The organism is Streptomyces alkaliterrae, assembly GCF_007097205.2.
GTDB lineage: Bacteria > Actinomycetota > Actinomycetes > Streptomycetales > Streptomycetaceae > Streptomyces > Streptomyces alkaliterrae.
Genome location: NZ_VJYK02000003.1, coordinates 1 through 54,844, shown reverse-complemented (window position 1 = coordinate 54,844; position 54,844 = coordinate 1). Strand labels below are relative to the sequence as shown.

Here is a 54,844-nt window from a genome sequence, read left to right as displayed (position 1 = left end):
GCGTTTCTTCCGTGGAACTCATAATCGAGCTCTTCTGGAATGCGTGATGGCATGCCTTTGGCACACCTTCAGGTGATCCGCTGGAGTAGTTGCGCCGCCCGGTTCGACGGGGGCTGTACGACCTTGAACGGCCTTCGCGTCCCCGCCGCCTCTTGTTGCGGCTCGGACTACGTTAGGCGGCCGGGCGGACAGAGTCAAGTCGCCTCGGTGCGAAGCCGCGCACGGCTTCGCGGCTGGTGCGCGCGGTAGGGGCTGACCGTCGGATCGTCCTCGATCCAGAACCGCCACGGGTACGGCGCGCCCTCCCCGCCGACGCCGGTGCGCGGCCCGCTGCGGACGCGGCCGCGGCCGGGCGGCCGCCCGGTCAGCACGCCGAGTTCTCCGTCCGGTTCGGGGGCGGCCGGCAGCTCGGCGTCCGTCTCCACGAGGCAGACGTCGACACCGTTCAACGCACGGTCGACGTCCAGAGCGGTCGCGAGCCGCGCCGGTCCCTTCGCGAGTTCGGCGTCGCGACGGGCGTTGGGGCGGTGGCTTCGTGCCAGGTCCACACCGGAGACGACCTCCCCCGCTCGCAGCAGGACTCCGCTCGCCTTGCCCTCCGGCCCGCACACCAGGTTCAGGCAGTGCCACATGCCGTAGGTGAAGTAGACGTAGGCGTGTCCGGGCGGTCCGAACATCGCGGCGTTGCGGGCGGTGCGCCCCCGGTAGGCGTGCGATCCCGGGTCTCGCTCGCCGTCGTAGGCCTCCACCTCCGTGAGGCGCAGGGCCATGCGCCCGCGCGGGGTGGTGCGGACGAGGATCCGGCCCAGCAGGTCCGGGGCGACGTCGAGTACGGGGCGGTCGAAGAAGGTACGTGGCAGAGCAGTACGGTCACGGCCGGAGATCATGTCGTTCGAGCGTAGTCGAGTCTCGGGGAGAAGAGATGGCCCTCAAGAAGCTGTTCGCGTCGATGGGTATCGGCGGGGCGTCGGTGGAGACGGTGTTGTCCGAGCCGAACGTCCTGCCGGGTGGCGTGGTGCACGGGGAGGTGCGGATCGAGGGCGGTTCGGTGGCCCAGCGCGTCCAGGGGCTCTCGGTGGGGCTCCAGGCCCGGGTGGAGGTGGAGACGCAGGACGGTGAGCGTCGGGAGGACATGTCCTTCTACCAGCAGCAGCTGGGCGGGGCGTTCGAGCTGGCTCCCGGTGCCGTGCACACGGTGCCGTTCGCGTTGGGCATCCCGTGGGAGACGCCCGTCACCTGCTTCCTCGGCCAGCACCTGACCGGGATGCACGTGGGCGTCACCACCCAGCTGGACATCGCTCGGGCCATCGACTCCACGGACCTCGATCCGGTCGCCGTTCACCCGCTGCCCGCGCAGCAGGCGATCCTGGACGCCTTCGGCGCGCTCGGCTTCCGCTTCAAGAGCGCCGACCTGGAGAAGGGCATGATCGGCGGCACCCGGCAGCAGCTGCCGTTCTACCAGGAGATCGAGTTCCACGCCCCGGAGCGGTACCGGGGGCTGAAGGAGGTCGAGCTGTCGTTCGTGGCCGACGGACAGACGATGGACGTCGTCCTGGAGATGGACAAGAAGCCGGGGCTCTTCAGCGGCCACAGCGACTCCTACCGCTGCTTCCAGATGAACCTCGCCGACTTCCACCAGACCGACTGGGCGGGCTACCTCAACCACTGGCTGGCGGAGGTGGGCGGTCGCCGCAAGTGGTTCTGACGGACGCGCGGTCCGGCGGGGCCTGGCGGCGGGGTGCCTCGGAGGGCACCCCGCGACCGTGCGGGCCGCTCAGCCCAGTAGGACGGCGAAGGGTGTGTCACGCGCGGACCAGAAGCCCGCGGCGGCGGTGAGCACGTCGGTCGCGGTCGCGGCGTCCTCCGGCGCCGCCGCCGCGAAGTCGGCCCAGCCGGTGAGGACGAACAGATAGCCCTCGGGGTCGCCGTCCTCCCACCAGGAGAGGTCGGTCAGGCAGTCCGCGAGGGCGTCCCAGTTGCGGCCGAACCAGTCGGGCAGTTCCATGCCCGACTGGCAGGCCGCGAGGAAGCCGGCCTTGTCCGTCACTCCTTCGAGTGGGGCGAGTGCACAGCGCCAGCGGGCGGCGCGCGCGGCCTCCAGTACCTCGGTGACGCGGGTGACATCGGGAGACGGCTCCCACAGGTAGGCGCCCGGCGGGACGGATTCGTCGAGCAGGCCCGGCACCGAGGCGTCGGGCAGGGCCGGGAGGGGCAGAGTCATGGGTTCACCACAGCCTTGAACGATTCGTAGTGGTCGCTGGTGTAGTAACGCTCGCCCTCGTCGCCGGTGACGATGCGTCGGGCGCCGCGGTTGCGGGCACCGGGTGTGGGCACGGTGTATTCGCGGTAGTAGCCCCTCGCCTGTAGCGGCAGTCGGCGTTCGTAGTTGCCGAAGACGCTGCCGTCCTTGGCGTAGGGGAACGGGCCGTCGGCCTCGATGAGGCGCAGCGTCTCCCGGGCTTCCGCGGGGAGTTCGCCGGGGGTGAGGAGCGGCATGCCCTCGGCCCATTCGGGCGTCGCGGTGACGCCGGGCGTCGCGGTGGGGTCCGACGGGTTGCCGGTGGTGGGGGTGTCGGCGCCGCAACCGGTCAGCAGCAGGGCGAGGGCGGCCACGAGGGCGAGCAATATCCTTCTGAGCACTCCGACATGCTGCCAGCACCGCCCCTCGGCGGCTGGTTAGGCTGGCCGGGCACCGAAGTTCGCGACGAGGAGGCTTCACATGACCGAGCAGCGACGGCGTCCGCTCCCCCACGACTTCCACCCCCCGGTGCCCTCCTTCACCGTGGTCAGTGACGATGTGGAGGACGGTGGCACGCTCGGGCCGGCCCAGGTGTACGCGGCGGGCAACACGTCGCCGCACCTGCGTTGGGCGGGCCACCCGGAGGGCACCAGGAGCTTCGCGGTGACCTGCTTCGACCCGGACGCGCCGACGGGCAGCGGCTTCTGGCACTGGACGGTCTTCGACATCCCGGTCGACGTGACCGAGCTGCCCACCGGGGCGGGTAGCGGTGACTTCACCGGGCTGCCGGCCGGCGCGGTGCAGGTGCGCAACGACTACGGCACGGCCGACTTCGGCGGTGCGGCCCCGCCGCCCGGGGACGGGCCGCACCGGTACGTGTTCACGGTCTACGCCGTCGGCGAGGACAAGCTGGGCGTCGACGAGGGCGCGACCCCCGCGGCGGTCGGCTTCAACCTGCGGTTCAAGGCGATCGGTCGGGCGCACCTGATCGCCGAGTACGAGGTGCGCGAGCGCTAGCGACGCGCGGCCGCGGTTCTCCCGCCGTCCACCCGTCCCCCGCACGTCCCGCTTCCGTCGCCCGCCGTACACCGCGGGGAAATTGCGTTGTCGGCCGGAAGGGGCACCGGCACAGTGGTGCCACCCGCCGCCCGGCGGGCCTGACGGGGAGGTGGACGTGCGGGAGACGCTGGTTCTGAACGCGAGTTTCGAGCCACTGGCGACGGTGGCGCTTCGACGGGCGGTTGTTCTGGTGATGCAGAACAAGGCCGTGGTGGAGCAGGCTCACGGTGGGCTGAAGGTCCGGGCGGCGCACGTCGAGCTCCCGGTGCCGCAGGTCATCCGGCTACGGCGGTACGTGAAAGTGCCGTTCCGACAACGGGCGCCGTGGTCGCGGCGCGGTGTGCTGGTGCGGGACCGCCACCGTTGCGCCTATTGCGGGCGGCGCGCGACCACGGTCGACCACATCGTGCCCAGGTCGCACGGCGGCGGGGACACCTGGCTGAACACCGTGGCGGCGTGCGCTGCGGACAACCACCGCAAGGCGGACCGCACTCCGGCGGAGGCGGGGATGCGGCTGCTGGTGCGGCCGTTCGAGCCGACGCCGGCGGACGCGCTGCTGCTGGCGCTCAACTTCCGTGACGGGGAGGGGCTTCCGGACTGGTTGCGGCTACCGGCACCGGCGGCCTGAGCGGTGCGCGGTGACTGCCGCGAATGACGCGGGCCCGCCGTTTGACCGGGGAGGTCGGACGGCGGGCCCGTTTGTGTTCCACAAGCGCCCAGGGGCGGGCGGCCGAACGGCTTGAATCAGTCGATCGAGGGGCGCTCGGTGGGGGGCGTGACGGACTTTCCGCCCTGCTGGCCGCCTCCGTTGCCGCCGCCGCTGCCGCCTCCGTTGCCGCCTCGGAAGGTATCCAACGCGCCGCCGAGGCCCTTGAGCGCGTCGCCGATCTCGCTGGGCACGATCCACAGCTTGTTGGCGTCGCCCTCGGCGATCTTCGGCAGCATCTGGAGGTACTGGTAGGAGAGCAGCTTCTGGTCCGGGTCTCCGGCGTGGATGGACTCGAAGACCGTGCGGATCGCCTGCGCCTCACCTTCGGCGCGCAGTGCGGCGGCCTTGGCGTCACCTTCGGCGCGGAGGATCTCGGACTGCTTGTGGCCCTCAGCCTGGAGGATCTCCGACTGCCGGACACCTTCCGCCTGGAGGATGGCGGCGCGCTTGTCGCGGTCGGCGCGCATCTGCTTCTCCATCGAGTCCTGGATGGAGGTGGGCGGCTCGATCGCCTTCAGCTCGACGCGGTTGACGCGGATTCCCCACTTGCCGGTGGCCTCGTCGAGGACGCCGCGCAGTGCCGCGTTGATCTCCTCGCGGGAGGTCAGGGTGCGCTCCAGGTCCATACCGCCGATGATGTTCCGCAGTGTGGTGACGGTGAGCTGCTCGATGGCCTGGATGTAGCTGGCGACCTCGTAGGTCGCGGCCCGGGCGTCGGTCACCTGGTAGTAGATGACGGTGTCGATGTTCACGACCAGGTTGTCCTGGGTGATCACCGGCTGCGGCGGGAAGGGCACGACCTGTTCACGCAGGTCGATGCGGTTGCGGATGGTGTCGATGAACGGCACGACGATGTTCAGGCCCGCGTTGAGGGTGCGGGTGTAACGGCCGAACCTCTCGACGATGGCCGCGCTCGCCTGTGGGATGACCTGGATCGTCTTGATGAGTGCGATGAAGACAAGCACCACCAGGATGATCAAGACGATGATGACTGCATCCATCGCGTCCCCCTGGACTGTCGGTAGGTGTTCGCTGGGCGGCGGCCACCGTGCGTGACCGTGCCTGTGTCACGGGCCATCACATCACGACGGCGGTGGCCCCGTCGATCTCCACCACGTCGACGCGGCTGCCGGGTTCGTAGGCCTCGCCGGAGTCCAGCGCACGGGCCGACCAGACCTCGCCGCCGATCTTCACCCGGCCGCCGCTCTCGTCCACGCGTTCCAGGACGACGGCCCGCTGGCCCTTGAGCGCGTCGACGCCGCTGGCGAGTTCGGGCCGCTCGGCGCGCATCCGGCGGGCGACCGGGCGGACCACCAGTATCAGCGCGGTGGAGACGATCGCGAAGACCGCGACCTGCGCGACCGGGCCGCCACCGAGCGCCGCCGTGAGCGAGCCCGCGCCCGCGCCGATGGCGAGCATGCCCAACTCCGGCATGGCGGTGATGACAAGCGGGATGAGCAGCCCTACGGCGGCGATCAGCCACCACACCCAAGCATCCACAAGGTCAATGATAGGGGTGGCGGGCGTTCACGGACAGTGCGCGGCGCGGCCGGGGAACGTTCCCGGCCGCGGCGCGCGGTCCTGGGACGACCGGTCGTCAGCCGAGCGGGAGCCCGGCGGCGGTCCAGCGCTCGCCCTGGCGCTCCAGGACCAGGGGCAGGCCGAAGCAGCGGGAGAGGTTGGCGGAGGTCATCTCCGTCTCCATCGGGCCGGCGGTGAGGACCTTGCCCTGGCGGATCATCAGGACGTGGGTGAAGCCTGCCGGGATCTCCTCGACGTGGTGCGTCACCATGATCATGGAGGGGGCGTAGGGGTCGCGGGCCAGTCGGCCGAGGCGGCGCACCAGGTCCTCCCGGCCGCCGAGGTCGAGTCCGGCGGCCGGCTCGTCGAGCAGCAGCAGTTCGGGGTCGGTCATCATGGCGCGGGCGATCTGGGTGCGCTTGCGCTCGCCCTCGGAGAGGGTGCCGAAGCGGCGGTCGAGGTAGTCGCTCATGCCGAGCCGGTCCAGGAAGGCGCGGGCGCGCTCCTCGTCGACGGCGTCGTAGGACTCCTGCCAGCCGGCGGTCATTCCGTAGGCGGCGGTCAGCACGGTCTGCAGGACGGTCTGGCTGCGCGGCAGCTTCTCGGTGAGCGCGCTGGAGGACATGCCGATGCGGGGCCGGAGCTCGAAGACGTCGACCGCGCCGAGGCGTTCACCGAGGACGGTGGCGGTGCCGGTGGTCGGGAACAGGTAGCTGGAGGCGAGGTTGAGCAGGGTGGTCTTCCCGGCGCCGTTGGGGCCGAGGATGATCCATCGCTCGCCCTCCTTCACCGACCAGGAGACCTCGTCCACCAGAGCGCGACCCTCGCGGACCACGGATACGTCCACCAGCTCCAGTACATCGCTCATGAGCGCGCTGTCTCCCAATGCAATCGCGTTTGCCCGTGCCTGTGGGCACGGTCCCCAGGGAAAACCTACGCCACCCGTACTCGCCCGTGGTCCCCCGGCTTCCTCTCTAAGGTGGAGGGATGCTGGAAGAACCTCGCTCCGGGCGGCTCGCCGCCTGGGGAAACGCACTGTACGCCGGTGCCGTGTCACCGGACGAGGCGGCCTCGGAAGCGGTCGGCGGCGACGCCGCGCACCGGGTCGTGGAGCTGCCCGGAGAGACGGGCCCGGTCGGGTTGACGCTGGCGCTGGGGCGGCTGCGGGCGCTCGGCGCGACGGGTCTGACGGTGGCGCTGCCGGCGCCGGGCCACCCGCTCGGCCTGTGCGGCCCACCGGAGTTCAACGCGCGGGCGCTGGAGGTCGGCGAGGCCGTGCTGGCGCCCGGGGCGGGACTCGGGCTGGTGCCGGAGGCGGCGGCCGTGGGGCCGGAGGGCGACGAGCACGTGGAGGTGGAATGGACGTGCCTGCCGGTGCGTCAGGCTACGCCGGCGGACGTGCCCTCGCTCGGCGAGGCGGAGCGGGAGCTGGTCGAGGCGCTGCGGGAGGCGACCGAGGCGCTGGTGCGGTTGGACGTGGCGGGTTCGGGGCCGGTGGCGCGGGCCGCGTTGGAGGCGTACCAGGCCCGGGCGGAGGCCGGTCGCCGGGTGTTGGCGCCGGGCTATCCGCCGCGTGCGGTCCGGGTGTTGGAGTTGGCGCAGCGGGTGTCGGCGCTACTGGGCATCGCGGCGGCGCCGGAGCACGGCGGCGCGGTGAGCGCGGGGCAGATGGGGGCGCGCGCCGACCTGCTGCGGCCGGTGGAGCGGGTGGCGCGGCGCGCCCAGGTGGCGGCGTACAACGCGTACGCGGAGGAGGTCGCGCGGCGGCACGGGGCGCCGTAGCGGTCGGGACGCGCGGACACCCCGCCCGGCGGTGTGCCGGACGGGGTGTCGGGGTGTGCGCTTCGGTCAGCCGTTGACGCAGGTGTTGCCGAACGTCGGGTTCAGCCCGGCGATGCCGTTGATGGTGTTGCCGCAGAAGTTGATCGGCACGTGGATCGGCACGCTGATGACGTTGCCGGAGGCGACGCCCGGCGAGTGGGCGGCCTTGGCTCCGGCGAATGCGTCGGCGGAGGCGGTGCCGGCGGTGGCGCCGACGACCGCGCCGGACGCGGCGAGCAGGACGACGGCCTTCTTGGCTGCGTTCATGGGTGCTGGTCTTCCTTCTGAATGACGGTCCGTGGCTCCGGCCGGGAGCCACATGCCGATCAACGCGGGCGGGGTCGCCTTGACACGGTTGGAAAGCCATCCGTGGGGCGAATACCCCCGTTCGGAGCAGTCGGCGGCCCGCGCCGGCGAGACGGTGTCAGGGGCAGCCTGGCAGCGGGCCGGCCCCGGACGGCGGTGCGGTCCGGGGCCGGAGCGCTGGTCGCGGCGCGCGGGGCGCCGCGGACGTCACTTGTTGATGCAGGTGTTGCCGAACGTGGGGTTCAGCAGACCGATCACGTTGACGGTGTTGCCGCAGACGTTCACCGGGATGTTCACCGGGACCTGAATGACATTGCCGGAGATGACGCCCGGGGAGCCGACGGCCTTGCCGTGGGCGTGCGCGCCGCCGGTCGCGGCGGCGGCACCCGCGGTGGCGGCGACGATCCCGCCGGCGACCGCGGTGACGGCGACGACCTTCTTCAGGTTCTTCACTTTCTCAACCCTCCTAGCGGTTCCGCGGCGGTTTCGCCGCGGCACGCCATGGAGAACGGCGGGGCCGCCGGAAGGTTGCGCGCATCTGAGGGACTATCACACGACAGCATGAATCAGGTGCCGCATTCGGACGGGTGACTTGTGTCCGCCGCCGCTTGGTGGGAACGTGCCGCGCCGCACGGGTCGGCGCGGTCGACGGCAGGGCCGGCACCGAGCGCCGTGTCGGCACGCCGTCCGGGGTGACGTGGGTCTCGGCGGTGCGGGTCCGGCGGGTCCCGGGATGTGAGTCGGCGCATAGGACCCGCGTCACGTACGAGGCCGGTTAGTGCCGGGGAGGGCTTCCGCGCGGCCTGGGAAGGGGCCTCCGCCGAAGACGCCGGCCGGTGTCCACTAGGCGCGGCAGTACATGCACCTTTTGCCCGGTCTTCCGGTGGGTTGCTACCAATGTCCGTCGGCGCAGGGTCCACTGCGTCACCCGACTCGGAAGGTCAGACGTACATGCCCGTCCTCTCCGCCCTTCGTCTCCCGCGTCAGCCCCTCGGTCGCCGTGTGGTCGCGGCAGGCGCCGCCACCGTGGGCGCCGCCACGCTCGCCCTGTCGGCCCTCTCCGGGCAGGCACAGGCGGCTCCCGCGCAGGGACAGCCGTCGGCCGCGCAGGCCGCCGGAGCGCAGTCGGCGAGCGCCCCGCGGCAGGCCGCCCAGGAGATCATCGACGACCAGCGGCAGTACACCTGCTTCGCGAACATCGTCGAGCGGGAGAGCGGCTGGGACCACACCGCGCAGAACCCGAGCAGCGGCGCCTACGGCCTGGTCCAGGCGCTCCCCGGGGAGAAGATGGCCTCGGCCGGCTCGGACTGGCGTACCAACCCCGCCACCCAGATCGAGTGGGGTGTGGAGTACATGAAGGAGCGCTACGGCAGCCCGTGCGGCGCCTGGTCCTTCTGGCAGCAGAACCACTGGTACTGACGCGCTCGAGAAGCGCCCGGAAGCACTGACGGCGGTGTCCCCGGACAGGGGCACCGCCGTCAGGCGTGTCTGCGGGGCGGCCGCTACTTGCGCATGACCTCCGGCTCGTGGCGCCGCAGGAAGCGGGCCACCACCACACCGCACAGCACGCTCATCGTGAGCAGCACGCCCATGTTGAGGAACCACTGGCTCAGCTCGTGGTCCCACAGCGGGTCGGGGTTCTGGACGTCCCAGGGGAGCAGGACGTTCAGCTGGACGGTGTTGCCCATGCCGGAGACCGCCCACCGGGAGGGCATCAGCCAGGCCAGCTGCTCGATGCCGGGCTTGTCGTGGATCTGGAAGAGCACGCCGGTGAAGACGACCTGGACGATGGCGAACATGACCAGCAGCGGCATCGTCTTCTCGGCCGTCTTGACCAGCGAGGAGATGATCAGGCCGACCATCATCGAGGCCAGGCCGAGCGCGATGACGACCAGGGTCATCTCGATGGCGGGTGTGTTCGAGAAGAGCAGGCCCTCTTCGGGCATGTCACGCGGGATGAAGCCGATCGCGCAGATGATCACGCCCTGGAGGGCGGTGATCAGTCCGAGGATGATCACCTTCGACATCAGGTACGCGGACCTGGACAGTCCGGTGGCGCGTTCCCGCTCGTAGATCACCCGTTCCTTGATGAGTTCGCGGACGGAGTTCGCGGCGGCGGAGAAGCACATGCCGACCGCGAGGATGAGCAGGATCGTGCTGGCGTCCCGGTTGGTGAACGTCGGCGGCTTGCCGAAGGCCAGCCCGTGGTCGGACGGGATGACCACGCTCACCACGCCCAGCACCGCGGGCAGGATGAACATCAGGCCGATGAAACCGCGGTCGGAGGCGATCACCGAGCCGTAGCGGCGCATCAGCGTCCACAGCTGGCTGCCCCAGCTCTGCGGCTTCTGGAGTTTCGCCTGTTGCTGCTGGAAGTTGACCGGCTGGGGGGCCACGGCGTCGATGTCGGCCGCGTACAGGCGGTAGTGCTCCGAGCCGCGCCAGCGGCCCATCCAGTCGTAGTCGCGGTAGTTCTCGAACGCGGAGAAGACGTCGGCCCAGGTCTCGTAGCCGAAGAAGTTCAGCGCCTCCTCGGGCGGGCCGAAGTAGGCCACGCCGCCGCCGGGAGCCATCACCAGCAGCTTGTCGCACAGCTGGAGTTCGGCGACGGAGTGGGTGACCACCAGGACCGTGCGGCCGTCGTCGGCGAGGCCGCGCAGCAGCTGCATGACGTCGCGGTCCATGCCCGGGTCGAGGCCGGAGGTCGGCTCGTCGAGGAAGATCAGCGAGGGCTTGGTGAGCAGTTCGAGCGCCACCGACACACGCTTGCGCTGACCGCCGGAGAGGGAGGTGATGCGCTTGTCCGCGTGGATGTCCAGCTTGAGTTCGGCGAGCACCTCCTCGACCCGGGCGTTGCGCTCGGCCTCGGCGACGTCGCCGGGGAAGCGCAGCTTGGCCGCGTAGCGCAGCGCGGTGCGCACCTTGAGCGCGGTGTGCAGGATGTCGTCCTGCGGCACGAGGCCGATGCGGTGCCGCAGCTCGGCGAAGTGGGTGTAGAGGTTCCGGTTGTCGTACAGCACCTCGCCCTGGTTGGCCGGGCGGTACCCGGTCAGCGCCTTGAGCAGGGTGGACTTACCGGATCCGGAGGGGCCGATCACCGCGATGACGGACTTCTCCGGCACCCCGAAGGACACATCGTTGAGGATCGTCTTGCCGCCGTCGACCTGCACGGTCAGGTGGCGTGCCGCGAAGGAGACCTCGCCGGTGTCGACGAACTCCTCGAGCCGGTCCCCCACCAGGCGGAAGGTGGAGTGACCGATACCGACGATGTCGTTCGGGCCGATCTGCTGGCGGCCGTTCTTCGGCAGCTGCTGACCGTTGACGTAGGTGCCGTTGTGGCTGCCGAGGTCGTGGATCTCGAAGCGGCCGTCGGGCGCGGCCAGGAACTCGGCGTGCAGCCGGGAGACCTGGAGGTCGGAGACGACCAGCTCGTTCTCCAGCGCACGACCGATGCGCATGACCCGGCCGAGTGCGAGCTGGTGGAACGTGGTGGGGCTGCGGTCCCCGCCGAGGCCCTGCGACTGCGGCCGCTGGGCTGCCGGGGTCACGCCCGCGGCGGACGGCTGCCCGGCGGCGGCCGGGTCGTGCGCCGGTGCGTGCGGGGCCTGCTGTGCCGGTACGTGCGGCTGGGCGGCGTGCTGCTGCGGCGGGTGCGGCTGCTGGCCGCCCTGCGGCTGCTGGGCCGCGGGCTGCTGCGGCCAGGCGGCCTGCTGCCGGCCGCCCTGCGGCTGCTGCGCCCAACCGCCCTGCTGCTGGCCGCCCTGCTGCTGCCAGCCGGGCTGCGCCTGCGGGGCGTGCTGCGGCTGGGCATGCTGCCGGGCGGCGGCCTGGTGCCACTCCCCACCCTGCGGCTGACCGCCCGGCGACGCGGCGCCGCCGAAGGTCAGGCGCGGGCCGTCACCGGCGTTGCCCAGGTGTACGACGGTCCCCGCCGAGAGGTCCAGGTGCTGCACCCGGTGCCCCTGCGCGAACGTCCCGTTGGTACTGCCCTGGTCCTCCAGCAGCCAGCTGTTGCCGCCCCAGCGCAGTACGGCGTGCCGCCAGGACACGCGGGCGTCCTCTATCACCACATCGCCCTGCGGGTCCCGCCCCAGGGTGTACGACCTGGACGGATCGAGCGTCCAGGTCTGACCGTTCAGTTCCAGTACGAGTTCCGGCACTCCATGCCCCACAAACTTTTCCCCCGAGCGACCCCGTCCAGCGGGGTCTTGGGATGGCGAACATCGATGGGGAACTATTCCAGGCTTCACCGCCTCACAGGAAGTCGGCCCCGGATCCGGTGACCACACGGTGACCGAAGCGTCGAAGGACGCACGCAGAGCGACGGCCCCGGCACACCGGGGTACCGCTTCGTGGCGTCCGCCGTCGCGTGACAGGCTGGTGGCAGACGCGCCGGACGCGCTGGGCACACCGCCGCACGGACGTCCGTCACCTGTCCGAGTGACGGACGGGCGTACGAACCCCGCCGAGGGCGGATACCGTGGGAACCACCATGAGCGCATCGCAGACCTCGTCGCAGCCCTCTCCGCACCCGACGGTCCCCGGCGGGGAGGACGACCCCACCCTGCTGGTCAAGATCTTCGGCAAGGACCGCCCGGGCATCACCGCAGGACTCTTCGACACCCTCGCCGCGTACGGCGTGGACGTCGTCGACATCGAACAGGTGGTCACCCGTGGCCGGATAACGCTGTGCGCCCTCGTGACGCAGCCCGCCGGCGACGGCTCCGAGGGCTCGCTCCGGGCGACCGTGCACAGCTGGGCCGAGTCCGTGAAACTCCAGGCGGAGATCATCTCCGGCCGCGGCGACAACCGACCGCGCGGTGTCGGCCGCTCGCACGTCACCGTGCTCGGGCACCCGCTCACCGCCGAGTCGACGGCCGCGATCGCGGCGACGATAGCGCGCGGCGGCGGCAACATCGACCGCATCTTCCGGCTCGCCAAGTACCCGGTCACCGCAGTGGAGTTCGAGGTCTCCGGTACCGAGACGGCGGCGCTGCGCACGGCGTTGGCGCCGGAAGCCGCGGCGCTCGGCGTGGACGTGGCGGTCGTCGCCTCCGGGCTGCAGCGCCGCGCCCAGCGCCTGGTCGTGATGGACGTGGACTCCACCCTCATCCAGGACGAGGTCATCGAGCTGTTCGCCGCGCACGCCGGCTGTGAGGAGCAGGTGGCCGAGGTCACCGCCGCGGCCATGCGCGGGGAGCTGGACTTCGAGCAGTCCCTGCACGCCCGGGTGCGGCTGCTGGAGGGGCTGGACGAGTCGGTGGTGGAGAAGGTGCGCGGCGAGGTGCGGCTGACGCCCGGCGCCCGCACGCTCGTGCGCACCCTCAAGCGGCTCGGCTACCAGGTGGGCGTGGTCTCCGGCGGTTTCACCCAGGTCACCGACGACCTGGGAGAACGCCTCGGGCTCGACTTCGCGGCCGCCAACACCCTGGAGGTGGTGGACGGCAAGCTCACCGGTCGGGTGACCGGCGAGGTCGTCGACCGGGCCGGGAAGGCCCGGCTGCTGCGCCGCTTCGCCGCCGAGGCGGGTGTGCCGCTCGCCCAGACGGTCGCCATCGGCGACGGCGCCAACGACCTGGACATGCTCAACGCGGCCGGCCTCGGTGTCGCGTTCAACGCCAAGCCGCTGGTACGGCAGGCCGCGCACACGGCGGTGAACGTGCCGTTCCTGGACACCGTGCTGTACCTGCTCGGCGTCACACGCGAGGAGGTGGAGGCGGCCGACGTGCAGGAGTGACGTCCGCCGCGACACGTCCGAGGGCGCCCGGAGGCCGACTCCGGGCGCCCTCGTCGTCGTCAGCGGCGCGCGGTCACTCGTGCGGCAGCCAGAAACGGGCGAGGCGGGCCGCGCCGGGCTGGAGTGCCTTCCAGGAGCCGGTGAACTCCAGTACGGCGATGGCGGAGGTGGGGAAGCCCCGGCGCTCCAGCCGGGTGCCGGCCTCCTCGTCGGCCTCGCCGGTGAGGACCTGGGCGGTGCCCTGGACGCCCGGGTTGTGCCCGACCACCAGGACGTCCGTGTACTCGTCGGGGACCTCGTTGACCACCGCGATGATCTCGCCGGGCGAGGCCTCGTACAGCCGCTCCTCGTAGACCGTCCTGGGCCGCTCGGGGAGCTGCGGGACGGCCAGCTTCCAGGTCTCCCGGGTGCGGACGGCGGTCGAGCAGAGGGTCAGCTGCGGCACGAGGCCCTGGGCGGCGAGCCAGCCGCCGGCCAGGGGGGCGTCCTGCCGCCCGCGGTCGGCGAGGGGACGCTCGTGGTCGGGTACCTCGGGCCAGTCTGCTTTGGCATGGCGGAGAAGAACGATTCTGCGTGGCACATCGACGCTCATCTCCCCAGCTTCGCACGAAACGAGCCAGTCAGCCCGGGTGTTGGAGACCTCTCGGATCAGCCGGCGAAGGTCTGCCGCAGCTGCTCGACGAGGTCCCCGACGAGTACACCGACCGCCCGCGTGGCGGCCCACTCACCGCCCGCCGCCTCCCCGGCGCCGCCGCCGAGGGCGAGCAGCGCCAACAGACCGGTGAACGCGGCGACCGACGGCAGCAGCGCCCACCACGGCAGCGCGCGGACGGCGGGAGAGGTGGGGATGCGGGTCCGGGCACTCATCGTCTACGCCTCCGTCGCCTCGCCGTCCGCGTCAGGCCTGTCGTCCTGGGAACAACGCTAGGCTCCGCGGGGGCGCGCGCCCATCAGGCTTCCCACCCATCTGCCCCTGAGCCAGGCCCCCTAGGGGAGGGTGGGGCCAGCCCCACCCCGCCGCGTCGTCGGCGGGTCCGCGTCAGGGGCAGGTCCGCGTCAGGGTCGGGTCCGCGTCAGGGCGCGAAGATGGTGGCGATCACTCCGATCACCACGGAGATTCCGAGCATGGCGCCGAGGACGAGCAGCAGCTTGCGCTGGCCGCCCGGGGGATTGGGTTCGAGCACTGGCATGCGTTCAGTGTCGCACCGGGACGTCGTCCTCCACGCAGCGGTCCCGCCCGGCGACGACGCCGACGCCCATCTGCACGACGACCAGCGCGGCCATCATCAGCAGCGGCGCCCGCCAGCCGCCGAAGGCGTCGTGCAGCACACCGACCAGCAGCGGCCCCGGCACGGACAGCAGATAGCCGGTGCCCTGGACGAAGCCGGAGAGCTTGATGACCCCGGCGTGGGTGCGGGCCCGCATGCCGATCATGGTCAGGACCAGCGGGAAGGCGCAGTTCGCGACGCCCAGCAGCAGCGCCCAGGCCCAGGCGCCGGCCGCCGGGGCGAGCAGCAGCCCCAGATAGCCGGCGAGGCCGCTCACGCCGAGCGCGGCCACCAGCGGGCCCTGGTGGCCGAGGCGGGCGGCGAGCCGGGGCAGGACAAAGGAGAGCGGGACGCCCATGCCCATGGTCACCGCCAGCAGCACGCCCGCGGTGGTCGCGGGGACGCCGGCGTCGCGGAGGATCTGCGGCAGCCAGCCGAGCACCACGTAGGCGCCGGTCGCCTGGAGGCCGAAGAAGAGACCGAGTGCCCAGGCGGTGCGGGAACGGGTGATACGCAGCTCGGCGGCCGGGGTCTGGCCGATCGGGGGGCCGGACCCGACGCGCTCGCCGGAGGGCGCGGTGCCGGTGGCGGACGCCCGCGCCCGCTCGGTCGCCCGGTGGCGCAGCAGTACGGCCGTCCAGGGCAGCAGCGCGAGCAGGGCGAGCCCGGCCCACATGCCGAGGCCGAAGCGCCAGTCGGCGTCCAGCGCCCGCACCACGGGTACGGTCAGGGCCGCCGCGGCGGCGGTGCCCAGGGCGAGCGCCATGGAGTACAGGCCGGTCATGGTGCCGACGCGGTCGGGGAACCAGCGCTTGACCAGTACCGGCATGAGCACATTGCCGACCGCTATGCCGCCGAGCGCGAGCGCGCTGGTGCCCAGGAAGACCGCCGTGCTGCCGGCCAGCGGGCGCAGCAGCAGACCGAGAGCGAGGACCAGCACGGCGCCGGCGACCACCGTCGTCGGCCCGAAGCGCCTGGCGAGGCGGGGCGCGAGGCCGCCGAAGAGCGCGAAGCACAGAGCGGGGGCGGACGTGAGCAGGCCGGCGACCGTGCCACTCATACCGAGGCCGGTGCGCACCTCCGCGAGCAGCGGGCCCAGGCCGGCGACCGCCGGGCGGAGGTTGAGCGCGGTGAGGACAAGACCGGCTGCGACGAGGAGCGCGGTGGTGCGTCCCACTCCCGTGCGTCCCCCTCCCACGCGGCTCGCTCCCCCGGTGGGTTCCCCCGGGCCGGTCGCGGTGGTGTCGGTGGTGCGTTCTGCGAGCCGGTCGTCCTTACCCATGCCGCCCATCATAGAATCATGGGATGAATCCACGCCAACAGGTTCCGCTCCCGGTCCGCGGGCCGGGGAGACCCGGGGAGTCGGCATGCCGCTGACGTCGCCGCGCCGCGCGGCGCTCTCCGCGCAGGTGATCGAGGAGCTGCGGCGCCAGATCACCTCCGGCGCCTGGCCGGTCGGCTCCCGCATCCCCACCGAGCCCGAGCTGGTCGAACAGCTCGGGGTGGCCCGGAACACGGTGCGGGAGGCGGTGCGCGCCCTCGCCCACAACGGGCTGCTGGACATCCGCCAGGGGTCGGGCACGTTCGTGGCGGCCACCAGCGAGCTCGCCGGGGTGATGCAGCGCCGCTTCGCGGACGCCGCGACGCGGGACGTGGCGGAGCTGCGGTCCACGCTGGAGGCGGAGGGTGCTCGGCTGGCCGCCCGCCGCCGCACCGAGGAGGACGTCGAGCGGCTGGAGGCGCTGCTGGAGCGCCGGGAGGCGGCCTGGGACTCCGGGGACGTCGGCCGCTTCGTGGAGGCCGACGCGACGCTGCACCTGGCGGTCGTCGAGGCCTCGCACAACGAGGTGCTGACCGCCCTCTACGCCGACCTGGGAGCCGTCGTACGGGACTTCCTGCGCTCGGACGTCGGCGACGAGCTGCGCCCCGAGGAGCACCTGGACCACTCGCGGATGCTCGCCGCGATCCGCGACCGGGACGAGGCGGCGGCGGCCGCCGAGGCCGCCTCGCACGCCTGGCACTGCCGCGGCACGTCCGGGCCGGAGTGAGCGCGGGCCGGGAGAAGAAGGCGAGGGCCCGCCGTGCCGGAAGCGGCACGGCGGGCCCTCGCCCCTGAGACGGGGGACGGGCTCAGGCGCCCATCATGTGCACGCCGCCGTCGACGTGCACGATCTCGCCGGTCGTCTTGGGGAACCAGTCCGACAGCAGCGCGACGACACCGCGCGCGGCCGGCTCCGGGTCGCTCAGCTCCCAGCCGATGGGCGCGCGGGTGTTCCACACGTCGGCCAGCTCCTCGAAGCCGGGGATCGACTTGGCGGCCATCGACTTGATCGGGCCGGCCGAGATCAGGTTGCAGCGGATGTTCTTCGGGCCGAGGTCCCGGGCCAGGTAGCGGGAGGTCGACTCCAGCGCGGCCTTCGCCACGCCCATCCAGTCGTACTTGGGCCAGGCCACCTGGGCGTCGAAGTCCATGCCGACGACCGAGCCGCCGCGCTGCTCGAGCAGCGGGAGCAGGGCCATGGTCAGCGACTTGAGCGAGTAGGCGGAGACCTCCACCGCCGTGGCGACCGACTCCCACTCGGTGTTGAGGAAGTTGCCGCCGAGGGCGTCCTGCGGCGCGAAGCCGATGGAGTGCACCACGCCGTCCAGGCCCACACCCTCGCCCAGGTGCTCGGCGACCCGGTCGGCGAGCGTAGCCAGGTGCTCCCTGTTCTGCACGTCCAGCTCGATGACCGGCGCCTCCTTGGGCAGCCGCTTGGCGATGCGCTGGACGAGGCTGAGCCGGCCGAAGCCGGTCAGCACGACCTCCGCGCCCTCCTCCTGGGCCAGCCGGGCCACGTGGAAGGCGATCGACGCGTCGGTGAGCACCCCGGTGACGAGGATGCGCTTGCCTGCGAGAAGTCCACTCATGGTGTCAGTGCCCCATGCCCAATCCGCCGTCAACCGGAATGACGGCTCCAGTGATGTAAGCGGCATCGTCCGATACCAGGAATCGCACCGAGGCGGCGATCTCCTCGGGCTGCGCGTAACGGCCGAGCGGCACCTGGCCGACGATCTTCTCGCGCTGCTCGTCGCTGAGTGCGCGGGTCATGTCGGTGTCGACGAAGCCCGGTGCGAGCACGTTGCAGGTGATGTTGCGGGAGCCCAGTTCGCGCGCGACGGATCGGGCGAAGCCCACAAGACCGGCCTTGGAGGCGGCGTAGTTCGCCTGGCCCGCCGAGCCGAGCAGGCCGACCACCGAGGAGATCAGCACGATGCGGCCCTTGCGGGCCCGCAGCATGCCCTTGGTGGCCCGCTTGACCACCCGGAAGGTGCCGGTGAGGTTGGTCTCCAGCACCGAGCTGAAGTCCTCCTCGGACATCCGCAGCAGCAACTGGTCGCGGGTCACGCCGGCGTTGGCGACGAGCACCTCGACCGGGCCCTGCTTCTCCTCGATCTCCTTGTACGCCTGCTCCACCTGCTCGGGGTCGGTGATGTCGCACTTCACCGCGAGGAAACCGGCCGGCGGCTCGCCGGACCGGTAGGTGATCGCCACCTGGTCCCCCGCCTCGGCCAGGGCCCGGGCGATGGCCAGACCGATTCCACGGTTGCCGCCGGTGACAAGTACGGAGCGGCTCAAGAGAGACCACCTTCTCTGCTGTCGGTCTGTGTCGTTACGTCGGTTCGTCACGTCGGTTCGGTCGAACTGCCGGTCCAATACCGCACCCAAGAAACTATCGGTACCGGGCCGCCTCGCGGGACTCGACCACCGACAGGGGGTTCGACGGCCTCCTGTCGGATCCCTACAGTCGCGCCGCCGGAATCCGCGGGCGCGGCCGGGCGCGACAGGGCATGATCGGTTGCCGACCATGGGAGGAAGAGTGTCCCGAGACATTGACCAGACCTTCACGGCGCTCCCGCTGCGGGCGCTGGCGGACGCCGCGCTCGCCAGGGCCAGAGCGCTCGGCGCCGAGCACGCCGACTTCCGTTTCGAACGGGTGCGGAACGCGTCGGTGCGGCTGCGCGACGCCCGCCCGGCGGGTTCGCACGACGCGACGGAGACCGGCTACGCGGTGCGGGTCGTCCACGACGGGGCCTGGGGGTTCGCCGCCGGTGTCGACATGTCGATGGACGCCGCGGCCCGGGTGGCGGGCCAGGCCGTCGCGATGGCGAAGCTGTCGGCGAAGGTGATCCGCGCGGCCGGCGGCACCGACCGGGTGGAACTGGCCGACGAGCCGGTGCACGGCGAACGCACCTGGATCTCGGCGTACGAGGTGAACCCGTTCGACGTGCCGGAGGAGGAACGCGTCGGGCAGCTCGCCGAGTGGAGCTCCCGGCTGCTGGCGGCCGACGGGGTGGACCACGTGGACGCCACCCTGCTGTCCGTGCAGGAGAACAAGTTCTACGCGGACACCGCCGGCACGGTGACCACCCAGCAGCGGGTACGGCTGCATCCGGAGCTGACCGCCGTCGCGGTGGCCGACTCCGGCGCCTTCGACTCGATGCGCACGCTGGCCCCGCCGGTCGGACGGGGCTGGGAGTACCTGCGCGGCACGGGCTGGGACTGGGACGCCGAACTCGCCGAGATCCCGGAGCTGCTGGCGGAGAAGATGGCCGCGCCGAGCGTCACGCCCGGCCGCCACGACCTGGTCGTCGACCCGTCGAACCTGTGGCTGACCATCCACGAGTCGATCGGCCACGCCACCGAACTGGACCGGGCGCTCGGCTACGAGGCCGCCTACGCGGGCACGTCGTTCGCCACCTTCGACAAGCTCGGCGAGCTGGCCTACGGCTCGAAGCTGATGAACGTCACCGGCGACCGCACCGCCGAGCACGGGCTGGCGACCGTCGGGTACGACGACGAGGGCGTGGCCGCGCAGTCCTGGGACCTGGTCAGCGAGGGCACCCTGGTCGGCTTCCAACTCGACCGTCGGATGGCGCGGTTGACCGGCCTTGGCAGGTCGAACGGCTGCGCGTTCGCCGAGTCCGCGGCGCACGTCCCGGTGCAGCGGATGGCCAACGTCTCGCTGAGGCCGGCGACCGGCGGGCCGAGCACCGAGGAGCTGATCTCCGGCGTGGAACGCGGCCTGTACGTCGTCGGCGACCGCTCGTGGTCGATCGACATGCAGCGCTACAACTTCCAGTTCACCGCGCAGCGCTTCTACCGCATCGCGGGCGGGCGGCTGGCCGGGCAGGTCAGGGACGCCGCCTACCAGGCCACCACGACCGACTTCTGGGGCTCGATGGAGGGCCTCGGCGGCGAGGACACCTACGTCCTCGGCGGCACGTTCCGCTGCGGCAAGGCCCAGCCCGGGCAGGCCGCGTCCGTCTCGCACGGCTGCCCCTCGGCGCTGTTCCGCGGCGTCAACATCCTCAACACGACCCAGGAGGCCGGTCGATGACTTCCCCCGCACGGACCACCGCACCGCACGAACTGGTCGAGCGGGCCCTGGACCTGAGCCGGGCGGACGGCTGCGTGGTCATCGCCGACGAGAGCTCCTCCGCCAACCTGCGCTGGGCCGGGAACACCCTCACCACCAACGGCGTCACCCGGGGCCGGACGGTGACCGTGATCGCCACCGTGGACGGCGCCCAGGGCACCGCCTCGGGCGTCGTGGCGCGCTCCGGGTCCGACGCCACCGAGCTGGAACCGCTGGTGCGGGCGGCCGAGGAGGCGGCACGCCGGGCCGGGCCCGCCGAGGACGCGCGGGGACTGGTCGCCGGCGGTCCGCCGTCCGACGACTTCACCGCGCCGCCCGCCGAGACCTCCTCGGCGGTCTTCGAGGCGTTCGCGCCCGCGCTGGGCGAGTCGTTCGCCCGCGCCGCGTCGGAGGGGCGGGAGCTCTACGGCTTCGCCCAGCACGAGGTGGTCTCCAGCTACCTGGGCACCTCCGCGGGCCTGCGGCTGCGGCACGACCAGCCCACCGGCACGGTGGAACTCAACGCCAAGAGCCCCGACCACACCCGCTCGGCCTGGGCCGGCCGCGCCACCCGGGACTTCTCCGACGTCGACCCGGCCGCGCTCGACGCCGAGTTGGCCCGGCGGCTGGCGTGGGCGAACCGCAGGGTGGAGCTGCCCGCCGGGCGGTACGAGACGCTGCTGCCGCCCACCGCCGTCGCCGACCTCATGGTGTACCAGCTGTGGTCGGCCGGTGCCCGGGACGCCGCCGAGGGCCGGACCGTCTTCAGCTCGCCCGGCGGCGGCACCCGGGTCGGCGAGAAGGTGGCGCGGCTGCCGCTGACCCTGCGCGGCGCGCCGACGGCCGACGGCCTCCAGTGCGCGCCCTTTGTCCTCGCGCACTCCTCCGGCGACGACGTCTCGGTGTTCGACAACGGGCTGCCGCTGGAGGACACCGAGTGGATCAGCGAGGGCACGCTCTCCCGGCTGGTCAGCTCACGGCACACCGCCGAGCTGACCGGACTGCCGGCCGCGCCCATGGTCGACAACCTGATCCTGGAGGGCGGCGGCGAGCAGTCGCTGGAGGAGATGGTCGCCGGCACCGAACGCGGGCTGCTGCTGACCTGCCTGTGGTACATCCGGGAGGTCGATCCGGCCACGCTGCTGCTGACCGGTCTCACCCGGGACGGCGTGTACCTGGTGGAGGGCGGGGAGGTGGTCGGCGCGGTGAACAACTTCCGCTTCAACGAGTCCCCGGTCGACCTGCTGGCCCGGGCCGAGGAGGCCGGCCGGACCGAGCGCTGCCTGCCCAGGGAGTGGTCGGACTACTTCACCAGGGCCGCGATGCCCGCCCTGCGGGTGCCGGACTTCAACATGAGCTCCGTCAGCCCCGGGGTGTGAGCCGCCCCGTAGACTCGGCCTGTCAACCAGCGGTCCGGCCCTCGCCAGTGGCGGGGTGCCGGGCCGCCGGGCGGCTCCCGATCACGTCCCGACGACCATCCACAGGAACGCCACGATGACACGCCTCGGCGACTCCGTCGCACGCGCCAGTGAGCTGCTGGCGCAGGACCTCTCCTCCGACTCCGCGGTCGAGCGACTGCTGACCGAGACCCGGGCGAGGCGCTATCTCGACCTGACGGACCTGTCGCCAAGCGAGCAGGCCGAGCTGATCGCCTCCCGCGCGGTGGAGGTGCTTCCGGGGCCGGAGAAGCTGGCCGCGCGGATCGAGGAGCGGGCGGCCTCCGGCCGGGGCCTGTCGGTGAAGCTGGGCGTGGACCCGACCGCACAGGACATGCACCTCGGCCACGCCGTACCGGTGATCATCCTGAGCCGGCTCCAGCGCATGGGCCACGACGTCACCCTGCTGATCGGCGACTTCACCGCCAAGATCGGCGACCCGTCCGGGCGCACCGCCGAGCGTCCCCCGCTGACCGACGAGGACATCAGGCGCAACCTGGCCGGCTACCGCGACCAGGTGCGGCCGTTCGTCGACTTCGACCGGATCAGCTTCCGGGAGAACAGCGAGTGGCTGGCGCCCTACACCTTCCCCGAGCTGCTGACGCTCATGGCCCAGGTGCCGGTCTCCCAGCTGCTCCAGCGCGAGGACTTCCGCAACCGGCTCGCGGCGGGCTCCGGGCTGACGATGTCCGAGCTGCTGTACCCGATCGCGCAGGCGCTGGACTCGGTCGCGCTGGAGTGCGACGTCGAGCTCGGCGGCGCCGACCAGCTGCTCAACCTCCAGATGGGCCGGCGGCTGATGGAGCTGCGCGGGCAGCAGCCGCAGCTGGTCGTCACCATGCCGCTCATCGAGGGCACGGACGGCACCGGCGCGAAGATGTCCAAGTCCAAGGGCAACTACGTGGGTCTCTCCACCACGGCGGAGGACGTCTTCGGCAAGATCATGTCGGTGCCTGACCGGCTGATCGAGCCCTACCTGAAGGCGTGGACGGAGTGGAGCGACCAGGAGGTCGGCCAGGCGCTCGCCCGCGTTTCCGGCGGCTCGCTGCACCCGATGGACCTCAAGAAGGTGCTCGCCGGGGAGGTCGTCGCGGCCATGTTCGACGTGCCGACGGCGATGAAGGCCCGGGCCGGCTTCACCGCCCAGTTCTCGAAGAAGTCCTTCGCCGACGTCGACACGCTTCCGACGCTGAACGCCGCCCAGCTGGGCGGCGAGGGCATCGCCGGGCTGCTGGCCCGGGAGCTGGAGTTCGTGCCGAGCGCGTCGGCGGCCCGCCGGCTCGCCAAGCAGAACGCCTTGCGCCTGGTCGTGGAGGCGGCCGACGGCCAGCACACGATCGTGCTGGCGGAGGGCGAGGCGCTGCGCCCGCTGGCCGAGGTGGTGCGGGAGAAGCTCGCCGAGGCGGGTGTCGGCGGCACGGTCTACCTCAAGGCCGGGCGGAAGATCGCCGAGATCCGCGGGCTGTAGCGCTCACGCGGCGGAGAGGGCCCGGTCGGCACGTGTGCGTGTGCCGACCGGGCTCTGTCGCCTCCGGACGGAGTCTCCGCGCGAGGCGTCAGGTCTGTTTGCCGCGTAGCGACGCGTAGAGCGGAGCGCCGAGGCCGACGATCAGGATGGCTCCGAGCAGCTGGAGCAGATGCCGGATCCAGTCGATTCCCCTGGTGTCCTCGACGCCGATCCAGCCGGCGACGGCGTTGCCCAGCAACGCGCCCAACATACCGAAGATGATCGTCAGCCAGATCGGGATGTTCTGCTTGCCGGGCAGGATGGCCCGGGCGAGCACGCCGAGCACCAGACCGACGATGATGGCCCACAACCAGCTCATTTCGCCTCCTTGTCGTGCGCCGGGTGCGCATTCCCACGCTGGGGCCGGCTGTCGCCCACCGCATCGCTTGGTACTCCGTTCGAGTGAGGCGACAGATCCGGGGGCGTTTCCCGGGCCGGTGTCGGTCCGACGGGGGCCGGAGCGTAACGTGGGAGCCATCCGGTGGTTCACCGGCGCGCGGGGGCACGCCGGCCGGCGCGACCGGGCGGTTTCGGGCGGTGAGATGCGATGCGGCTACGGCGCGACAAGCGCGACGGGGAGGTCTTCCGGATCACCGGCGCGAGGCCGAGTCTGGCGGAGGACGTACGGCGCCGGGAGCGGCGCTACGTGATCTCCATGCTCGTCCGTACCGTCGCGGTGATCCTGACCGTGTTCCTCTGGAACGTCCAGCGTCCGCTGGCCGTGGTCACGCTGGTGCTGGGGCTGACGCTGCCCTACATCGCGGTGGTGATCGCCAACGCCGGGCGCGAGAACTCCCCCGCCATCCCCTCCTCCCTGCTGCGCTCGGCGCCGCGCGAGGCGATCGCCCCGACCGGCGAAGGTGCGACCGGCGAAGGTGCGACCGGGGAGGGCCCGGCGGCCGAGAGGCCGGCGGGCGGGCGACCGGCGTCGGAAGCGCCGGACGAGGATTCGGCGGGCCGGGCGCCGACGGAGGGCAGGCCCTCACCGGGCCGTGCGGCGCCACGCCCCGAGGACGGACCGGCGACCGCGCGGCCGGGCGGGGACCATCCGCGAAGCGGCACCAACGGCTCCGCACACTTCTCCAGTTGACCCGGCGTCACGCGCCGCGCCCGGCGCGCCACGACGGGAAAATACCTGTGGTCAATCGCGGCGATCCAGTGCACCTTCGGGGGGCCGCCGTGCCATACTTCCTACGCGCTCCGTATCCCCCGTCGGAGCGACTGACCGACGCCGGGCAGCTCCCCCCGTGGCTGCCCGGCGTCGTTGTGCGCGTGCGGCGTGCTTGGATGGGGTGGTGACGACCGAGGACGCGCCGATCTGTTCCGCCAAGGGCTGCCGGGCGCCCGCCGTGTGGGTGCTGGCCTGGAACAACCCGAAACTGCACACTCCCGAGCGCCGCAAGACGTGGCTGGCGTGCGAGGAGCACCGCGAGCACCTGTCGCAGTTCCTGGGGATCCGCGGCTTCCTGAAGGACGTCGTGGCGCTGCGCGAGTGGAACGACTCAGCCGCCGATGGCTGACATGGGCCGCTGGGGCTGGACGAACGAGGGGTCGTCGATGCCCGCGCCCGCCTTCTTGCCCCACATCGCCGTCCGCCACAGGGCGGCGATGCGCTCGTCGGAGGCCCCGGTGCGCAGCGCGCCCCTGAGGTCGGACTCCTCCGTGGCGAACAGGCAGGTGCGGACCTGGCCGTCGGCGGTGAGCCGGGTGCGGTCGCAGGCGCGGCAGAACGGCCTGGTCACGGAGGCGATGACGCCCACCCGGTGCGGCCCGCCGTCCACCAGCCAGCGCTCGGCGGGGGCCGAGCCGCGGGCCTGCTCGCCCTCCTCGGTGAGGGTGAAGCGGGTACGCAGCGAGGCGAGGATGTCACCCGCGGTGATCATGCCGTCGCGCTGCCAGCCGTGCTGGGCGTCCAGCGGCATCTGCTCGATGAAGCGCAGCTCGTACTCGTGCTCCATGGCCCAGGCGAGCAGGTCGGGCGCCTCGGCGTCGTTCATCCCGGGCATCAGTACGGCGTTGATCTTCACCGGGCGCAGGCCGGCCTCCCGGGCGGCGGCCAGACCGCGCAGCACGTCGGCGTGCCGCTTGCGGCGGGTGAGCCGCTGGAACACCCCGGGGTCGAGGGTGTCGAGTGAGACGTTGACCCGGTCCAGGCCGGCATCCCGCAGGGCGCCCGCCGTGCGCTCCAAGCCGATGCCGTTGGTGGTCAGCGACAGCTGGGGCCTGGGCTCGAGCGCCGCGCAGGCGGCCACGATGCCCACCAGGCCGGGGCGCAGCAGCGGTTCGCCGCCGGTGAAGCGCACCTCGGTGACACCCAGCTCGCGCACCGCGATATCCACCAGCCGCACGATCTCCTCATCCGTGAGGAGATCGGGCTTGGCGAGCCACTGAAGGCCCTCCTCCGGCATGCAGTAGGTGCAGCGCAGGTTGCAGCGGTCGGTCAGCGACACCCGCAGATCGGTGGCCGTCCGGCCGTACGAGTCGAGCAGCATGGCGCGGCACACCTCTCCGACGTAGGGCCTCTTTCTCCGCAGCGTACGCGACCGCACCGACATTCAACAGATCGTTGAAGTCATCGCGTCGTCACTCTGCGTCTCCTTTTGATCTCGATCCACCCGAAATCTTGTTTGGGTGTCCAACTCACCGATACGTTCCAGCGGGCCGCCCACGAACGACCAACTCCGTTATTCGGACGGGCGGTTGATGACCAGTGTGTTCACCCAAGAGGAGTTCTACATGGCTTTGAGACCCCTGTCCGGAAAACGGCGAAGCGTCGTGTTCTCCGCCGGTCTCGCCCTGACCGTCTCGCTCGGACTGCTGCCCGGCGCGAGCGCCGCCGCCGAGGACGGCAAGGGACAGTCGGCCACCGCCGACGGCCCGAAGCTGTCCTACGTGGTCAACACGGCCCCCGACAGGAAGTCCGTCCGACGGGCCGAGGACGCCGTCCGCCGCGCCGGCGGCAAGGTCGTCACCTCCTACCGGGAGATCGGCGTTGTCATCGCCCACTCCCGCAACTCCGGCTTCGGCGACCGGATGCGCGCCACTCCGGGGATCAACTCGGCCGGCGCCACCCGCACCGCGCCGATCGAGACCGCCACCACCACCGACGTCGGCAAGCCCGAGTACGTCGACGTGAAGAAGCTGGCCAAGGCGAAGCCCAACCAGACCGCCCGCGGCGACCAGCTGAACGAGGAGCCGCTGGAGTCCCTCCAGTGGGCGCTGCCGCAGATCAACGCCGACAAGGCGCACGCGATCAGCCAGGGCAGCCGGGACGTCACCGTCGCCGTCATCGACACCGGCGTGGACGACACCCACCCTGACCTGGCGCCCAACTTCTCCGCCAAGCAGTCCGCGAACTGCGTGGGCGGCGTCGCCGACACCTCCCGCGGCGCCTGGCGCCCCTACCCGGACGGCAGCTACCACGGCACGCACGTCGCCGGCATCGTGGCCGCCGCCCGCAACGGCGTCGGCATCGCCGGCGCGGCCCCCGGCGTGCAGGTCTCCTCGATCAAGGTGAGCGAGCCGGGCGAGGGCTTCTTCTACACCGAGGCCGTCGTCTGCGCCTTCATGTTCGCCAGCAAGACGGGCGTGGAGATCACCAACAACAGCTACTACATCGACCCGTGGCTGTTCACCTGCACCAACGACCCGGACCAGAAGGCGCTCGTCGACTCCGTCAGCCGCGCCATCAACTACAGCCGGGGCAAGGGCACCGCGCACGTGACCTCCGCCGGCAACTCCTACACGGACCTGGCGGCCAGCGAGGTCACCGACCGCACCAGCCCGAACGACTCCACTCCGGTCGAGCGGAAGATCAACCCCCGGATCTGCCCGGACATGCCGACCCAGCTGCCCGGCGTGATCTCGGTCTCCGCGACCGGCTCGCACAAGCTGAAGTCGTACTACAGCAACTACGGCACCGGCCAGGTCGACGTGGCCGCGCCGGGCGGTGACGCCCGCTACCAGCTGCCGCCGGCGCCGGGCAAGCACGGTGGCGTGCTGTCCACCATGCCGGACGGCGAGTACGCCTTCCTCCAGGGCACCTCGATGGCCGGCCCGTACGTCGCCGGTGTCGCCGCGCTCATCAAGAGCAAGGACCCGAAGGTCAGCCCGCAGGAGCTCGCGTGGCGCCTGAAGGCCCAGGCGATGAGCACCGCGTGCCCTGACGAGCCGTACGACCCGAGCGGAAACGGCCAGTTCGCCGCGCAGTGCACCGGCACCGAGCACGTGAACAACTTCTACGGTTACGGCATCGTCGACGCCCTGGCGGCGGTCCGGCGCTGACGGACGGGCCGACGGCACACCCCCCGCCGTCGATCGTCCGAAGTGACAGACGAGGGCGCCGGACGGCAACCGTCCGGCGCCCTCCGCCGTGTTCGGCCCCGGACGGCGTCACGGGGAGCCGCCGGCAGGGACGTCCCGCCTGGAGGAGTCCCGCTCGGCGGCGTCCTCGAGAACATCGTCTTCCGCCGGCTCTTCCGCCGGTGGCTGCCAGCCGGGGCCGCGCAGCACCCGGCCGAAGCGCTCCGGCCAGTCGCGGGCGGCCCGCAGGTCGCGGCCGATCGCCGCGTACTCGTGGGTGGCGACGCGCAGCGGGTTGTAGGTGTGGATGTTCTTCGTCAACCCGTAGACGGGGCGTGTCGTCTCCGGCGTGAACGTGCCGAACATCCGGTCCCAGACGATCAGGATGCCGCCGAAGTTGCGGTCCAGGTAGCCGCCCTGGGAGGCGTGGTGCACCCGGTGGTGCGAGGCGGTGTTGAAGACGTACTCGATCGGCGCGGGCAGCTTGCCGACGCGCTCGGTGTGGATCCAGAACTGGTAGACGAGGTTGACCGAGGAGCAGAACGCGAGCGCCGCCGGATGCACGCCGAGCGCGATCATCGGCAGGTAGAAGGGCCAGACGGTCCACGTCGTCCACGGCTGGCGGAGCGCGGTGGTGAAGTTGAACTTCTCGCTCGAGTGGTGCACCACGTGGCAGGCCCACAGCACGCGGACGACGTGGTGCCCCCGGTGCGACCAGTAGTAGAAGAAGTCCTGGACGAGCAGCATCAGCGGGATGGTCCACCACACGACCGGCACCGCGAGAGGCGTCAGTTCGTAGACCGCCACGTAGACGGCCACGATGGGGATCTTCCACAGCGCGTCGAAGACGAGGCTGCCGAGACCCATCGTGATGCTGGTGGCCGCGTCCTTGGCCTCGTACCCGGCGGCGTCCTCGTCCCGGTGGATCCGGTGGCTGACCATCTCCAGGACGGTCAGCACGATGAAGGCGGGTATGGACCACAACACGACATCGGGAAGCGCAGTCGGCATAACCGCACGGTAGAAGCAGTTCCCCCCGGGGACCAGAGGGAGTTACCGACAAGTATGCGAGAACGGGCGTCAGTAGCGGCAACTTGCCACTTTTGATGGCTTTTGCCCGACTCGGACACTACTCGTCGCGCTCCTCGGCGTCCTGACGGCGTGTCGGAGAACGCCCCGCACGGGTGCGGGAGGCACACCGTCGGTTCGGATCCTGTCAGTGACGGCCCGTATCCTCTGTGACCATGCTCGAAGACCAGACGGCTGCCGCCCCGCACATCCCCGCGCAGCAGCACGCCGCCGACCGGTCCTGGCCGTCCGAATACCCGGACGGATACGCCGTCGTGGACGTCGAGACGACGGGCCTGGCCCGGGACGACCGCATAGTCTCCGCGGCCGTCTACCAACTCGACCGCCACGGCGAGGTCCAGGACCACTGGTACAGCCCGGTCAACCCGCAGCGCGACCCGGGCCCGGTGTGGATCCACGGCCTCACCGCCGACGTGCTCGCGGACGCGCCGCTGTTCACCGACATCGCCGAGGAGTTCGCGGGGAGACTGGCCGGCCGGGTCCTGGTCGCCCACAACGCCGTCTTCGACTGGACGATGATCTCCCGCGAGTACGCCAGGGCCCGCAGCTCGGCACCGGTGCGGCAGCGGCTGTGCACGATCGCGCTCGCCAAGGAGCTGGCACTGCCGCTGCCCAACCACAAGTTGGAGTCGCTGGCCGCGCACTACGGCGTCGTGCAGCGGCGGGCGCACCACGCGCTGGACGACGCCCGGGTGCTCGCGGAGGCGTTCCGGCCCAGCCTGCGGCTGGCCGCCGGCGCCGGGCTGCGGTTGCCGCTGCTGGCCTGCCAGCCGCTCACCGAGTGGTCGGACCGTCCCGCCCCCGCCGGTCAGCGGGCGGGCGGCTACGCCCCGCGCACCTGGCGGCCGGCCCGGCGGCGCCCCGCCTGCCCCTACCCCAACCCGGGCCACTACGTGCCGGGCGGTCCGCTGGTGCAGGGCATGCGGGTGGCCATCTCCGGGGACACCAGCACCGACCGGGAGATCCTGGAGGACCGGGCGACCGAGGCCGGGCTGCACATCGCGGGCAGTGTGTCGCGGCTCACCAGCCTGCTGGTGACCAACGACCCCGACGCGGCCACCGGCAAGGTCGTCCGCGCCCGCGGCTTCGGTACACCGGTGATCGACGAGGCCGCCTTCACCCAGTTGCTGCGGGACGTGGCTCCCGCGCCCGGACCCACCGGACAGCGCTAGCCGGCGGCCGGGTACCGTCGACTACCGTGTACCGCTTCCTGTTGACCCGGCAGTGGGTGACCCTCACGCTGGTCGCCCTCCTGCTGATGCCGGCGATGGTCAAGCTCGGCTTCTGGCAGTTCCACCGCCACGAGGCGAGAGTCGCGCACAACAACCGCGTCGCGCAGGCACTGGCGGCGGACCCGGTGCCGGTGACCCGGCTCACCGAGCCGGGCGGCCAGGTCGAGGAGCGCCACCGCTACCGCGCGGTCACCGCCACGGGACGGTACGACACCGACAACGAGGTCGTGGTGCGCCGCCGCACCGCCGCCGACGGCAAGCAGATCGGCTACTTCGTGCTGACCCCGCTGGTGCTGGAGCGCGGCGCCGGGATCCTGCTGGTGAACCGGGGCTGGGTGCCGCCGGGCGCGGACCAGACCGTCCATCCCGACACCCCCGAGGCGCCCGCCGGCACCGTCACCGTCACCGGGCGGCTGCTGCCGGACGAGACGTCGGCCAGGACGGGCATCAAGGACCGGGGCGGGCTGCCCGACCGCCAGGTGATGCTGATCAACAGCACGCAGCAGGCCGAGGCGCTGGGCCGTCCCGTGCTCGGCGGCCACATCCAGCTGTCCGCGACCAGCCCCGAGCCCCCGGCGGAACGCTCCGCCGAGCTGGTGCCCGAGCCGGACCACAGCGGCATCGGCGCGCACATGGCCTACGCCGTGCAGTGGTGGCTGTTCACCGCCGCCGTGCCGGTCGGCTGGGTCGTCCTGGTCCGCCGGGAGCTGCGCGACCAGGCGGCCGCCAAGCGGGGCGAGGCGTCAGGCGAACCCGCCCTGGCGGGCGCGGGCGGCGGCACGGCAGACTGATCACCATGGATCTCGGACTGACGGACAGGGTCTACGTGGTGACCGGCGGAACGCGCGGGCTCGGCCTCGCCGCCGCCAGGGAGCTGGTCGAGGACGGCGCGCGGGTGGTGATCAGCGGCCGGACGGAGGCGTCCGCCGAGGCCGCCGCCAAGGCGCTGGGCGCGGGCGCGGTCGGGGTCGCCGCCGACAACGCCGACCCGCAGACGGCGGACCGGCTCGTCGACACCGCTTTCGAGCGGTTCGGCCGCTTCGACGGCGTGCTCGTGAGCGTCGGCGGCCCGCCCGCCGGCGACACGGAGACGATCACCGACGACCAGTGGCAGACGGCCTTCGAGTCGGTCTTCCTCGGCGCGGTCCGGCTGGCCCGGACGGCGGCGCGGCGGCTGGGCGAGGGCGGTGTCATCGGCTTTGTGCTCTCCGGCTCGGTGACCGAGCCGATTCCCGGGCTGACGGTGTCCAACGGGCTGCGCCCGGGGCTGGCCGGCTTCGCCAAGTCGCTGGCTAACGAGCTGGGTCCGCGCGGTGTCCGGGTCGTCGGGCTGCTTCCGTCGAGGATCGACACCGACCGGCTGCGCGAGCTGGACGCGCTGTCCGGCGACGCGGAGGCCTCCCGGGCCCGGCACTCGGCGAACATCCCGTTGCGCCGGTACGGCAGGCCGGAGGAGTTCGGAAGGGCCGCCGCCTTCCTGCTCTCCCCCGCCGCGTCCTATCTGACGGGCACGATGCTGCCGGTCGACGGCGGCGCCCAGCACCGGATCTGAAGCACCCGCCCGGGCGGGCCGGGGTCAGCCGACCGGGGCCGGCCGGCGAGGTCAGCCGACCCGGCTCGGACGGTGGCGGACGGCCCGCAGCCGGGTCTCGGCCGGCAGCTGTGCCAATCCAGCCGAGGTGCGGGCGTTCTCCAGCACCTCGGTGCCCAGCAGATGCACGGCCTCGTCCGGCACGGCGTACGGTTCGAGCAGCAGTCCGATCCGGGCGCGCGGTGCGCGCGGGCGGCCGACCAGCCGTACGGCGGCCCGCTGCACCCCGGGCAGCGTGCCCGCCTCGTCCGCCATCGCCTCCTCCAGCGCCCGCGCCCGCAGAACGGCGTCGGGGCCGTTGTCCGGGCGCTCCTCGGGACCGTCGCCGGGACGTTCGCCGGGGCCGTCGCCGGCGGGGCGGCCGATCGTCATCTCCCGGACCCGGCCGCGGCCGAGTTGGGCCAGCAGCCACCACAGCAGCAGCGCCACCAGCGCGCCGAGCACGGCGAAGACCGTCGGCCACCACCAGCGCTCGCCGCGCCACTGGGTACGGTCGCCCTCGGCCAGGACCACCTCCTGCGGGCCCGTCCACGACCAGCCGGAGGGCAGGCCGAAGCCCCAGCGCGCCGGCAGGTCCGCCGCCGCGACCAGCGCGGCGGCGCCGAGCGCCAGCAGGCCGAGACCGACCAGGCCCAGCAGCAGCCGGTTCGTCACTCGAAGCACTGTGTCCACCTCACCGTTTCACCGGACGTCTGACCTGGACCGCGAGCCGTGGCGGGCGGGTCAGGCCCAGACTGGCCATGCCGTCCGCCAGCGCCTCCTCGGTCTCCGCGCGGACCGTGTCGACGTCCCGGAAGTGGGACTCGGCACGCACCCGCACCCGGCGCCGCCGCACCGACACCCGTACGCTCCGCACGCCCGGCACCTCCATCGCGCGGTCACGCAGCACCAGGGCCGCCGCGCCGCGTTCCAGCCCGGCGCGCAGGTCCGGTTCGCCGTGCATCGTCAGCAGGTTGCGCAGTCCGGGGGTGAGGGCGAGCACCAGCAGCCACAGGCCCAGCAGCACCGCCGCGGCGGCGCAGACGACCACCACCGGGTCGTCGAGTCTGCGGGTGGCCAGGTCGGCGGCGAGTTCGCGCCGCCACGCCCCGCCGCGCCGGCCGGCGCGGACGAGGGCGACGTCGTACAGCAGCAGCGCGGTGCCGGCGAGCAGCAGCAGCCCGACGATCAGGGCCGGTGCGCGCCGCACGGACCAGAAGCGGCCCCCGCCGTCGTCCGGACGCCCCTGCTGGAGGCGCTGGTAGGAGGCGGTGGGGGGCTGCTCGCGGCCCGGGTGTTCCCGGCCGTCGTCGGCGTCGTCTGCGGTGACCGGGTCGTCGGACTTGGTGAGCCGTGGCGGCTCGGGCTCCCCGGCCCCGGCCCGCACCGCCTCGGGCCGCGTGGCGTCCTCGCTCACCGCAAACCCTCCGTCTCCTGCTCGAAGAGGCGTACGGCATGCAGCCGCTGCACCTCCACCACGACCTCGCAGCTGGTCATTCCCGCCAGTTCGGCCAGTCTCGCGCCGACCCGGCGGCGCACGGCCGCACACCACGCGGCGATGTCGCACGGATAGTCGAGTTCGACGGCCACCCGGACGCGGGCCCGGCCGCCGGTGTTGTCGGTGCCCGGCATGGCTCGGACGGCCACCGCCGCGTGCGGCGCGTGCGCGGCGCGGCCTGCGCCGCCCGGCGCGCGGCGCAGTGCCTCGTGCGCCGCCTGCGCGGCGATCTTGGCCACCACGCGATCGGTGATCGCGAGAGCCCCGCGTTCCCGGGCCGGGACGGTGTCCACGGCCACGGACTACCTCCCGCGCGAGTTGTCGCGGCCCCGGAAGAAGTCCCCGGGTTCCAGGTCTCCGTCGGCGAAGCGACCGACGACAAATCCCACGGCGCCCAGCGCCGCGACGAGCAGGAAGGCACCGAAACCGCCGAAGTACCCGGCGAAGCCCAGCGCCATGCCTGCGATCAGGCCGATGGCGGACATACTCATCGTGCGCTCCTCACGTCCCGGCCCCGCCGGGCTCCGGTCGTCGAGTCGGGTGGTGGAAGTCGGTCCGGGCTCTGTCGGGTCGGCCGCTCCGCCCGTCACCGGTCACTGGAGTCGGCGGTCCTCGCCCTCCTCCTCTTCCTCCTCCTCGTCGGGCAGTTTGACGTCGCTGACGGCGATGTTGACCTCGACGACCTCGAGGCCGGCCATCTGCTCCACCGAGGAGATCACGTTGCTGCGCACGGAGTTGGCGACATCGACGATGGACACGCCGTAGTCGACGACGATTTCCAGGTCGAGGGCGGTCTGGGTCTCCCCCACCTCTGCCTTGACGCCCCGGGTCACGGACTTGGTGCCGCCCGGCACCCGGTCGCGCACGGCGCCGAAGGTGCGGGAGAGGCCGCCGCCCATGTCGTGGACGCCGATCACGTCCCGCGCGGCCATGCCGGCGATCTTCGCCACCACGCCGTCGGCGATCGTGGTCCGGCCGCGCTCGGAGTCGCCCGCCTTCTTGCGGGCGCCCGACGGGCCCCTGTTGCCCTCGGCGTTGGGCTCCCTGGTCGCTGTGGAGGTCTCGCTCATCACCTGCACCCCTTTCGGCCTCTCGGCTCCGGTCTCTCGGTGCTGGAGGCGGCGGCCCGCGCCGCCGCCTCCCTGCCACGTTAGGCCCGGGTGCCCTGATTCGCCGGATCCATCACGGCCGTTCGGGGGTTTCCTCTCCGTCGTCGGTCGGTCGCCGTCGAGCTGTCGCCGCCGGTCAGTCGCCGAGACCGGCGAGGTCCGCCAGCCGGCGGCCCTGAGCCGCGCGCTCGGCGGCGCGCTGCTCCTCGTAGTCGCGCCGCACGGCGCCGCGCAGCAGCGCCTTGGTCTCCACGACGGCGTCGCGGGGGGCGGCGAGCAGCGCCGCCGCGAGGTCCGCGGTGGCCGCGTCCAGTTCGGCGCGGGGCACGACGAGGTTGGCAAGGCCGATGCGTTCGGCCTCCTCGGCGTGGACGAACCGGCCGGTGGCGCAGATCTCCAGGGCACGGCCGTAGCCGACATGGTGGACCAGCGGGTGGGTGCCCGTCAGGTCGGGGACGAGCCCGAGGCTTGTCTCGCGCATCGCGAACTGGGCGTCGTCGGCGCAGACCCGCAGGTCGCAGGCGAGCGCCAGCTGGAAGCCGGCGCCGATGGCGTGCCCCTGGACGGCGGCCACGCTGACGACGTCGTTGCGTCGCCACCAGGTGAACGCCTCCTGGTACTCGGCGATGAGCCTGTCCAGCTCCTCGGCCGGGCCCTTGGCCATGTCGAGGAAGGAGGGCTCGCCGTCGAAGCCCTCGGGGGTGAACGCCTGCCGGTCGAGCCCCGCGGAGAAGGACCGGCCCTCACCGCGCAGGACGACCACCCGGACGCTGCCCGGCAGCATCCGCCCCGCGTCCGTCAGCGCCCGCCACATGGCGGGCGACTGGGCGTTGCGCTTGGCGGCGTTGGCCAGCGTGACGGTGGCGACGGCAGCGTCGGTGGCGTCGACGGTCAGCCGGACGCCGTCCCGGTCGAGCAGGGTCATCGGATCCTCCATGGGTTACCCGCCAGTCAAGTGACTGAAGAGTAACCACCCGGCGGAACGCACGGTACCTCCGCGCCCGGGCCCCGCGCCCCCGGCCCCGCGGACCCGAAGGCCCGCGGGGCCGGTCAGGCCGCCGTCTTCTTTCCCCGGGTCGCTCCGCCGCGACCTCGCAGCGTCACCCCGGACTCGCTCAGCATCCGGTGCACAAATCCGTAGGAGCGGCCGGTCTCCTCGGCCAACGCCCGGATGCTCGCACCGGAGTCGTACTTCTTCTTCAGGTCAGCCGCGAGCTTCTCGCGCGCGGCGCCGGTCACCCGGCTGCCCTTCTTCAGAGTCTCGGCCACCCGTGCCTCCTCATGGGAAGTGCGCTCTGGACTCTCATGATCACCCCTCCCCGCCCTTCTGGCCACCCATTCGACAAGGTCTGTGGAAGGAGGTTGCCGATCGGCACATATGTGTGCTCGGCGTGAGGACACTGCTCCGCGCCCCGCCGGGTAACCGCGCGCGCCCCGCGCCGGACGGCGACGTGGCTGGTCAGCGGGCCGGCCGTGGCGCGGAGAAGCGGAACGACGGGTTCCGTCGGAGGTGGGTGACACGCCGCCGCGCCGCTCCCCGGCGGGGGCGGCGCGGACGGATTCTCACGCGGATGACGGATTCCTCGTCGGTCGATCGTCCGACGGGCCTCAGGCGAGCGCGACCAGATCCGCGTAGTCCTGGCCCCAGAGGTCCTCCACACCGTCCGGCAGCAGGATGATCCGCTCCGGCGCGAGGGCGTCGACGGCGCCCTCGTCGTGCGTCACGAGCACCACCGCGCCGGTGAAGGTCCGCAGCGCGCCCAGGATCTCCTCGCGGCTGGCCGGGTCGAGGTTGTTCGTCGGCTCGTCCAGCAGCAGCACGTTCGCGGAGGACACCACCAGGGTGGCCAGCGCCAGCCGGGTCTTCTCCCCGCCGGAGAGCACACCCGCCGGTTTGTCCACGTCGTCGCCGGAGAACAGGAAGGAGCCCAGCACCTTGCGCACGTGGACGAGGTCCATGTCGGGAGCCGCCGAGCGCATGTTCTCCAGCACAGTGCGCTCGGGGTCGAGCGTCTCGTGCTCCTGCGCGTAGTAGCCGAGCTTGAGGCCGTGCCCGGGGACCACCTTGCCGGTGTCCGGCTCCTCGACGCCGGCCAGCAGGCGCAGCAGCGTCGTCTTGCCGGCGCCGTTGAGGCCGAGGATGACCACCCGCGAGCCCCGGTCGACGGCCAGGTCCACGTCCGTGAAGATCTCCAGCGAGCCGTAGGACTTCGACAGTCCCTCGGCCATCAGCGGCGTCTTCCCGCACGGCGCCGGATCGGGGAAGCGCAGCTTGGCGACCTTGTCCGACTGCCGCTGCTCCTCCAGCCCCGACAGCAGCCGCTCGGCGCGCTTGGCCATGTTCTGCGCGGCCACCGCCTTGGTCGCCTTCGCGCGCATCTTGTCGGCCTGCGCGGACAGCGCCGCCGCCTTCTTCTCCGCGTTCGCCCGCTCCCGCTTGCGGCGCTTCTCGTCCGCCTCGCGCTGCGTCAGGTACTGCTTCCAGCCCATGTTGTACTGGTCGATGCAGGCCCGGTTGGCGTCCAGGTAGAAGACCTTGTTGACCACCGTCTCCACGAGGTCGATGTCGTGGGAGATGACGATCAGGCCGCCGCGGTAGGTCTTGAGGAAGTCCCGCAGCCAGACGATCGAGTCGGCGTCCAGGTGGTTGGTCGGCTCGTCGAGCAGCAGGTAGTCGGCGTCGGAGAAGAGGATGCGGGCCAGCTCCACCCGTCGGCGCTGACCGCCGGAGAGGGTGTTCAGCGGCTGGCCGAGCACCCGGTCGGGCAGGCCCAGGCTGGCCGCGATGGTCGCCGCCTCGGCCTCCGCCGCATAGCCGCCCTTGGTCAGGAACTCCGTCTCCAGCCGCTCGTACTTGCGCATCGCCCGCTCGCGCGTCGCACCCTGGCCGCCGGCCATGCGGTCCTCGTTCTCCCGCATCTTGCGCAGCACGACGTCCAGACCGCGCGCGGAGAGGATGCGGTCCCTGGCGAGCACGTCGAGGTCGCCGGTCCGCGGGTCCTGCGGCAGATAGCCGACGTCGCCGCCGCGGGTGATGGCGCCGGCCGCCGGAACGCCCTCTCCGGCGAGGCACTTGGTGAGGGTCGTCTTGCCGGCGCCGTTGCGGCCGACGAGGCCGATGCGGTCGCCCCGGGAGACCCGGAAGGTGGCGGACTCGATGAGGACGCGGGCGCCGGCGCGCAGCTCGACACCGGTGGCGGTGATCACGTGGTTCTCCTGGACATGACGTACGCGGGAAGGGGGCGACTGGCGCGCACCGCCGGCCGGAGGGGCGGCGGTGGGGTACGTCGTCGACTAGTGCAGGAGTGTGTAGGCCATGCGGCCCAGTCTAACGGCGCACGGCAAGCGGTTTTTGTCGGCGGCGGGCGGGGCTGCCGGGCTTGTCGGCGGGCCGGGCTTGTCGACGGGCCGGATTGTCAGACCCCGGCGGCACACTGTGGGCAACGAAGGGAAGTGATCACGATGACCGAGTCCACCTCCGTCGGACAGTCCGCCCCGACCATCTGCCCGGTACTGCTCTACCGCGACGCGAAGGCCGCCATCAGCACCCTGACCGAGGCGTTCGGCTTCACCGCCGACGCCGTCTACGAGGACGAGGACGGCCAGGTGCTGCACGCCGAGCTGTCCTTCGGCAACGGCGCGGTCATGGTCGGCTCGCGGGGCGGTGAGGGCGCCTTCGCCGAGGCCATGCGGGACGCCGGGACGACCGCCGTCTTTGTCACCGTGCCGGACGCGGACGCCCATCACGACCGCGCCAGGAGCCACGGCGTGGAGATCATCGCGCCGCCCACCGACCAGGACTACGGGTCGCGGGACTACATCGCCCGCGACCCGGAGGGGAACGTCTGGTCCTTCGGCACGTACACGGTGAAGCAGGGCGGCTGAGGGCGGCCGGGCGCCGACGCCGGACCAGCCGGCGGCTCCGGCACCGCTCGCCGCCCCGGCAGGCGCTCAGCCCCCGGTGTGGACCTGGAAGGCGGCGCGCCGCACGGCCCGGGCCAGCGCCGGGTCCGGGTGCGCCGCGGCCAGCGCCACGAGCACCTGGACGGTGCGGGGGTGGCCGGTCGCCCGGACCTCCTCCAGCAGCCGGGGCAGCGAGTCCTGGGGGGCCGAGGCCAGGTGGTCGACGAGCAGCTGCGCCTCGCCGTGGTCGGCGACGGCGGCGGCGGTGTCGATCCACAGCCAGGTCGCCTCGGCCCTGGTCAGTACGCCGGGTGCGCCGCCGGCCAGGTCCTCCGGGTCGGCGCCCTCGTGCTCGGCGAGCCAGAGCAGCGCATAGGGCCGCAGCACGGGGTCGCCTTCGGCGGCCTCCCGTACGGCGCCCTCGGCCGGCGCGCCCACCACTCGCAGGGCCTCGAATGCCAGCGCCCGCACCAGGGCGTCCTCTCCCCGGGCGGCGTCGAGCAGCTCGGCGACGGCCGGTCCGGTGGGCCGGGCGGCGAGCCAGGCCCGGTACTCGTCGCGGGCCGGTCCCGGGCTGAGCCGGGCGCAGCCGCGCAGCATGGCGTCGGCGGACTGCTCGATGTTGCCGGCGGGGCTGAGCGCGGCCACGCAGATCCGCTCCAGGCGCAGCCACACCGCCCAGTCGCCGAGCGGGGTGAGCGCCGCCTGCCCGGCGGCGTCCGGGGCGTGGCAGCGGGTCAGCGCGCCGACCGCCGCCAGGCCGTCCAGGGCCCAGTCGAGCATCGGCGTCAGCTCACCGGTGGAGGGCAGGGCGCCGCTCTGGTCGGCGGGAGCGCCCGGGCCGGCGCGCTCGGTGCGGAGTTCGGCGATGCGCTGGGCGAGGAGTTCCCGCAGCGCATCCTCGGCCATCGGGCCGGACGACAGGTGCATCACCGACAGGAACTGCGGCACGGCCACGACGGTGTCGCCGATGAGCGTCGGGTCGGCCTCGTCGGCCGCCGGGTGGGCGAGGGACCACGCGTCGAAGAGCGCGACCCAGCCGCGCAGCACGGCCGCGTCGTCCCGGTCCCAGGCGCGCAGCCGCCAACCGGCCCGCGCGGTACCGCCGTGGAGCTCGACGAGCCCGGCGAGCTTGGCCCGGTCCCAGTGCACGGCGACGCGGTCGGCCGGCATCGCCAACTCCTCGGCCGCCCGCGCCGAGACGGCCGGCGCGGATATGCCGGCCGAGGCGGCCCACCGGGCGAGGCGTACGGCGTCCTCCAGTGCGGCCCGCGCCTGCCGGGCCAGTTCCTCCCGGGGTGCGAGGGAGGCCGGTGGGCGCGGCGCCGGGCGGCTTCGCCGGATCTCGGCGGAGCGGCGGGCGGTGGCCACGGCCTGCCTGGGGACGAGGCTCAGTCTGGTGTCTCGCGGAGTACGGGACGTCACGGGGGCAGTCTTCCTCGTGATCCGCCAAAAGCCCAAACCGCACGCGTACCCGCGCAGATGGCGCCGCCGCGGCCGGGCCCCGTCCGGCGGATCGCCCTAGACCAGCGGCGTGAGGAAGCGGCGCAGCGCTTCCTCGTAGCGCGGACGGTCGGCGTTCCACAGGGCGGCGTGCGCGGCGTGGTGGCCGGCGTAGAGGGTGACCAGCTCCTCCCGGCGCTCGGCGAAGCGGCGGGACGCGCCGAACGGCGACACCCGGTCGTCCTTGCTGTGCAGCAGCAGTACCGGGATCTCGAGCCGGCGCGGGTCGACGACCTCCGTCAGATGGGCGTGGTCGAGTCCGGCCCGCCCCTCCACCGCACGTTCGACCAGCGGCAGCGCGAAGGACGGCACCCGCCCGGCGGCCAGGGCGCGGACCGTGGCCCGCCAGTCGAGTACCGGGGAGTCGAGGACCAGACCGCACACGTGGCGGCGCAGCGGGGAGTGGACGGCTGTGTGCAGCGCCATGGTCGCGCCGGTGGACCAGCCGTGCAGGACCACACGTTCGGCGCCGTACCGCAGGGCGTACCGGACGGCCGCGTCGACGTCGCGCCATTCGGTGGCGCCGAGGTGCCCGACACCGTCGGGTGAGCGCGGCGCGCCCTCGTCGCCCCGGTAGGCGAGGTTGAGCACGGGAGCCTGGAGCCGGTACAGCAGCGGCAGTACGTTCATCGGGTGCTCGCGGGTGGTGCCCAGGCCGTGCACGGTGATCACCCAGGTGTCGCGGTCGCCGTGCACGAACCAGGCCGGCAGCGGACCCAGCTCGCCGGGGATGGCGCCGTCCGCGTAGGGGATCGCCAGCGCCCGGCCGGGGTCGCGGCTGTGGATCTGCGGTGTCATCCGGACCCGGGTTCCGGCCCGCAGGTCGCCGCGGGTGATCCGGACCAGTCGCCGGGCGACCGTGTCGGCGGTTCCGGCGCCGTCGCTCAGCACCTCGCCGACGGCGGCGTGGCAGTCGGCGCCGAGCAGGCCGTAGGTGCCGGGCAGCAGGGTGTCCAGCGTGCGGGTGAGGGTGATCCGGTCGACGCCGACGTCGTGCACGGTCAGGGGCGCGTGCTCGAAGCCCGGCGGCCCGTCCGTCCGGCGCGGGCGGAGCGCGGCACCGGAGCCGACGCGGCCTACCGCCAGGGCCGCCGCACCGGTGCCGAGCATGGTCGTGGCGGCCACCGCCGCCTTGGTCCGCAGGCGCACCCGTCCAGTGTGGGACGGACGGCCGCCCGCCGCTACCGGGCGGGGTCGCCCGGGTGACGTCCGTAGCCGCGGAAGCGTTCGGCGGCCTCGGCGAGTTCCGCGGCGTCCAGCACCCGGGGGGTGAGGCCGGGCACGGAGTGCGCCGCGAGCCAGACGCGGCACATCCACTCCAGTTGGGCGGTCCGCTCCAGCGCCTGGTCGAGGTCGGCGCCGAGCGCGACGGTGCCGTGGTTGGCCAGCAGGCATGCCGTTCGGTCGCGCAGCGCCGCGACGGTGTTGTGGGCCAGCTCGGCGCTGCCGTAGCAGGCGTAGGGCGCCACCCTGACCGGGCCGCCGAGCGCGGCCGTCTGGTAGTGGATCGGCGGCAGCTCGGTCACGAGGGTGGAGACGGCGGTGGCGTGGAGGGCGTGGGTGTGGACGATCGCGCGGGCGTCGGTCGCCCGGTAGACGGCGAGGTGGAGGGGGAGTTCGCTGGTGGGCGGCGCGTCACCGGCGAGGCGCGTGCCGTCCAGGTCCACGGCGCACAGGTCGTCGGGCCCCAACCTGTCGTAGGGCACGCCGCTCGGCGTGACCAGCACCGTCTCCCCCAGGCGCACCGAGACGTTGCCGGAGGTGCCGACCACCAGCCCGTCGGCGACCGTGCGGCGTGCGGTGGCCACGAGGCGGGCCCATGCGGCGCGTCGCTCGCCGCCGTCCGGCCCGTCGGCCCGGTGGTTCGCCCCGCCGTCACCCGCCGGACACCTCCTGTTGGGAAACCCTCGCGTCGACTCCACTGTCCCCTCCGCTCCCGGGCGGCTTCGACCGCCCCTCTTTCGGTGGATTCCGCAGGCGTGACAAGGATCTCCCCGAACGGGGTATGGACAACCGGAAAACCCCCGGTGACCTTCGGATACGCGGAGTCCATCACTCAAGGACACGACCACCGCCGCGTCGGGACACCTGACCGCCCGTCCCAGTTCACCTTCCGTTCACTCAACCTACTTACGTTCGCCGAGCCAACCTGACCACCGAACTGATTGCCGGGTGAATGGAACACATCACGCTTCTCATCGGGATCGTGATCGTCACCGCCTTGGTGTTCGACTTTACGAACGGCTTCCACGACACCGCGAACGCGATGGCGACCACCATCTCGACGGGTGCGATGAAGCCGAAGGCCGCTGTGGCCATGTCCGCGGTCCTCAACCTCGTCGGCGCATTCCTCTCCGTGGAGGTGGCCAAGACGATCTCGTCCGGCATGCTCGACGAGGCGTCCGGGATCAAGCCTGAAGTGATCTTCGCCGGTCTGGTCGGCGCGATCCTGTGGAACCTCCTGACCTGGCTGGCGGGTCTGCCCTCCAGCTCCTCGCACGCCCTGATGGGCGGCCTCATCGGTGCGACGCTCGCCTCCGTCGGCTTCGGCGGCGTCAACGGCGACGTGGTGGTCATGAAGGTCCTCATCCCGGCGCTGGCCGCGCCGCTGGTCGCCGGTACCGCGGCCATGCTGGCCACCCGCCTCACCTACCGGCTGGCCCGCAAGGCGGACGAGCGGAAGACCGCCAAGGGCTACAAGGCCGGTCAGATCACCTCCGCCGCGCTGGTCTCGCTGGCCCACGGCACCAACGACGCCCAGAAGACGATGGGCGTCATCACCCTGGCCCTGATCTCCGGTGGCATCCTGGGCGCCGACGCCGACCCGCCGCTGTGGGTCATCGCCTCGGCCGGTATCGCCATCGCCCTCGGCACCTACCTCGGCGGCTGGCGCATCATCCGCACGATGGGCAAGGGCCTGACCGACATCCAGCCGCCGCAGGGCTTCGCCGCCCAGACCAGCGCGGCCGTCACCATCCTGGCCTCCTCCAACATCGGCTTCTCGCTCTCCACCACCCACGTGTGCTCCGGCGCCGTGATGGGTTCGGGCCTGGGCCGCAAGGGCGGCGTGGTCCGCTGGTCGACCGCCACCCGGATGTTCGTCGGTTGGGGTATGACGCTGCCGGCCGCGGGGCTGATCGCCGCGATCTCCGCGGTCATCGCCGAGCAGGGCGACTGGGGCGTCACGGTGGTCGCCGTCCTGCTGGTGGTCTCCAGCGCCGCCATCTGGCTGGCTTCGCGCCGCGAGGTCGTCGACCACACCAACGTCAACGACGTCGACCCGATCGCCCCGCAGAACGCCGACGCGACCGGCACGGACGCCGCGACCGGCACGGACGCCGCCCGGCCCACCGACGAGGGCGCCGAGCCGCAGCCCGCCGGTGTGGTCACCACCGCCATCCGGGCCGTCGTCCCGCCGCCGACCACGGGTGCCGCGGCGGCGCTGTCCGACACCGAGTCGACGCCCGGCGACGGGCCGGGCGAGCCGAGCAAGCCCACCGCCGACGTGGCCCCCTGAGCCACACCTCCCACCCCGTCCGAACCGGCTCGAGCGCACACACGCCCGAGCGGACTCGAGCGAATAGGAAACGACGACGATGAACATCGACTGGACCGCCCTGGGCGAGGTCTTCGGCGTGAGCCTGGTGGCCACCGTGGCACTGGTGGGCGTCTTCACCCTGGGCATCCTCGGCTCCAGCTCCCAGGCCGGGCGTTCCGGCGGCAGCGTGGTGCTGGCCCGTTCCGCCGCCGTCGCCTGCTACGCCCTCTGCGCCGCCGCCGTGGCCTTCGGCATCTACCTCATCGCGACCTGAGCCCCGGCTCTCGCGCCCCCGCTTCGGTGTGCCCGCTCACACTCCCCCGCCGCAGGTCAAGCGGCGAGTTGACGGCTTCGGCGGCGCGTGGTGGACTTCCCGCAGCCATCACGGCGGCAGGAGAGGAAGCCGGTGCGAATCCGGCGCGGTCCCGCCACTGTCACCGGGGAGCACACCCCTACACGTCACGGTCGATCCGCCAGGAGCGGCGGCTGGAAGACCGGGGAAGGTGCGGATCCGGGAGCCAGGAGACTCTCACCGCCGGTTTCGTCGAGCCAGGGCGAGGACCCTGAGTGAGGACACCGCCATGCCCCGCACCGCGCCCTGCCGCGCCGCCCCGCCGCCGTATCCGAGGAGCCCTTCCGCCGGACCGGCGTGCTGAGGGGCGGGCCGGATGCGCAGCCATCTCTCCGGGGCGCTGCTGGGCTACGCCGCCGACGTGCTGTTCGGTGATCCCCGGCGCGGTCATCCGGTGGCCGTCTTCGGCTCGTTCGCCACGCGGCTCGAGCGGCGGCTGTGGCGGGACGACCGGGCGGCCGGGGCCGTGTTCACCGCCGTCTGCGTCGGCGGCGCCTCGCTCGCCGGTGCCGCCGCGCAGCGCGCGCTCCGGGCCCGTCCGCTGCCGCGCGCCGCGCTGACCGCCGCCGCCGCCTGGGCCGTACTCGGCGGCACCTCGCTCGCCCGGGAGGCCGAGGCCGTCGGCGCCGCGCTGGCGGCCGGCGACCTCGACGCCGCACGTGAGCGGCTGCCGCATCTGTGCGGACGGGACCCGCAGGCGCTGGACGCCGACGGCATCGCCCGCGCGGTGGTCGAGTCCGTCGCCGAGAACACCTCGGACGCCGTCGTCGGCGCGCTGGTGTGGGGGGCGGTCGCCGGGGTGCCCGGGCTGGTGGGCTTCCGGGCCGCCAACACGCTGGACGCGATGGTCGGTCACCGCTCCCCGCGTCATCTTCGGTTCGGTTGGAGCGCGGCACGGTTGGACGACGTGGCGGGCTGGCCGGGGGCCCGGCTGTCCGGGCTGCTCGCCGTGGCGATCGGCCCCGACCGGGCCGGCGCCGTGCGCGCCTGGCGGCGGGACGCCGGTCGGCATCCGAGCCCCAACGCGGGTGTGGTGGAGGCGGCGTTCGCCGGGGCGCTGGGGGTGCGGCTCGGCGGCACGCTCTCATACGGCGGCCGGATCGAGCACCGTCCGGTACTCAACGCGGCGGGCCGGGCCGTCGAGGTTGCCGACATCAACCGCGCGGTGCGGCTGTCGCGGCGGGTGGGCGCGCTGGCGCTGGCGGTCACCCTCGCCGGGCGCGCCGCCGCCACGTCGCCGCGCGGCGGCTCCACGAGGAAGGCCGGGGGTCGGGATGTCGTCTGACAGCAGGGCCGCGGGCGGTGGGCTGCTGGTCGCCGGTACCACGTCCGACGCGGGGAAGAGCGTCGTCACCGCCGGTATCTGCCGCTGGCTGGCCCGACAGGGCGTCAAGGTGGCGCCCTTCAAGGCGCAGAACATGTCGCTGAACTCCTTCGTCACCCGGGACGGCGCCGAGATCGGCCGGGCGCAGGCCATGCAGGCGGCGGCCGCGGGCGTGGAGCCGAGCGCGCTGATGAACCCCGTACTGCTCAAGCCCGGGAGCGACCGGACGAGTCAGGTCGTGCTGATGGGCCGCGCGGTGGGCGAGTTGAGCGCGCGCGGCTTCCACAGCGGGCGCCGCGAGCGGCTGCTGGCCACCGTGACGGACTGCCTGGCCGAACTGCGCCGCACGCACGACGTGGTGGTCTGCGAGGGCGCCGGCAGCCCGGCCGAGATCAACCTCCGGCACAGCGACATCGTCAACATGGGGCTGGCCAGGGCCGCCCGGCTGCCGGTGCTGGTGGTCGGCGACATCGACCGCGGCGGGGTGTTCGCCTCGTTCTTCGGTACGACGGCGCTGCTGTCGGCCGAGGACCAGAAGCTGCTGGCCGGCTATCTGGTCAACAAGTTCCGCGGAGACGTCTCGCTGCTGGAGCCGGGGCTTGGGACACTGCGTTCGCTGACCGGCCGGGGCACCTACGGGGTGCTGCCGTACCAGCACGGTCTTGGCATCGACGAGGAGGACGGGCTGCGGATATCGCTGCGCGGCACCGTGCGGGAGAGCAACACCGCCGCCCCGCACGGCGCCGAGGTGCTGCGGGTGAGTGTGCTGCCCGTGCCGCTCATGTCGAACTTCACCGACATCGACGCGCTGGCCGCCGAGCCCGGTGTGGTGGTGCGCTTCGCCGACCGCCCGCAGGAACTGGCCGACGCCGACCTGGTCGTGGTGCCGGGTACGCGGGGGACGGTCCGGGCGCTCGACTGGCTGCGGCGGCGTGGGCTGGCGGCCGAGCTTGCCGCCCGGGCGGCGGCCGGCCGACCGGTGCTGGGTGTCTGCGGCGGCTACCAGTTGCTCGGCGAGCACATCCACGACGACGTCGAGTCCCGGGCCGGCTCGGTGTCCGGGCTCGGGCTGCTCCCGGTGCGGGTCCGCTTCGCGCCGGAGAAGACGCTGGCCCGCCCGGCCGGTCACGGCCTGGGTGCCAGGGCGGAAGGTTACGAGATCCACCACGGCGTCGCCGAAGTGCTGGGCGGCGAGCCGCTGTTCACCGACGAGTCCGGCGCGCCGCTCGACGGCTGCCGGCGCGGCACGGTGTGGGGCACGCACTGGCACGGCTCCCTGGAGAGCGACGACTTCCGCCGGGCGTTCCTGCGGCGGGTGGCCGCCGACAGCGGCCGGGACTTCGTGCCCGCCCCCGACACCGACTTCGCCGCGCTGCGCGAGGAGCAGTTGGACCGGCTCGGTGACCTGATCGAAGAACATGCCGACACGGCCGCCCTGTGGCGGCTCATCGAAGACGGCGTGCCCGAGGGCCTGCCGTTCCTACCGCCGGGAGCACCCGAATGAGCACCCACACGCCCTACCCGTTCACCGCGATCGTCGGCATGGACGATCTGCGGCTGGGACTGCTGCTGAACGCCGTCTCCCCGGCGGTGGGCGGCGTCCTGGTGCGGGGCGAGAAGGGCACGGCCAAGTCGACGGCGGTGCGGGCGCTTTCGGCGCTGCTGCCGCCGGTGCCGGTGGTGACCGGCTGCCGCTTCTCCTGCGACCCCGCCGCACCCGACCCGCGCTGCCCCGACGGCCCGCACACGCCCGAAGACGTCCCGGGTGGGGACGAACGTCCGGCCCGCATGGTGGAGCTGCCGGTCGGCGCCTCCGAGGACCGGTTGGTCGGCGCGCTGGACATCGAACGCGCCCTGGCCGAGGGAGTGAAGGCGTTCGAACCGGGTCTGCTGGCCGACGCCCACCGGGGCGTGCTGTACGTCGATGAGGTGAACCTGCTCCACGACCACCTGGTGGACCTGCTGCTGGACGCCGCCGCGATGGGCGCCTCCCACGTCGAGCGGGAGGGCGTCTCGGTGCGGCACGCCGCGCGGTTCCTGCTGGTGGGGACCATGAACCCGGAGGAAGGCGAGCTGCGCCCGCAGCTGCTCGACCGGTTCGGCCTGACGGTGGAGGTCGCCGCCTCGCGGGACACCGACGAGCGGGTCGAGGTGGTCCGCCGCCGACTGGCCTACGAGAGCGACCCGGCCGCCTTCGCCGCCCGCTGGGCGCGTGAGGAACAGGAACTGCGGGAGCGGATCGCCGCGGCCCGCGCGCTGCTGCCGCACGTGGAGCTGGGCGAGGGCGCGTTGCGTCAGATCGCCGCCACGTGCGCCGCGTTCGAGGTCGACGGCATGCGGGCGGACATCGTGATGGCCCGCACGGCGACGGCGCTGGCCGCCTGGGCCGGGCGCGAACAGGTGTGCTCGCAGGACGTGCGGCAGGCCGCGCTGCTCGCGCTGCCGCACCGGCGCCGCCGCAACCCGTTCGACGCGCCCGGCCTGGACGAGGACCGGCTCGACGAGATCCTGGAGCAGAACGCCCCCGACGAGCCGGAGCAGCCAGAACCTCCGACCACCGACGGCGGCGGCGATCCGGACGAAGACCCCGACGGCCCCGACGGCGGGCCCGGCGGCGGCCCGAACGACCCCGACGGCGGCCCCGACGACCCCGACGGCGGCCCCGGCGGCGGCCCGCGGCCGGAACCGGCCGAAGGGCCTGAGGACACCCGCGGCCCCTCGGTGCCGGAACAGCCGGGCGAGCGGCCCGCGTCGGACGGCGCGGCGGGCACCGAGGCCGCCCCCGCTCCGGCCGGAGAGCCGTTCCGCACCCGCATGCTGTCCGTCCCCGGCGTCGGCGAGGGTGCGGCCGGGCGCCGCTCCCGGGCGCGTACCGCGCAGGGCCGCACCACCGGCTCCCGCCGGCCGAACGGGCACCTCGGCCGGCTGCATCTGGCCGCGACCGTGCAGGCCGCCGCGCCGCACCAGGGCATCCGCGGCCGCAGCGGCCGGGGGCTGGTCGTGCGCCGGGAGGACCTGCGGGAGGCGGTGCGGGAGGGCCGGGAGAGCAATCTGGTCCTGTTTGTCGTCGACGCCTCCGGCTCGATGGCCGCGCGGCAGCGGATGAGCGCGGTCAAGGGCGCGGTGCTGTCGCTGCTGCTCGACGCCTACCAGCGGCGGGACAAGGTCGGCATGGTCACCTTCCGGCGTGCGGACGCCGAACTGACGCTGCCGCCGACGTCCTCGGTGGACGCGGCGGCGGCCCGGCTGGAGAAGCTGCCGACGGGCGGCCGCACCCCGCTTGCAGCCGGCCTGCTCCGGGCCCGGGAGGTGCTGCGGATCGAGCGGCTGCGCGATCCGGCGCGCCGTCCGCTGCTGGTGGCGGTCACCGACGGACGAGCCACCGGCGGCCCCGAGCCCGTGGTGCGGGCCCGCCACGCCGCCCGGCTGCTGGCAGGTGACGGGATCGCCAGCGTGGTGGTCGACTGCGAGACGGGCCCGGTGCGGCTCGGGCTGGCCGGCGAGCTGGCCGGGGAGCTCCAGGGCCCGGCGGTGACGTTGGCGGAGCTTCGCGCGGACGCGGTGTCCGCGCTGGTCAAGGACGTACGGAGGGCAGCGTAGTGCCGAAGGGTCAGCCGAGTGTCGTTCCCGAGGACGGGCTCACCACGCGACAGCGCCGCAACCGGCCGCTGGTCGCCGTGCACACCGGTACGGGCAAGGGGAAGTCGACGGCCGCGTTCGGGTTGGCGCTGCGGGCCTGGAACCAGGGCTGGCCGATCGGGGTGTTCCAGTTCGTGAAGTCGGCCAAGTGGAAGGTCGGCGAGGAACGGGCGCTGCGGGTGCTGGGCGCCAGCGGCGAGGGCGGCACGGTCGCCTGGCACAAGATGGGCGAGGGCTGGTCGTGGGTCCAGCGGGACATCTCCACCTCCGAGGACGCCGCCCGCGAGGGCTGGGAGCAGGTCAAGCGGGACCTGGCCGCCGAGACGTACCGGCTGTACGTGCTGGACGAGTTCGCCTACCCGATGCACTGGGGATGGGTGGACACCGCCGAGGTCGTCGAGGTGCTGCGCACCCGGCCCGGCACCCAGCACGTGGTGATCACCGGCCGGAACGCGCCTCAGGAGCTGGTCGACGCGGCCGACCTGGTCACCGAGATGGGCAAGGTCAAGCACCCCATGGACGCGGGCCAGAAGGGCCAGCGGGGAATCGAGTGGTGAGGACCAGGTGAGCACGACCTCCCGGGTGCCGCGACTGGTGATCGCGGCCCCCTCCTCGGGGAGCGGCAAGACGACGGTCGCCACCGGGCTGATGGCCGCCCTCACCGAGGCCGGTCTGGACGTCTCCCCGCACAAGGTGGGCCCGGACTACATCGACCCCGGCTACCACGCGCTGGCCGTCTCCCTCGAAGGCCGCCCGGGGCGTCCGCCGCGTCCGGGCCGCAACCTGGACGCCTACCTGTGCGGCCCCGAGCGGATCGCCCCGCTGTTCCTGCACGGCGCGGCCGGTGCCGACCTGGCGGTCGTCGAGGGCGTGATGGGCCTGTACGACGGCGCGGCCGGTCAGGGCGAGCTGGCCTCCACCGCGCAGGTCGCCAAGCTGCTGCGGGCGCCGGTGGTGCTGGTGGTGGACGGCTCCTCGCAGTCCCGGTCGGTGGCCGCGCTGGTGCACGGCTTCACCACCTTCGATCCGGAGGTTCGGCTGGCGGGGGTCATCCTCAACAAGGTCGGTTCGCCGCGCCACGAGGAGCTGCTGCGGGAGGCGCTGGAGATCGTGGGCGTGCCGGTGCTCGGCGCGCTGCACCGCTCCCGGCAGGTCCGCACGCCGTCCCGTCATCTGGGGCTGGTTCCGGCGGCCGAGCGGCAGGCGGAGGCAGTCGAGGCGGTGCGGGCGATGGCCGCGCAGGTCAGGGAGAGCGTGGACCTGACCGCGCTGCTGGCGCTCGCGCACAGCGCGCCGCCGCTGCCCGACGAGCCGTGGAGCCCGGGGGGCGAGGGCCCGGAGGGCGAGGGCCGCCCGGTGACCGACGGCGGACCGGTGGTGGCGGTTGCCGGCGGCCCGGCGTTCACCTTCTCCTACGCCGAGCACGCCGAACTGCTCGCCGGAGCCGGCGCCCGGGTGGTCTCCTTCGACCCGCTGCGGGACGAGCGGCTGCCGGAGGGCGCCAGGGCGCTCGTCGTCGGCGGCGGCTTCCCCGAGGTGTACGCGGCGGAGCTGTCGGCGAACGAGCCGCTGCGGGCGGCGGTCGCGGCGTTCGACGGCCCGGTGGCGGCCGAGTGCGCCGGGCTGCTGTACCTGTGCCGGGAGCTGGACGGCAGCCCGATGTGCGGGCTGCTGGACGCCCGGGCCAGGATGACCGACCGGCTCACGCTCGGCTACCGGGAGGCGGTGGCGGTGGCGGACAACGTGCTGGCCGCCGCCGGTACCCGGGTGCGCGGTCACGAGTTCCACCGCACGGCGGTCGATCCGCCGGCGGGCGCGGTGCCGGCCTGGGGTGTGGTGCGGCCCGAACGCCGTACCGAGGGCTTTGCCACCGACCGGGTGCACGCCTCCTACCTGCACGTTCACTGGGCGGCCGAGCCCGAGCTGCCGCGCCGGCTGGTCGCCGCCGCGCTCGACCGGACCGGCGCCCGATGAGCGGCCTGGTGGTCGGCGTCGGCGCCTGCCGGGGGGTGGGACACGACGAGGTGTCGACGCTGGTCGCCGAGGTGCTCGCGGCGGCCGGGGTCGCCCCGGACCGGGTGGCGGCGCTGGCCACGGTGGACGTGCGCGGCCGGGAGCCGGCGCTGCTGGCCGCCGCGGCCGAACTGGGCGTACCGCTGAGATGCCGTCCGGCGGCGGAGCTGGCGGAGGTGGACGTGCCGCATCCGTCCGGTATGGCCAGGGAGCGGCTGGGCACGCCGAGTGTCGCCGAGGCCGCCGCGCTGCTCGGCGCGGGCCCCGGCGCCCGGCTGCTGGTGCCCAAACGCCGGTCGTCACCGCCCGACGGGCGCCCGGCGATGGCGACGTGCGCGCTGGCCGGACCCGCCGAGCCGGGGCGGGCGCGCTGATGGCGACGGAGATGACCGGGAGCGGCGGGCTGCGGCACCACGGCGACGCGGAAGTGCGGGACGACGGCGCCGCGCTGGTCGATCTCGCGGTGAACGTGCGCACCGGCACTCCGCCGCGTTGGCTGCGGGAGCGGCTGGCCGCCTCGCTGGAGTCGCTGGCCGCCTACCCCGACGACCGGGCCGCCCGCCGCGCGGTGGCCCGGCGGCACGGTCTGGAACCGGACCGGGTGCTGCTGACGGCGGGCGCGGCCGAGGCCTTTGTGTTGCTCGCCCGGGGTCTTGACGTCAGCCGCCCGGTGGTGGTGCACCCGCAGTTCACCGAGCCGGAGGCGGCGCTGCGGGACGCCGGGCACCGGGTGCGCCGGGTGCTGCTGACCGAGGCGGACGGCTTCCGGCTGGACCCGGCCTCGGTGCCCGCCGACGCGGACCTGGTGGTGGTCGGCAACCCGACCAACCCCACCTCGGTGCTGCACCCGGCGGCGACGCTGGCCGCGCTGGCCGCGCCGGGCCGCACGGTGGTGGTGGACGAGGCGTTCATGGACACCGTGCCCGGGGAGACCGAGTCGCTGGCGTCGCTGGCGTCGCTGGCGTCGCTGGCGTCGCTGGCGGGGCCGCTGCCCGGCCGCGTCGTCGTGCTGCGCAGCCTCACCAAGACGTGGGGGCTGGCCGGGCTGCGGATCGGCTATCTGCTGTCCGATCCGGACACCGTCTCGCTGCTGGCGGCCCGGCAGCCGCTGTGGCCGGTCTCCTCGCCCGCGCTGGTCGCCGCCGAGGTGTGCAGCACCCCGGCGGCGCTCGCCGAAGCCGAGGAGGTGGCGCACCGCACGGCCGCCGACCGCGCGTACCTGCTGGCGCGGCTCGCCGAGTTCGACGGGCTCCGGCCGGCGCGGGCAGTGGCCGCGTCCTCCTTCGTGCTGGTGCGCCATCCGGCGGCCGCCACGCTGCGGGAGCGGCTGCGGGAGCTGGGTTTTGCGGTACGGCGCGGCGACACCTTCCCGGGGCTCGGCCCGCCGTGGCTGCGGCTGGCCGTACGCGACCGGGAGACCACCGACGCCCTGGTCGACGCGCTGACCAGGGCCGGGGTGCCGCGCGCCGTACCGCGGCAGGCGCCTTCGGTCGGCGCCGCCTCAGTCGGCGCTGCGGCGACGTCGGGCGAGCAGCAGGCCGCCGCCCACCACGAACAGCGCGAGACCGCCGCCCAGCAGGTACGGGGTGCGTGAGTCACCGCCGGTGGCGGCGAGGTCCGGCGTCTCGGCGGCCGGCTTGGCGGGCTCCTTGCCGCCCTGCGGTTCCGGCGCGGTCACTTGCTCGGTGGTCGGGTCGGGCGCCTCGGGCGTCTCGGGCGTCTTCGGCACCGTCTGAGTGGTGACCTCCTTGGCCTTGCGGGGGGTGCGGCAGCTCACCTCGGCGAGCGTGACCTTGCCGTCGACCTCGGCGACCCCCAGGTCGAGCGGGTTCACCGAGATCGACAGCCGCAGGGCGCTGGCGGCGGCGGTGCGCGAGGTGGTCTCGGTGGCCGACAGCTCCAGCTTCACCTCGCCGACGCCGGGCACCTTGACGTGTGTGGGCCCGCCGGCGGTGAGCCGGGTGCGCTGACCGAGCACCTTCACCGAGCCGAGCACGTTGGCCTCGGCGGTGGGCTGGGAGCCGGCCTCGCAGACGGCCTTGGCGCGTACGGCCTCGGCCTCGACGACGGACAGCAGCGGGAGCCCCGGCACGTGCAGCCGGGCTTTCGCCAGCTCGACGTCCGCCCGGGCGGCGTCCTCGGTCACGTCGGCGGTGGCGCGGGCGACGTCGGCACGCAGCACGCTGAAGGGGCGCCCGCGGTCGACGCCGTCGAGTTCGGCGGTGAGTGCCGTCTGATCGGCGCGGTGGGTGCCGCCCTCCCCCGGCGCCCGCACCGCGTTGAGCGTGGTCGACAGCGGGACGTGCACGGACTTCTTGAGCAGCCCGACGTCCAGGGTGGTGCGCAGGACGGACGCGCTCGCGTGGCCGGGGTCGGGCTTCTCGGTCGCGGCCGCGGGGACTGCGGCGAGGACGACCAGGGAGCAGGCGGCGAGCAGGCTGGGTACGGACTTGGACACGGTTGGGAAACCCCCAGGAGGTACGTAACGCCACGGGCGCGTCGCGTCGGGGACATCACACGCGCCGGTGACCGGGACCCCGTCATCGTTGACGCCGGGGCGGCGTGGCGTCAGTCGCCCGCCGTGCATTCACCCGTACGGGAGGTTTCCGCACGTCCGCTCGAATCGCGGTGCGCTCCCGTCACCCAGGGCCCGTTTGACCCCTAGCCGATGACGCGTCCCCGGAGCACCACCCGCCGCGGGGCGGCCAGGACCCGCACGTCCAGGCGCGGGTCGGCCTCGTAGAGCACCAGGTCGGCCGGCGCGCCCTCCTCCAGAGCGGGCCGCCCCAGCCAGGCGCGGGCGCCCCAGGTCGTCGCTGACAGCGCGTCGAGCGGCGGGATGCCGGCGCGCACCAGCTCCGCGACCTCCTCGGCGACCAGGCCGTGCGCGAGCGAGCCCCCGGCGTCCGTGCCGACGAACACCGGGATGCCGGCGTCGTAGGCGGACCGCACGGTGTCGTAGCGCCGCCGGTGCAGCCGCCGCATGTGCGCCGACCAGCGGGGGAACTTCGCCTCGCCGCCGTCCGCCAGCCCCGGGAAGGTGTTGATGTTGACAAGGGTGGGCACGATGGCCACGCCCCGCTCGGCGAAGAGCGGGATGGTCTCCTCGGTCAGCCCGGTGGCGTGCTCGACGCAGTCGATGCCGGCCTCGACGAGGTCCGCCAGGGAGTCCTCGGCGAAGCAGTGGGCGGTCATCCGGGCGCCCTCGGCGTGCGCCGCCTCGATGGCCTCCTCCAGCGCCCAGCGCGGCCAGCACGCGCTCAGGTCCCCGACCTCGCGGTCGATCCAGTCGCCGACGATCTTCACCCAGCCGTCGCCCCGCCTGGCCTCGCGCCGGACGTAGGCGGCGAGATCCCCGGGCTCGATCTCGTGCGCGTAGTTGCGGATGTAGCGGCGGGTGCGCGCGATGTGCCGGCCGGCCCGGATGATCTTCGGCAGGTCCTCGCGGTCGTCGATCCAGCGGGTGTCGGCGGCGGATCCGGCGTCCCGGATCAGCAGGGTGCCGGCGTCCCGGTCGGTGAGGGCCTGCTTCTCGCTGGTCGGCGCGTCGACCGCGCCGTGGGCGTCGAGGCCGACGTGGCAGTGGGCGTCCACCAGGCCCGGCAGCGCCCAGCCGGTCAGCGTGGTGGTCTCCCGTGCGCCGCTCGGCCGCTCGAACGTCACGCGGCCGTCCACCGCCCACAGCTCGTCCCGCACGTCCTGTGGTCCCACCAGGATCCGGCCCTTGATGTGCAGCACCGCGCTCTCGGTCATGCCCGCACTCTACGAGGCACACCGCACGCTTCGGAACGCGGAGCCGACCGGATTACCACGGACACCGGGAGCGACGCTTTCTCACTCCGCGTGAGAGACCCATTCGAGTGAATCGTCGCGCATATTCGCCGCGCATCTTCCCGTGCTCTCCGCGAGCCCCATTCTGCGTGCAGGTCCCCGTATTCTTCTTCCCGATTTCCTCAACCTCAAACGCCCTGTTTTTGCGACCTGTGCCACCATAATTCAACCACGTTCCCGGAGCGTTACGCATCTGTGACCAGGCCCACTCGTCGTCCGTTATGCCCGCTATATCCAGGGCAAACCCGACGTATCACCGCCGCGCGCGGACGCCCGCCCGCACGCGCGCGATAACATACAAGACCGCTCCACGTAACCCCTTCCGGCGATGCAATTTCAGATTCTCCTCGGTAAATTGAATTCCCATGACCCCCGCACAAGCAGAAGTTGCAAGTGCCAGCACAGACGTTCTCGAAATGCCGGAAGGACTGAGGCTCGACACGCCTGGCGTCGACGACGGCGCCGCGATCTGGCGCATCGCCCGCGATTCGCGTGTCCTGGACCTCAACTCGTCCTACAGCTACCTGCTGTGGTGCCGGGACTTCGCGGCGACGTCGGTCGTGGCCCGCGACGGCGAGGGTGAGCCGGTCGGCTTCATCACCGGTTACGTGCGGCCCGAGCAGGAGGACACGCTGCTCGTCTGGCAGGTCGCCGTCGACCGCTCGCAGCGCGGACGAGGACTCGCCGCCGCGATGCTGGACGGCCTCGTGTCGCGTGTCGCCCGGGAGCAGGGCGTACAGCGCGTGGAGACCACCGTCACCCCGGACAACGTGCCGTCCAACCGACTGTTCACCTCGTTCGCGGAACGTCACCGCGCGGACGTGGAGCGCGAGGTGCTGTTCGACGGCCCGACCTTCCCGGGCGAGGGGCACGAGCCCGAGGTGCTGTACCTGTCTCTTATACACATCTCCGAGCCCCCGAGACTAGCGCTCACCTCCG

58 protein-coding genes, 1 pseudogene and 1 riboswitch (1 of these 60 cut by a window edge) are annotated in these 54,844 nt (G+C 73.0%); of the genes and pseudogenes, 27 read left to right on the top strand and 32 right to left on the bottom strand.

Annotated elements, in window-relative coordinates:
* Positions 1-53 carry part of the coding region annotated (locus FNX44_RS28680) for a hypothetical protein (RefSeq protein ID WP_228449497.1) on the bottom strand (this coding region is incomplete at its 3' end). Its footprint begins 261 nt before the window's first position, so 53 of the 314 annotated nt are shown.
* 141 nt (positions 54-194) lie between these two features.
* Positions 195-887 (bottom strand): DNA-3-methyladenine glycosylase, encoded by a 693-nt coding sequence (locus FNX44_RS00865; RefSeq protein WP_143645938.1) that lies wholly within the window; start codon positions 885-887, stop codon positions 195-197.
* Positions 888-922: 35 nt separating this feature from the next.
* Between FNX44_RS00865 and FNX44_RS00860 the strand changes: the two genes are divergently transcribed.
* Complete coding sequence (locus FNX44_RS00860) at positions 923-1,705, top strand: sporulation protein (protein ID WP_143645937.1); 783 nt, start codon at positions 923-925, stop codon at positions 1,703-1,705.
* A 69-nt stretch (positions 1,706-1,774) separates the two neighbouring features.
* Here FNX44_RS00860 and FNX44_RS00855 read toward each other — a convergent pair whose 3' ends face one another.
* Complete coding sequence (locus FNX44_RS00855; RefSeq protein WP_143645936.1) at positions 1,775-2,221, bottom strand: barstar family protein; 447 nt, start codon at positions 2,219-2,221, stop codon at positions 1,775-1,777.
* On the bottom strand, positions 2,218-2,640 hold the full coding sequence (locus FNX44_RS00850; protein WP_181353274.1) for a guanyl-specific ribonuclease: 423 nt from the start codon (positions 2,638-2,640) through the stop codon (positions 2,218-2,220). The genes FNX44_RS00855 and FNX44_RS00850 overlap by 4 nt, the downstream gene beginning before the upstream one ends.
* 79 nt (positions 2,641-2,719) lie before the next feature.
* On the opposite strand from FNX44_RS00850, the gene FNX44_RS00845 reads away from it, so the two are divergent.
* The gene (locus FNX44_RS00845) at positions 2,720-3,256 is read left to right on the top strand and encodes a YbhB/YbcL family Raf kinase inhibitor-like protein (protein ID WP_143645935.1); all 537 of its coding nucleotides are present in this window, start codon (positions 2,720-2,722) and stop codon (positions 3,254-3,256) included.
* Between the two features lie 157 nt (positions 3,257-3,413).
* Positions 3,414-3,926 carry an HNH endonuclease gene (locus FNX44_RS00840; protein ID WP_143645934.1) on the top strand — a complete coding sequence of 171 codons (513 nt, stop codon included), beginning with the start codon at positions 3,414-3,416 and terminating at the stop codon, positions 3,924-3,926.
* A gap of 116 nt (positions 3,927-4,042) precedes the next feature.
* Here FNX44_RS00840 and FNX44_RS00835 read toward each other — a convergent pair whose 3' ends face one another.
* The 3 genes from FNX44_RS00835 to FNX44_RS00825 all read right to left on the bottom strand — a co-directional run bounded on the left by FNX44_RS00835 (position 4,043) and on the right by FNX44_RS00825 (position 6,396).
* Positions 4,043-5,008, bottom strand: coding sequence for an SPFH domain-containing protein (locus FNX44_RS00835; RefSeq protein ID WP_143645933.1), 966 nt, complete (start codon positions 5,006-5,008; stop codon positions 4,043-4,045).
* Between the two features lie 76 nt (positions 5,009-5,084).
* The gene (locus tag FNX44_RS00830; RefSeq protein ID WP_143645932.1) at positions 5,085-5,507 is read right to left on the bottom strand and encodes an NfeD family protein; all 423 of its coding nucleotides are present in this window, start codon (positions 5,505-5,507) and stop codon (positions 5,085-5,087) included.
* Positions 5,508-5,604: 97 nt separating this feature from the next.
* Positions 5,605-6,396, bottom strand: coding sequence for an ABC transporter ATP-binding protein (locus tag FNX44_RS00825; protein WP_143645931.1), 792 nt, complete (start codon positions 6,394-6,396; stop codon positions 5,605-5,607).
* Positions 6,397-6,515: 119 nt separating this feature from the next.
* Here FNX44_RS00825 and FNX44_RS00820 point away from each other — a divergent pair, with 119 nt between their 5' ends.
* Entirely contained in the window at positions 6,516-7,310 is a 795-nt protein-coding gene (locus FNX44_RS00820) for an Rv1486c family protein (RefSeq protein WP_143645930.1), read from the top strand.
* Between the two features lie 66 nt (positions 7,311-7,376).
* On the opposite strand, the gene FNX44_RS00815 is transcribed toward FNX44_RS00820, so the two are convergent.
* Positions 7,377-7,616: a chaplin gene (locus tag FNX44_RS00815; RefSeq protein ID WP_143645929.1), complete on the bottom strand. Its 240-nt coding sequence runs from the start codon at positions 7,614-7,616 to the stop codon at positions 7,377-7,379.
* A 246-nt stretch (positions 7,617-7,862) separates the two neighbouring features.
* Entirely contained in the window at positions 7,863-8,108 is a 246-nt protein-coding gene (locus FNX44_RS00810) for a chaplin (RefSeq protein WP_143645928.1), read from the bottom strand.
* 498 nt (positions 8,109-8,606) lie between these two features.
* Here FNX44_RS00810 and FNX44_RS00805 point away from each other — a divergent pair, with 498 nt between their 5' ends.
* On the top strand, positions 8,607-9,074 hold the full coding sequence (locus FNX44_RS00805; protein ID WP_143645927.1) for an aggregation-promoting factor C-terminal-like domain-containing protein: 468 nt from the start codon (positions 8,607-8,609) through the stop codon (positions 9,072-9,074).
* An 83-nt stretch (positions 9,075-9,157) separates the two neighbouring features.
* On the opposite strand, the gene FNX44_RS00800 is transcribed toward FNX44_RS00805, so the two are convergent.
* On the bottom strand, positions 9,158-11,827 hold the full coding sequence (locus tag FNX44_RS00800) for an FHA domain-containing protein (protein WP_323368989.1): 2,670 nt from the start codon (positions 11,825-11,827) through the stop codon (positions 9,158-9,160).
* Positions 11,828-12,147: 320 nt separating this feature from the next.
* Here FNX44_RS00800 and serB point away from each other — a divergent pair, with 320 nt between their 5' ends.
* Complete coding sequence (serB, locus tag FNX44_RS00795; RefSeq protein WP_143645925.1) at positions 12,148-13,392, top strand: phosphoserine phosphatase SerB; 1,245 nt, start codon at positions 12,148-12,150, stop codon at positions 13,390-13,392.
* Between the two features lie 73 nt (positions 13,393-13,465).
* Here the strand turns inward: serB and FNX44_RS00790 are convergent, their stop codons facing one another.
* The 4 genes from FNX44_RS00790 to FNX44_RS00780 form a co-directional block, all read right to left on the bottom strand.
* The gene (locus tag FNX44_RS00790) at positions 13,466-13,984 is read right to left on the bottom strand and encodes a SixA phosphatase family protein (protein WP_143645924.1); all 519 of its coding nucleotides are present in this window, start codon (positions 13,982-13,984) and stop codon (positions 13,466-13,468) included.
* Positions 13,985-14,040: 56 nt separating this feature from the next.
* Complete coding sequence (locus FNX44_RS00785; protein ID WP_143645923.1) at positions 14,041-14,259, bottom strand: hypothetical protein; 219 nt, start codon at positions 14,257-14,259, stop codon at positions 14,041-14,043.
* 206 nt (positions 14,260-14,465) lie between these two features.
* The gene (locus tag FNX44_RS29405; RefSeq protein WP_267129445.1) at positions 14,466-14,582 is read right to left on the bottom strand and encodes an SGM_5486 family transporter-associated protein; all 117 of its coding nucleotides are present in this window, start codon (positions 14,580-14,582) and stop codon (positions 14,466-14,468) included.
* A 4-nt stretch (positions 14,583-14,586) separates the two neighbouring features.
* Positions 14,587-15,942 carry an MFS transporter gene (locus FNX44_RS00780; protein WP_143645922.1) on the bottom strand — a complete coding sequence of 452 codons (1,356 nt, stop codon included), beginning with the start codon at positions 15,940-15,942 and terminating at the stop codon, positions 14,587-14,589.
* Between the two features lie 85 nt (positions 15,943-16,027).
* Here FNX44_RS00780 and FNX44_RS00775 point away from each other — a divergent pair, with 85 nt between their 5' ends.
* Positions 16,028-16,708, top strand: a complete 681-nt coding sequence (locus FNX44_RS00775; RefSeq protein WP_143645921.1) for a FadR/GntR family transcriptional regulator — start codon at positions 16,028-16,030, stop codon at positions 16,706-16,708.
* A gap of 82 nt (positions 16,709-16,790) precedes the next feature.
* On the opposite strand, the gene fabI is transcribed toward FNX44_RS00775, so the two are convergent.
* Entirely contained in the window at positions 16,791-17,570 is a 780-nt protein-coding gene (gene fabI, locus FNX44_RS00770; protein WP_143645920.1) for an enoyl-ACP reductase FabI, read from the bottom strand.
* Positions 17,571-17,574: 4 nt separating this feature from the next.
* Entirely contained in the window at positions 17,575-18,279 is a 705-nt protein-coding gene (fabG, locus tag FNX44_RS00765) for a 3-oxoacyl-[acyl-carrier-protein] reductase (protein WP_143645919.1), read from the bottom strand.
* Positions 18,280-18,520: 241 nt separating this feature from the next.
* On the opposite strand from fabG, the gene FNX44_RS00760 reads away from it, so the two are divergent.
* The 3 genes from FNX44_RS00760 to tyrS all read left to right on the top strand — a co-directional run bounded on the left by FNX44_RS00760 (position 18,521) and on the right by tyrS (position 22,963).
* Positions 18,521-20,041, top strand: coding sequence for a TldD/PmbA family protein (locus FNX44_RS00760; RefSeq protein WP_143645918.1), 1,521 nt, complete (start codon positions 18,521-18,523; stop codon positions 20,039-20,041).
* On the top strand, positions 20,038-21,438 hold the full coding sequence (locus tag FNX44_RS00755; protein WP_143645916.1) for a metallopeptidase TldD-related protein: 1,401 nt from the start codon (positions 20,038-20,040) through the stop codon (positions 21,436-21,438). The genes FNX44_RS00760 and FNX44_RS00755 overlap by 4 nt, the downstream gene beginning before the upstream one ends.
* Positions 21,439-21,553: 115 nt before the next feature.
* Positions 21,554-22,963 carry a tyrosine--tRNA ligase gene (gene tyrS / locus FNX44_RS00750; protein ID WP_143645914.1) on the top strand — a complete coding sequence of 470 codons (1,410 nt, stop codon included), beginning with the start codon at positions 21,554-21,556 and terminating at the stop codon, positions 22,961-22,963.
* Between the two features lie 88 nt (positions 22,964-23,051).
* Here the strand turns inward: tyrS and FNX44_RS00745 are convergent, their stop codons facing one another.
* Positions 23,052-23,321, bottom strand: a complete 270-nt coding sequence (locus tag FNX44_RS00745; RefSeq protein ID WP_143645912.1) for a GlsB/YeaQ/YmgE family stress response membrane protein — start codon at positions 23,319-23,321, stop codon at positions 23,052-23,054.
* 228 nt (positions 23,322-23,549) lie between these two features.
* Between FNX44_RS00745 and FNX44_RS28675 the strand changes: the two are divergent.
* Positions 23,550-23,805 (top strand): annotated as a pseudogene (locus FNX44_RS28675) (DUF3099 domain-containing protein); the annotation flags it as partial.
* A gap of 492 nt (positions 23,806-24,297) precedes the next feature.
* Positions 24,298-24,522, top strand: a complete 225-nt coding sequence (locus FNX44_RS00735) for a hypothetical protein (protein WP_143645908.1) — start codon at positions 24,298-24,300, stop codon at positions 24,520-24,522.
* On the opposite strand, the gene moaA is transcribed toward FNX44_RS00735, so the two are convergent.
* Positions 24,505-25,494 (bottom strand): GTP 3',8-cyclase MoaA, encoded by a 990-nt coding sequence (gene moaA, locus FNX44_RS00730; RefSeq protein WP_143645906.1) that lies wholly within the window; start codon positions 25,492-25,494, stop codon positions 24,505-24,507. The two genes, FNX44_RS00735 and moaA, sit on opposite strands and share 18 nt — an antisense overlap.
* Positions 25,495-25,738: 244 nt before the next feature.
* On the opposite strand from moaA, the gene FNX44_RS00725 reads away from it, so the two are divergent.
* Positions 25,739-27,286 carry a S8 family serine peptidase gene (locus FNX44_RS00725; protein WP_143645904.1) on the top strand — a complete coding sequence of 516 codons (1,548 nt, stop codon included), beginning with the start codon at positions 25,739-25,741 and terminating at the stop codon, positions 27,284-27,286.
* A gap of 108 nt (positions 27,287-27,394) precedes the next feature.
* Here FNX44_RS00725 and FNX44_RS00720 read toward each other — a convergent pair whose 3' ends face one another.
* Positions 27,395-28,315, bottom strand: a complete 921-nt coding sequence (locus FNX44_RS00720; RefSeq protein WP_143645902.1) for a sterol desaturase family protein — start codon at positions 28,313-28,315, stop codon at positions 27,395-27,397.
* Between the two features lie 233 nt (positions 28,316-28,548).
* On the opposite strand from FNX44_RS00720, the gene FNX44_RS00715 reads away from it, so the two are divergent.
* From FNX44_RS00715 to FNX44_RS00705, 3 genes are read left to right on the top strand one after another with little or no spacing between them, the layout of a single operon-like run.
* Positions 28,549-29,565 (top strand): DEDDh family exonuclease, encoded by a 1,017-nt coding sequence (locus tag FNX44_RS00715; RefSeq protein ID WP_143645900.1) that lies wholly within the window; start codon positions 28,549-28,551, stop codon positions 29,563-29,565.
* Between the two features lie 26 nt (positions 29,566-29,591).
* Entirely contained in the window at positions 29,592-30,416 is an 825-nt protein-coding gene (locus FNX44_RS00710) for an SURF1 family cytochrome oxidase biogenesis protein (protein WP_143645898.1), read from the top strand.
* Between the two features lie 5 nt (positions 30,417-30,421).
* Entirely contained in the window at positions 30,422-31,177 is a 756-nt protein-coding gene (locus FNX44_RS00705) for an SDR family oxidoreductase (protein ID WP_143645896.1), read from the top strand.
* 51 nt (positions 31,178-31,228) lie between these two features.
* Here FNX44_RS00705 and FNX44_RS00700 read toward each other — a convergent pair whose 3' ends face one another.
* From FNX44_RS00700 to abc-f, 8 genes are all read right to left on the bottom strand, one after another.
* Positions 31,229-31,879, bottom strand: a complete 651-nt coding sequence (locus FNX44_RS00700) for an alkaline shock response membrane anchor protein AmaP (RefSeq protein ID WP_143645894.1) — start codon at positions 31,877-31,879, stop codon at positions 31,229-31,231.
* Positions 31,880-31,889: 10 nt separating this feature from the next.
* On the bottom strand, positions 31,890-32,612 hold the full coding sequence (locus FNX44_RS00695) for a DUF6286 domain-containing protein (protein WP_323368987.1): 723 nt from the start codon (positions 32,610-32,612) through the stop codon (positions 31,890-31,892).
* Positions 32,609-32,992, bottom strand: coding sequence for an Asp23/Gls24 family envelope stress response protein (locus FNX44_RS00690; RefSeq protein WP_143645892.1), 384 nt, complete (start codon positions 32,990-32,992; stop codon positions 32,609-32,611). The genes FNX44_RS00695 and FNX44_RS00690 overlap by 4 nt, the downstream gene beginning before the upstream one ends.
* Before the next feature lie 3 nt (positions 32,993-32,995).
* Positions 32,996-33,184, bottom strand: a complete 189-nt coding sequence (locus FNX44_RS00685; RefSeq protein ID WP_143645890.1) for a hypothetical protein — start codon at positions 33,182-33,184, stop codon at positions 32,996-32,998.
* 102 nt (positions 33,185-33,286) lie between these two features.
* Positions 33,287-33,763, bottom strand: coding sequence for an Asp23/Gls24 family envelope stress response protein (locus tag FNX44_RS00680; RefSeq protein WP_143645888.1), 477 nt, complete (start codon positions 33,761-33,763; stop codon positions 33,287-33,289).
* A gap of 175 nt (positions 33,764-33,938) precedes the next feature.
* On the bottom strand, positions 33,939-34,727 hold the full coding sequence (locus FNX44_RS00675) for an enoyl-CoA hydratase/isomerase family protein (protein WP_173019081.1): 789 nt from the start codon (positions 34,725-34,727) through the stop codon (positions 33,939-33,941).
* 125 nt (positions 34,728-34,852) lie between these two features.
* The gene (locus FNX44_RS00670; RefSeq protein ID WP_181353261.1) at positions 34,853-35,071 is read right to left on the bottom strand and encodes a helix-turn-helix domain-containing protein; all 219 of its coding nucleotides are present in this window, start codon (positions 35,069-35,071) and stop codon (positions 34,853-34,855) included.
* A gap of 339 nt (positions 35,072-35,410) precedes the next feature.
* Positions 35,411-37,009, bottom strand: a complete 1,599-nt coding sequence (gene abc-f / locus FNX44_RS00665) for a ribosomal protection-like ABC-F family protein (protein WP_143645882.1) — start codon at positions 37,007-37,009, stop codon at positions 35,411-35,413.
* Positions 37,010-37,264: 255 nt separating this feature from the next.
* Here abc-f and FNX44_RS00660 point away from each other — a divergent pair, with 255 nt between their 5' ends.
* Positions 37,265-37,687 (top strand): VOC family protein, encoded by a 423-nt coding sequence (locus tag FNX44_RS00660; protein WP_143645880.1) that lies wholly within the window; start codon positions 37,265-37,267, stop codon positions 37,685-37,687.
* Between the two features lie 66 nt (positions 37,688-37,753).
* Here FNX44_RS00660 and FNX44_RS00655 read toward each other — a convergent pair whose 3' ends face one another.
* The 3 genes from FNX44_RS00655 to FNX44_RS00645 form a co-directional block, all read right to left on the bottom strand.
* Positions 37,754-39,130 carry a hypothetical protein gene (locus tag FNX44_RS00655; RefSeq protein WP_181353260.1) on the bottom strand — a complete coding sequence of 459 codons (1,377 nt, stop codon included), beginning with the start codon at positions 39,128-39,130 and terminating at the stop codon, positions 37,754-37,756.
* Positions 39,131-39,226: 96 nt separating this feature from the next.
* Positions 39,227-40,357, bottom strand: coding sequence for an alpha/beta hydrolase family protein (locus FNX44_RS00650; protein ID WP_143645878.1), 1,131 nt, complete (start codon positions 40,355-40,357; stop codon positions 39,227-39,229).
* 32 nt (positions 40,358-40,389) lie between these two features.
* Complete coding sequence (locus FNX44_RS00645) at positions 40,390-41,016, bottom strand: class II aldolase/adducin family protein (RefSeq protein ID WP_153506670.1); 627 nt, start codon at positions 41,014-41,016, stop codon at positions 40,390-40,392.
* 368 nt (positions 41,017-41,384) lie between these two features.
* On the opposite strand from FNX44_RS00645, the gene FNX44_RS00640 reads away from it, so the two are divergent.
* From FNX44_RS00640 to cobC, 9 genes are all read left to right on the top strand, one after another.
* Complete coding sequence (locus FNX44_RS00640) at positions 41,385-42,725, top strand: inorganic phosphate transporter (protein ID WP_143645875.1); 1,341 nt, start codon at positions 41,385-41,387, stop codon at positions 42,723-42,725.
* Positions 42,726-42,804: 79 nt separating this feature from the next.
* Positions 42,805-43,020 carry a hypothetical protein gene (locus FNX44_RS00635; RefSeq protein ID WP_143645873.1) on the top strand — a complete coding sequence of 72 codons (216 nt, stop codon included), beginning with the start codon at positions 42,805-42,807 and terminating at the stop codon, positions 43,018-43,020.
* 122 nt (positions 43,021-43,142) lie between these two features.
* Positions 43,143-43,275: riboswitch (cobalamin riboswitch) on the top strand.
* Positions 43,276-43,414: 139 nt separating this feature from the next.
* Positions 43,415-44,383, top strand: coding sequence for a cobalamin biosynthesis protein (locus FNX44_RS00630; protein ID WP_143645871.1), 969 nt, complete (start codon positions 43,415-43,417; stop codon positions 44,381-44,383).
* Positions 44,373-45,926 (top strand): cobyric acid synthase, encoded by a 1,554-nt coding sequence (locus FNX44_RS00625; RefSeq protein WP_143645870.1) that lies wholly within the window; start codon positions 44,373-44,375, stop codon positions 45,924-45,926. The genes FNX44_RS00630 and FNX44_RS00625 overlap by 11 nt, the downstream gene beginning before the upstream one ends.
* Complete coding sequence (locus FNX44_RS00620) at positions 45,923-48,022, top strand: putative cobaltochelatase (protein WP_143645868.1); 2,100 nt, start codon at positions 45,923-45,925, stop codon at positions 48,020-48,022. The genes FNX44_RS00625 and FNX44_RS00620 overlap by 4 nt, the downstream gene beginning before the upstream one ends.
* Complete coding sequence (gene cobO / locus FNX44_RS00615) at positions 48,022-48,618, top strand: cob(I)yrinic acid a,c-diamide adenosyltransferase (RefSeq protein ID WP_143645866.1); 597 nt, start codon at positions 48,022-48,024, stop codon at positions 48,616-48,618. Before FNX44_RS00620 ends, cobO begins: the two co-directional genes overlap by 1 nt.
* Before the next feature lie 7 nt (positions 48,619-48,625).
* The gene (locus tag FNX44_RS00610; RefSeq protein ID WP_143645864.1) at positions 48,626-50,035 is read left to right on the top strand and encodes a cobyrinic acid a,c-diamide synthase CobB; all 1,410 of its coding nucleotides are present in this window, start codon (positions 48,626-48,628) and stop codon (positions 50,033-50,035) included.
* Entirely contained in the window at positions 50,032-50,448 is a 417-nt protein-coding gene (locus FNX44_RS00605) for a cobalamin biosynthesis protein (RefSeq protein WP_143645863.1), read from the top strand. The genes FNX44_RS00610 and FNX44_RS00605 overlap by 4 nt, the downstream gene beginning before the upstream one ends.
* Entirely contained in the window at positions 50,448-51,668 is a 1,221-nt protein-coding gene (gene cobC / locus FNX44_RS00600) for an Rv2231c family histidinol phosphate aminotransferase CobC (protein ID WP_173019083.1), read from the top strand. Before FNX44_RS00605 ends, cobC begins: the two co-directional genes overlap by 1 nt.
* Here the strand turns inward: cobC and FNX44_RS00595 are convergent.
* Positions 51,576-52,532, bottom strand: a complete 957-nt coding sequence (locus FNX44_RS00595) for an SCO1860 family LAETG-anchored protein (protein WP_323368985.1) — start codon at positions 52,530-52,532, stop codon at positions 51,576-51,578. The two genes, cobC and FNX44_RS00595, sit on opposite strands and share 93 nt — an antisense overlap.
* Positions 52,533-52,735: 203 nt before the next feature.
* On the bottom strand, positions 52,736-53,827 hold the full coding sequence (locus FNX44_RS00590) for an amidohydrolase family protein (protein WP_143645859.1): 1,092 nt from the start codon (positions 53,825-53,827) through the stop codon (positions 52,736-52,738).
* Positions 53,828-54,321: 494 nt separating this feature from the next.
* On the opposite strand from FNX44_RS00590, the gene ectA reads away from it, so the two are divergent.
* Positions 54,322-54,844, top strand: a 523-nt coding sequence (gene ectA, locus FNX44_RS00585) for a diaminobutyrate acetyltransferase (RefSeq protein ID WP_143645857.1), incomplete at its 3' end; no start/stop codon positions are given.

What these genes read in the sequence shown, in the direction of transcription:
- FNX44_RS00775 (WP_143645921.1), top strand. Translation starts at nt 16,028, where the DNA reads ATGCCGCTGACGTCGCCGCGCCGCGCGGCGCTCTCCGCGCAGGTGATC.
- moaA (WP_143645906.1), bottom strand. Translation starts at nt 25,494, where the DNA reads ATGCTGCTCGACTCGTACGGCCGGACGGCCACCGATCTGCGGGTGTCG.
- FNX44_RS00860 (WP_143645937.1), top strand. Translation starts at nt 923, where the DNA reads ATGGCCCTCAAGAAGCTGTTCGCGTCGATGGGTATCGGCGGGGCGTCG.
- FNX44_RS00790 (WP_143645924.1), bottom strand. Translation starts at nt 13,984, where the DNA reads ATGAGCGTCGATGTGCCACGCAGAATCGTTCTTCTCCGCCATGCCAAA.
- FNX44_RS00630 (WP_143645871.1), top strand. Translation starts at nt 43,415, where the DNA reads ATGCGCAGCCATCTCTCCGGGGCGCTGCTGGGCTACGCCGCCGACGTG.
- FNX44_RS00660 (WP_143645880.1), top strand. Translation starts at nt 37,265, where the DNA reads ATGACCGAGTCCACCTCCGTCGGACAGTCCGCCCCGACCATCTGCCCG.
- tyrS (WP_143645914.1), top strand. Translation starts at nt 21,554, where the DNA reads ATGACACGCCTCGGCGACTCCGTCGCACGCGCCAGTGAGCTGCTGGCG.
- FNX44_RS00725 (WP_143645904.1), top strand. Translation starts at nt 25,739, where the DNA reads ATGGCTTTGAGACCCCTGTCCGGAAAACGGCGAAGCGTCGTGTTCTCC.
- cobC (WP_173019083.1), top strand. Translation starts at nt 50,448, where the DNA reads ATGGCGACGGAGATGACCGGGAGCGGCGGGCTGCGGCACCACGGCGAC.
- FNX44_RS00705 (WP_143645896.1), top strand. Translation starts at nt 30,422, where the DNA reads ATGGATCTCGGACTGACGGACAGGGTCTACGTGGTGACCGGCGGAACG.
- FNX44_RS00825 (WP_143645931.1), bottom strand. Translation starts at nt 6,396, where the DNA reads ATGAGCGATGTACTGGAGCTGGTGGACGTATCCGTGGTCCGCGAGGGT.
- FNX44_RS00780 (WP_143645922.1), bottom strand. Translation starts at nt 15,942, where the DNA reads ATGGGTAAGGACGACCGGCTCGCAGAACGCACCACCGACACCACCGCG.
- FNX44_RS00845 (WP_143645935.1), top strand. Translation starts at nt 2,720, where the DNA reads ATGACCGAGCAGCGACGGCGTCCGCTCCCCCACGACTTCCACCCCCCG.
- FNX44_RS00675 (WP_173019081.1), bottom strand. Translation starts at nt 34,727, where the DNA reads ATGACCCTGCTCGACCGGGACGGCGTCCGGCTGACCGTCGACGCCACC.
- FNX44_RS00685 (WP_143645890.1), bottom strand. Translation starts at nt 33,184, where the DNA reads ATGAGTATGTCCGCCATCGGCCTGATCGCAGGCATGGCGCTGGGCTTC.
- FNX44_RS00865 (WP_143645938.1), bottom strand. Translation starts at nt 887, where the DNA reads ATGATCTCCGGCCGTGACCGTACTGCTCTGCCACGTACCTTCTTCGAC.
- FNX44_RS00815 (WP_143645929.1), bottom strand. Translation starts at nt 7,616, where the DNA reads ATGAACGCAGCCAAGAAGGCCGTCGTCCTGCTCGCCGCGTCCGGCGCG.
- FNX44_RS00590 (WP_143645859.1), bottom strand. Translation starts at nt 53,827, where the DNA reads ATGACCGAGAGCGCGGTGCTGCACATCAAGGGCCGGATCCTGGTGGGA.
- FNX44_RS00755 (WP_143645916.1), top strand. Translation starts at nt 20,038, where the DNA reads ATGACTTCCCCCGCACGGACCACCGCACCGCACGAACTGGTCGAGCGG.
- FNX44_RS00680 (WP_143645888.1), bottom strand. Translation starts at nt 33,763, where the DNA reads ATGAGCGAGACCTCCACAGCGACCAGGGAGCCCAACGCCGAGGGCAAC.
- FNX44_RS00785 (WP_143645923.1), bottom strand. Translation starts at nt 14,259, where the DNA reads ATGAGTGCCCGGACCCGCATCCCCACCTCTCCCGCCGTCCGCGCGCTG.
- FNX44_RS00620 (WP_143645868.1), top strand. Translation starts at nt 45,923, where the DNA reads ATGAGCACCCACACGCCCTACCCGTTCACCGCGATCGTCGGCATGGAC.
- FNX44_RS00640 (WP_143645875.1), top strand. Translation starts at nt 41,385, where the DNA reads ATGGAACACATCACGCTTCTCATCGGGATCGTGATCGTCACCGCCTTG.
- FNX44_RS00835 (WP_143645933.1), bottom strand. Translation starts at nt 5,008, where the DNA reads ATGGATGCAGTCATCATCGTCTTGATCATCCTGGTGGTGCTTGTCTTC.
- FNX44_RS00715 (WP_143645900.1), top strand. Translation starts at nt 28,549, where the DNA reads ATGCTCGAAGACCAGACGGCTGCCGCCCCGCACATCCCCGCGCAGCAG.
- FNX44_RS00745 (WP_143645912.1), bottom strand. Translation starts at nt 23,321, where the DNA reads ATGAGCTGGTTGTGGGCCATCATCGTCGGTCTGGTGCTCGGCGTGCTC.
- FNX44_RS00855 (WP_143645936.1), bottom strand. Translation starts at nt 2,221, where the DNA reads ATGACTCTGCCCCTCCCGGCCCTGCCCGACGCCTCGGTGCCGGGCCTG.
- FNX44_RS00805 (WP_143645927.1), top strand. Translation starts at nt 8,607, where the DNA reads ATGCCCGTCCTCTCCGCCCTTCGTCTCCCGCGTCAGCCCCTCGGTCGC.
- FNX44_RS29405 (WP_267129445.1), bottom strand. Translation starts at nt 14,582, where the DNA reads ATGCCAGTGCTCGAACCCAATCCCCCGGGCGGCCAGCGCAAGCTGCTG.
- serB (WP_143645925.1), top strand. Translation starts at nt 12,148, where the DNA reads ATGAGCGCATCGCAGACCTCGTCGCAGCCCTCTCCGCACCCGACGGTC.
- FNX44_RS00720 (WP_143645902.1), bottom strand. Translation starts at nt 28,315, where the DNA reads ATGCCGACTGCGCTTCCCGATGTCGTGTTGTGGTCCATACCCGCCTTC.
- FNX44_RS00605 (WP_143645863.1), top strand. Translation starts at nt 50,032, where the DNA reads ATGAGCGGCCTGGTGGTCGGCGTCGGCGCCTGCCGGGGGGTGGGACAC.
- fabI (WP_143645920.1), bottom strand. Translation starts at nt 17,570, where the DNA reads ATGAGTGGACTTCTCGCAGGCAAGCGCATCCTCGTCACCGGGGTGCTC.
- FNX44_RS00625 (WP_143645870.1), top strand. Translation starts at nt 44,373, where the DNA reads ATGTCGTCTGACAGCAGGGCCGCGGGCGGTGGGCTGCTGGTCGCCGGT.
- FNX44_RS00635 (WP_143645873.1), top strand. Translation starts at nt 42,805, where the DNA reads ATGAACATCGACTGGACCGCCCTGGGCGAGGTCTTCGGCGTGAGCCTG.
- FNX44_RS00820 (WP_143645930.1), top strand. Translation starts at nt 6,516, where the DNA reads ATGCTGGAAGAACCTCGCTCCGGGCGGCTCGCCGCCTGGGGAAACGCA.